At 53.0% G+C, this 55,754-nt stretch carries 60 protein-coding genes, 1 pseudogene and 1 riboswitch (1 of these 62 running past the window's edge); of the genes and pseudogenes, 50 read left to right on the top strand and 11 right to left on the bottom strand.

Features of this window, described 5'->3' with window-relative positions:
• Positions 1-638, bottom strand: partial view of a response regulator transcription factor gene (locus QOX26_RS02795; protein ID WP_283673369.1) — the 5' portion only. It extends 28 nt beyond the left edge of the window; the window shows 638 of its 666 coding nt (coding positions 1-638); the start codon lies at positions 636-638; its stop codon lies off the left edge, out of view.
• Positions 639-813: 175 nt separating this feature from the next.
• Between QOX26_RS02795 and QOX26_RS02790 the strand changes: the two genes are divergently transcribed.
• The 5 genes from QOX26_RS02790 to ybaK all read left to right on the top strand — a co-directional run bounded on the left by QOX26_RS02790 (position 814) and on the right by ybaK (position 7,000).
• Positions 814-2,613 (top strand): efflux RND transporter periplasmic adaptor subunit, encoded by a 1,800-nt coding sequence (locus QOX26_RS02790; protein WP_283673368.1) that lies wholly within the window; start codon positions 814-816, stop codon positions 2,611-2,613.
• On the top strand, positions 2,613-3,380 hold the full coding sequence (locus tag QOX26_RS02785; protein ID WP_283673367.1) for an ABC transporter ATP-binding protein: 768 nt from the start codon (positions 2,613-2,615) through the stop codon (positions 3,378-3,380). Before QOX26_RS02790 ends, QOX26_RS02785 begins: the two co-directional genes overlap by 1 nt.
• Entirely contained in the window at positions 3,381-4,559 is a 1,179-nt protein-coding gene (locus tag QOX26_RS02780; protein ID WP_283673366.1) for an ABC transporter permease, read from the top strand.
• 24 nt (positions 4,560-4,583) lie between these two features.
• Positions 4,584-6,428 carry an S-layer homology domain-containing protein gene (locus QOX26_RS02775; RefSeq protein WP_283673365.1) on the top strand — a complete coding sequence of 615 codons (1,845 nt, stop codon included), beginning with the start codon at positions 4,584-4,586 and terminating at the stop codon, positions 6,426-6,428.
• Positions 6,429-6,520: 92 nt separating this feature from the next.
• Positions 6,521-7,000 carry a Cys-tRNA(Pro) deacylase gene (gene ybaK, locus QOX26_RS02770; RefSeq protein WP_283673364.1) on the top strand — a complete coding sequence of 160 codons (480 nt, stop codon included), beginning with the start codon at positions 6,521-6,523 and terminating at the stop codon, positions 6,998-7,000.
• Here the strand turns inward: ybaK and QOX26_RS02765 are convergent.
• Positions 6,987-7,757, bottom strand: coding sequence for a hypothetical protein (locus QOX26_RS02765; RefSeq protein ID WP_283673363.1), 771 nt, complete (start codon positions 7,755-7,757; stop codon positions 6,987-6,989). The genes ybaK and QOX26_RS02765 overlap by 14 nt on opposite strands.
• Positions 7,758-7,848: 91 nt before the next feature.
• Between QOX26_RS02765 and QOX26_RS02760 the strand changes: the two genes are divergently transcribed.
• Genes QOX26_RS02760 through QOX26_RS02745 form a run of 4 tightly spaced genes read left to right on the top strand, consistent with a single transcriptional unit; the run spans position 7,849 to position 10,712 of the window.
• Positions 7,849-8,367, top strand: coding sequence for a YqeG family HAD IIIA-type phosphatase (locus QOX26_RS02760; protein ID WP_283673362.1), 519 nt, complete (start codon positions 7,849-7,851; stop codon positions 8,365-8,367).
• A complete protein-coding gene (locus QOX26_RS02755; protein ID WP_331488462.1) occupies positions 8,354-9,217 on the top strand; it encodes a TIM barrel protein in 864 nt (287 codons plus the stop codon). Before QOX26_RS02760 ends, QOX26_RS02755 begins: the two co-directional genes overlap by 14 nt.
• Positions 9,214-9,648, top strand: a complete 435-nt coding sequence (gene aroQ, locus QOX26_RS02750) for a type II 3-dehydroquinate dehydratase (RefSeq protein WP_283673361.1) — start codon at positions 9,214-9,216, stop codon at positions 9,646-9,648. Before QOX26_RS02755 ends, aroQ begins: the two co-directional genes overlap by 4 nt.
• A complete protein-coding gene (locus QOX26_RS02745) occupies positions 9,645-10,712 on the top strand; it encodes an aminopeptidase P family protein (protein WP_283673360.1) in 1,068 nt (355 codons plus the stop codon). The genes aroQ and QOX26_RS02745 overlap by 4 nt, the downstream gene beginning before the upstream one ends.
• Before the next feature lie 47 nt (positions 10,713-10,759).
• On the opposite strand, the gene QOX26_RS02740 is transcribed toward QOX26_RS02745, so the two are convergent.
• The 3 genes from QOX26_RS02740 to QOX26_RS02730 all read right to left on the bottom strand — a co-directional run bounded on the left by QOX26_RS02740 (position 10,760) and on the right by QOX26_RS02730 (position 14,121).
• The gene (locus tag QOX26_RS02740) at positions 10,760-10,996 is read right to left on the bottom strand and encodes an HPr family phosphocarrier protein (protein ID WP_283673359.1); all 237 of its coding nucleotides are present in this window, start codon (positions 10,994-10,996) and stop codon (positions 10,760-10,762) included.
• Between the two features lie 262 nt (positions 10,997-11,258).
• On the bottom strand, positions 11,259-12,584 hold the full coding sequence (aspS, locus tag QOX26_RS02735; protein WP_283673358.1) for an aspartate--tRNA(Asn) ligase: 1,326 nt from the start codon (positions 12,582-12,584) through the stop codon (positions 11,259-11,261).
• Between the two features lie 85 nt (positions 12,585-12,669).
• On the bottom strand, positions 12,670-14,121 hold the full coding sequence (locus QOX26_RS02730; RefSeq protein WP_283673357.1) for a lipopolysaccharide biosynthesis protein: 1,452 nt from the start codon (positions 14,119-14,121) through the stop codon (positions 12,670-12,672).
• Positions 14,122-14,251: 130 nt separating this feature from the next.
• Here QOX26_RS02730 and csaB point away from each other — a divergent pair, with 130 nt between their 5' ends.
• The 14 genes from csaB (at position 14,252) to QOX26_RS02660 (ending at position 27,747) form a co-directional block, all read left to right on the top strand.
• On the top strand, positions 14,252-16,480 hold the full coding sequence (gene csaB / locus QOX26_RS02725) for a polysaccharide pyruvyl transferase CsaB (protein ID WP_283673704.1): 2,229 nt from the start codon (positions 14,252-14,254) through the stop codon (positions 16,478-16,480).
• Between the two features lie 7 nt (positions 16,481-16,487).
• On the top strand, positions 16,488-17,666 hold the full coding sequence (locus tag QOX26_RS02720) for a glycosyltransferase (RefSeq protein WP_283673356.1): 1,179 nt from the start codon (positions 16,488-16,490) through the stop codon (positions 17,664-17,666).
• Between the two features lie 339 nt (positions 17,667-18,005).
• On the top strand, positions 18,006-18,497 hold the full coding sequence (purE, locus tag QOX26_RS02715; protein WP_283673355.1) for a 5-(carboxyamino)imidazole ribonucleotide mutase: 492 nt from the start codon (positions 18,006-18,008) through the stop codon (positions 18,495-18,497).
• 53 nt (positions 18,498-18,550) lie between these two features.
• On the top strand, positions 18,551-19,261 hold the full coding sequence (gene purC, locus QOX26_RS02710; protein ID WP_283673354.1) for a phosphoribosylaminoimidazolesuccinocarboxamide synthase: 711 nt from the start codon (positions 18,551-18,553) through the stop codon (positions 19,259-19,261).
• 4 nt (positions 19,262-19,265) lie between these two features.
• Complete coding sequence (gene purF, locus QOX26_RS02705; RefSeq protein ID WP_283673353.1) at positions 19,266-20,720, top strand: amidophosphoribosyltransferase; 1,455 nt, start codon at positions 19,266-19,268, stop codon at positions 20,718-20,720.
• The gene (purM, locus tag QOX26_RS02700; protein WP_283673352.1) at positions 20,717-21,754 is read left to right on the top strand and encodes a phosphoribosylformylglycinamidine cyclo-ligase; all 1,038 of its coding nucleotides are present in this window, start codon (positions 20,717-20,719) and stop codon (positions 21,752-21,754) included. The genes purF and purM overlap by 4 nt, the downstream gene beginning before the upstream one ends.
• A gap of 54 nt (positions 21,755-21,808) precedes the next feature.
• On the top strand, positions 21,809-22,432 hold the full coding sequence (purN, locus tag QOX26_RS02695) for a phosphoribosylglycinamide formyltransferase (protein WP_283673351.1): 624 nt from the start codon (positions 21,809-21,811) through the stop codon (positions 22,430-22,432).
• 20 nt (positions 22,433-22,452) lie between these two features.
• Positions 22,453-23,157 carry an IMP cyclohydrolase gene (locus QOX26_RS02690; protein WP_283673350.1) on the top strand — a complete coding sequence of 235 codons (705 nt, stop codon included), beginning with the start codon at positions 22,453-22,455 and terminating at the stop codon, positions 23,155-23,157.
• 12 nt (positions 23,158-23,169) lie between these two features.
• Positions 23,170-24,345, top strand: coding sequence for a phosphoribosylaminoimidazolecarboxamide formyltransferase (locus QOX26_RS02685; RefSeq protein WP_283673349.1), 1,176 nt, complete (start codon positions 23,170-23,172; stop codon positions 24,343-24,345).
• Positions 24,345-24,932 carry a hypothetical protein gene (locus tag QOX26_RS02680; RefSeq protein WP_283673348.1) on the top strand — a complete coding sequence of 196 codons (588 nt, stop codon included), beginning with the start codon at positions 24,345-24,347 and terminating at the stop codon, positions 24,930-24,932. Before QOX26_RS02685 ends, QOX26_RS02680 begins: the two co-directional genes overlap by 1 nt.
• 13 nt (positions 24,933-24,945) lie before the next feature.
• Positions 24,946-25,473, top strand: coding sequence for a hypothetical protein (locus QOX26_RS02675; protein WP_283673347.1), 528 nt, complete (start codon positions 24,946-24,948; stop codon positions 25,471-25,473).
• Entirely contained in the window at positions 25,470-25,976 is a 507-nt protein-coding gene (locus QOX26_RS02670) for a hypothetical protein (protein ID WP_283673346.1), read from the top strand. The genes QOX26_RS02675 and QOX26_RS02670 overlap by 4 nt, the downstream gene beginning before the upstream one ends.
• Positions 25,973-27,229: a phosphoribosylamine--glycine ligase gene (purD, locus tag QOX26_RS02665; protein WP_283673345.1), complete on the top strand. Its 1,257-nt coding sequence runs from the start codon at positions 25,973-25,975 to the stop codon at positions 27,227-27,229. Before QOX26_RS02670 ends, purD begins: the two co-directional genes overlap by 4 nt.
• On the top strand, positions 27,226-27,747 hold the full coding sequence (locus QOX26_RS02660; protein WP_283673344.1) for a hypothetical protein: 522 nt from the start codon (positions 27,226-27,228) through the stop codon (positions 27,745-27,747). The genes purD and QOX26_RS02660 overlap by 4 nt, the downstream gene beginning before the upstream one ends.
• 30 nt (positions 27,748-27,777) lie before the next feature.
• On the opposite strand, the gene glgB is transcribed toward QOX26_RS02660, so the two are convergent.
• Positions 27,778-29,526 carry a 1,4-alpha-glucan branching protein GlgB gene (gene glgB, locus QOX26_RS02655; RefSeq protein ID WP_283673343.1) on the bottom strand — a complete coding sequence of 583 codons (1,749 nt, stop codon included), beginning with the start codon at positions 29,524-29,526 and terminating at the stop codon, positions 27,778-27,780.
• Between the two features lie 183 nt (positions 29,527-29,709).
• On the opposite strand from glgB, the gene QOX26_RS02650 reads away from it, so the two are divergent.
• From QOX26_RS02650 to thiT, 3 genes are all read left to right on the top strand, one after another.
• Positions 29,710-30,267: an RNA polymerase sigma factor gene (locus tag QOX26_RS02650; RefSeq protein WP_283673342.1), complete on the top strand. Its 558-nt coding sequence runs from the start codon at positions 29,710-29,712 to the stop codon at positions 30,265-30,267.
• A complete protein-coding gene (locus tag QOX26_RS02645) occupies positions 30,260-31,012 on the top strand; it encodes a DUF4179 domain-containing protein (protein WP_283673341.1) in 753 nt (250 codons plus the stop codon). Before QOX26_RS02650 ends, QOX26_RS02645 begins: the two co-directional genes overlap by 8 nt.
• 31 nt (positions 31,013-31,043) lie before the next feature.
• A riboswitch (TPP riboswitch) is annotated at positions 31,044-31,137 on the top strand.
• 93 nt (positions 31,138-31,230) lie between these two features.
• Positions 31,231-31,803 (top strand): energy-coupled thiamine transporter ThiT, encoded by a 573-nt coding sequence (thiT, locus tag QOX26_RS02640; RefSeq protein WP_283673340.1) that lies wholly within the window; start codon positions 31,231-31,233, stop codon positions 31,801-31,803.
• Positions 31,804-31,832: 29 nt separating this feature from the next.
• Here thiT and QOX26_RS02635 read toward each other — a convergent pair whose 3' ends face one another.
• Positions 31,833-32,048, bottom strand: coding sequence for a hypothetical protein (locus QOX26_RS02635; RefSeq protein ID WP_283673339.1), 216 nt, complete (start codon positions 32,046-32,048; stop codon positions 31,833-31,835).
• An 82-nt stretch (positions 32,049-32,130) separates the two neighbouring features.
• On the opposite strand from QOX26_RS02635, the gene rlmD reads away from it, so the two are divergent.
• Together rlmD and QOX26_RS02625 are read left to right on the top strand one after the other, a co-directional pair.
• The gene (rlmD, locus tag QOX26_RS02630) at positions 32,131-33,516 is read left to right on the top strand and encodes a 23S rRNA (uracil(1939)-C(5))-methyltransferase RlmD (RefSeq protein ID WP_283673338.1); all 1,386 of its coding nucleotides are present in this window, start codon (positions 32,131-32,133) and stop codon (positions 33,514-33,516) included.
• A 400-nt stretch (positions 33,517-33,916) separates the two neighbouring features.
• Positions 33,917-34,243: a hypothetical protein gene (locus tag QOX26_RS02625; protein ID WP_283673337.1), complete on the top strand. Its 327-nt coding sequence runs from the start codon at positions 33,917-33,919 to the stop codon at positions 34,241-34,243.
• A 90-nt stretch (positions 34,244-34,333) separates the two neighbouring features.
• Here the strand turns inward: QOX26_RS02625 and QOX26_RS02620 are convergent, their stop codons facing one another.
• The 4 genes from QOX26_RS02620 to QOX26_RS14360 all read right to left on the bottom strand — a co-directional run bounded on the left by QOX26_RS02620 (position 34,334) and on the right by QOX26_RS14360 (position 37,266).
• Positions 34,334-34,756: a hypothetical protein gene (locus QOX26_RS02620; protein WP_283673336.1), complete on the bottom strand. Its 423-nt coding sequence runs from the start codon at positions 34,754-34,756 to the stop codon at positions 34,334-34,336.
• The gene (locus tag QOX26_RS02615; RefSeq protein WP_283673335.1) at positions 34,753-36,282 is read right to left on the bottom strand and encodes a Y-family DNA polymerase; all 1,530 of its coding nucleotides are present in this window, start codon (positions 36,280-36,282) and stop codon (positions 34,753-34,755) included. The genes QOX26_RS02620 and QOX26_RS02615 overlap by 4 nt, the downstream gene beginning before the upstream one ends.
• 42 nt (positions 36,283-36,324) lie before the next feature.
• The gene (locus tag QOX26_RS02610; protein WP_283673334.1) at positions 36,325-36,705 is read right to left on the bottom strand and encodes a helix-turn-helix domain-containing protein; all 381 of its coding nucleotides are present in this window, start codon (positions 36,703-36,705) and stop codon (positions 36,325-36,327) included.
• A gap of 360 nt (positions 36,706-37,065) precedes the next feature.
• Complete coding sequence (locus QOX26_RS14360; RefSeq protein ID WP_442870201.1) at positions 37,066-37,266, bottom strand: hypothetical protein; 201 nt, start codon at positions 37,264-37,266, stop codon at positions 37,066-37,068.
• Between QOX26_RS14360 and QOX26_RS02600 the strand changes: the two genes are divergently transcribed.
• From QOX26_RS02600 to QOX26_RS02495, 22 genes and pseudogenes are all read left to right on the top strand, one after another.
• On the top strand, positions 37,253-38,182 hold the full coding sequence (locus QOX26_RS02600; protein ID WP_283673332.1) for a DNA adenine methylase: 930 nt from the start codon (positions 37,253-37,255) through the stop codon (positions 38,180-38,182). The genes QOX26_RS14360 and QOX26_RS02600 overlap by 14 nt on opposite strands.
• A gap of 42 nt (positions 38,183-38,224) precedes the next feature.
• Positions 38,225-38,662, top strand: a complete 438-nt coding sequence (locus QOX26_RS02595; RefSeq protein WP_283673331.1) for a hypothetical protein — start codon at positions 38,225-38,227, stop codon at positions 38,660-38,662.
• The gene (locus tag QOX26_RS02590; protein WP_283673330.1) at positions 38,659-38,943 is read left to right on the top strand and encodes an AbrB/MazE/SpoVT family DNA-binding domain-containing protein; all 285 of its coding nucleotides are present in this window, start codon (positions 38,659-38,661) and stop codon (positions 38,941-38,943) included. Before QOX26_RS02595 ends, QOX26_RS02590 begins: the two co-directional genes overlap by 4 nt.
• Positions 38,944-38,946: 3 nt before the next feature.
• Positions 38,947-39,534, top strand: a complete 588-nt coding sequence (locus tag QOX26_RS02585) for a hypothetical protein (protein WP_283673329.1) — start codon at positions 38,947-38,949, stop codon at positions 39,532-39,534.
• Between the two features lie 52 nt (positions 39,535-39,586).
• Positions 39,587-43,630, top strand: coding sequence for an S-layer homology domain-containing protein (locus tag QOX26_RS02580; protein ID WP_283673328.1), 4,044 nt, complete (start codon positions 39,587-39,589; stop codon positions 43,628-43,630).
• Positions 43,631-43,659: 29 nt separating this feature from the next.
• A complete protein-coding gene (locus QOX26_RS02575) occupies positions 43,660-44,220 on the top strand; it encodes a YodL domain-containing protein (RefSeq protein ID WP_283673327.1) in 561 nt (186 codons plus the stop codon).
• Between the two features lie 61 nt (positions 44,221-44,281).
• Positions 44,282-44,617, top strand: a complete 336-nt coding sequence (locus tag QOX26_RS02570) for a SpoVG family protein (protein ID WP_283673326.1) — start codon at positions 44,282-44,284, stop codon at positions 44,615-44,617.
• On the top strand, positions 44,610-45,005 hold the full coding sequence (locus QOX26_RS02565) for a SpoVG family protein (protein WP_283673325.1): 396 nt from the start codon (positions 44,610-44,612) through the stop codon (positions 45,003-45,005). Before QOX26_RS02570 ends, QOX26_RS02565 begins: the two co-directional genes overlap by 8 nt.
• A 63-nt stretch (positions 45,006-45,068) precedes the next feature.
• Entirely contained in the window at positions 45,069-45,299 is a 231-nt protein-coding gene (locus QOX26_RS02560) for a DUF6133 family protein (RefSeq protein WP_024345959.1), read from the top strand.
• The gene (locus tag QOX26_RS02555) at positions 45,289-45,714 is read left to right on the top strand and encodes a prepilin peptidase (RefSeq protein ID WP_283673324.1); all 426 of its coding nucleotides are present in this window, start codon (positions 45,289-45,291) and stop codon (positions 45,712-45,714) included. Before QOX26_RS02560 ends, QOX26_RS02555 begins: the two co-directional genes overlap by 11 nt.
• Positions 45,715-45,869: 155 nt before the next feature.
• Positions 45,870-46,697: a Flp pilus assembly protein CpaB gene (gene cpaB, locus QOX26_RS02550; protein WP_283673323.1), complete on the top strand. Its 828-nt coding sequence runs from the start codon at positions 45,870-45,872 to the stop codon at positions 46,695-46,697.
• A 1-nt stretch (position 46,698) separates the two neighbouring features.
• On the top strand, positions 46,699-47,511 hold the full coding sequence (locus QOX26_RS02545; protein WP_283673322.1) for a MinD/ParA family ATP-binding protein: 813 nt from the start codon (positions 46,699-46,701) through the stop codon (positions 47,509-47,511).
• Between the two features lie 50 nt (positions 47,512-47,561).
• Complete coding sequence (locus tag QOX26_RS02540) at positions 47,562-48,935, top strand: ATPase, T2SS/T4P/T4SS family (RefSeq protein ID WP_283673321.1); 1,374 nt, start codon at positions 47,562-47,564, stop codon at positions 48,933-48,935.
• Positions 48,932-49,861, top strand: a complete 930-nt coding sequence (locus QOX26_RS02535; protein WP_283673320.1) for a type II secretion system F family protein — start codon at positions 48,932-48,934, stop codon at positions 49,859-49,861. The genes QOX26_RS02540 and QOX26_RS02535 overlap by 4 nt, the downstream gene beginning before the upstream one ends.
• Positions 49,862-49,869: 8 nt before the next feature.
• Positions 49,870-50,739, top strand: a complete 870-nt coding sequence (locus QOX26_RS02530) for a secretion protein F (RefSeq protein ID WP_283673703.1) — start codon at positions 49,870-49,872, stop codon at positions 50,737-50,739.
• A 15-nt stretch (positions 50,740-50,754) separates the two neighbouring features.
• Complete coding sequence (locus tag QOX26_RS02525; RefSeq protein WP_283673319.1) at positions 50,755-51,414, top strand: hypothetical protein; 660 nt, start codon at positions 50,755-50,757, stop codon at positions 51,412-51,414.
• Complete coding sequence (locus QOX26_RS02520; protein ID WP_283673702.1) at positions 51,411-51,806, top strand: DUF4320 family protein; 396 nt, start codon at positions 51,411-51,413, stop codon at positions 51,804-51,806. The genes QOX26_RS02525 and QOX26_RS02520 overlap by 4 nt, the downstream gene beginning before the upstream one ends.
• A complete protein-coding gene (locus QOX26_RS02515; protein ID WP_283673701.1) occupies positions 51,803-52,354 on the top strand; it encodes a hypothetical protein in 552 nt (183 codons plus the stop codon). The genes QOX26_RS02520 and QOX26_RS02515 overlap by 4 nt, the downstream gene beginning before the upstream one ends.
• A gap of 99 nt (positions 52,355-52,453) precedes the next feature.
• Positions 52,454-53,038 carry a DUF6550 family protein gene (locus tag QOX26_RS02510; RefSeq protein WP_283673318.1) on the top strand — a complete coding sequence of 195 codons (585 nt, stop codon included), beginning with the start codon at positions 52,454-52,456 and terminating at the stop codon, positions 53,036-53,038.
• A gap of 71 nt (positions 53,039-53,109) precedes the next feature.
• A complete protein-coding gene (locus tag QOX26_RS02505) occupies positions 53,110-54,810 on the top strand; it encodes a hypothetical protein (RefSeq protein WP_283673317.1) in 1,701 nt (566 codons plus the stop codon).
• Between the two features lie 10 nt (positions 54,811-54,820).
• Positions 54,821-55,282: a hypothetical protein gene (locus tag QOX26_RS02500; RefSeq protein WP_283673316.1), complete on the top strand. Its 462-nt coding sequence runs from the start codon at positions 54,821-54,823 to the stop codon at positions 55,280-55,282.
• A gap of 93 nt (positions 55,283-55,375) precedes the next feature.
• A pseudogene (locus QOX26_RS02495) lies at positions 55,376-55,639 on the top strand (DUF3852 domain-containing protein); the annotation flags it as partial.
• Positions 55,640-55,754: the final 115 nt, after the last annotated feature.

Raw genomic sequence — 55,754 nt, 5'->3', positions numbered from 1 at the left:
CCCATGCCGCGCTTGGCGCGGATGGAAACGACCGAGCCGATTGCGCGCAGCTTTTTACGAAGAAAGGAGATGTATACTTCAATATTGTTGTAATCAAGATCGCAGTCATAGCCCCAAACCTTGTGCAGCAGTCGGTCGCGCGGCAGGATTTGATGGGGATTGAGCAGGAATTGTTCCAGCAGCTGCATTTCTTTGACGGTAACATCGGTTCGCTCGTCTCCGCGGGACAGGCTGCACAGGTCACGGTCAAGCTGCAGGTCGCCAAAGGACAGATAGGTCGGTTGCAGCAGCGGCCTGCGCCGGCTGAGTGCACGCACCCGCGCGAGCAGCTCGGCCATAATGAACGGCTGTGTCAGATAATCGTCCGCGCCTGCGTCGAGCGCATGTATCTTATCACGCGCGGAGGCGTGCGGTGCGACAAACAGCAACGGCGTCATAATGCCGTCCGCACGCAGGTTTGATGCGACTTCGAGCGCTTCGCTGCCCTGTACGAAATGAATCAACACGTCGCAGGTGCGGCTGTCCGCGCATTCTCCGCTGTCAGACATGGTATACGTGCGATTGCAGGTGATACGCGCATGGCGCAGCGCTGCCGCCGCCTTGTCAGCTTCGGGGCCGCCTGATACCAGTACACGCATGCGCCAATCACTCCCTGTTCTTGAAGTTAATCTCACTTTACTGGTCGTCTGTGGAAATTTTGTGTACACGTAAGGGAGAGTTTGTGAACCTTGGGAATTTTTAAGGTTGCTTTAAGGAAATGGTCGTATCATAGGGCGCATATTGAATATGGCGACAAGCGGGAGGTAGACCAAAGTGAAGCTGCCACAGATCAAACTACACAAATGGAAAAAGAAAGCGGCATCGGAGAGTGCGGCGCAAACAGCACTGGCCGCATCCGGTGCACACAGCAAGAAGAAGAAAAAGCGACCAAGCAAGAAGGTGATCATTCCACTGGTGCTGATTGTGGTGGTTGGAGGAGCGCTCGGCGTACGGCAGATGCTTGTGGCAAAGTCGGGCGCGGACAGCCAGACCTATACCGAATCGGCTGCAGAGCGGCGCGATATTCAGCTAACGCTGTCCTCAACCGGCACGGTTGCACCGGCCAACCAGTATGACGTTACGGCTTCGGTCAAGGGCGAGGTACTCGCCTGCAGTATTGAAGAGGGCGACGCAGTCAAAAAGGGCGACACGCTCTATGAGATTGACAAGACGGAGATGCAAAACACGATTGACCGCGCCAAGCTGTCGCTGCAAAAGAGCCAGAACAGCTACAACGAGACGCTCGAGGGGCTGGATGATCTGAACATCAAGTCGGATGCGTCGGGCGTGGTGACCAAACTCCATGTCAAGGTGGGAGATCAAGTGCAGAACGGCACGACCATCGCGGACATCCGCGACTCGTCGACGATGGAGCTGACCGTGCCATTCAACTCGGCGGACGCGGACAGCTTTGGCATCGGCGCATCCGCAACGGTAACGATGGATGGCTCGTTTGAAACGCTGAGCGGAAGAGTGACGGCAATCGACGCAGTCGAAACCGTGCTGGACGGTTATCAAATCGTTAAGAATGTCACGATTCAGGTCTCAAACCCGGGCGGCCTGTCCACTTCGTCCGCGGCTACAGCTACAATAAACGGTGTGGCCTGTAACCAAGGCGCAAGCTTTACATATCTTTCCGAATCGACGATTGCCGCATCGGCTTCGGGCAAGATTTCTGCGCTGAACATCCGCGAAGGCTCAGCAGTATCCAAAAACCAAACGGTGGCGACCATCTCGTCTACCTCGACGCAGAATCAGGTCAATTCGAGTCAGTTGTCGCTGCAGGATGCGCAGCTGTCCTATCAAAACACGGTAGATCAGCTGGATGATTACACCATTACCGCGCCGATTGACGGCACGGTTATTACCAAGAACGTCAAGGTGGGTGACACGCTTGATGCAACCAACGGACAGACCACCCTCGCGGTGATTTATGATTTGAGCTATCTGACCTTCGATATTTCCCTAGACGAGCTGGATATTTCGCAGGTAGCGGTTGGCCAGACGGTCAATATCAGCTGCGACTCCATCGACGCGGGCGATTTTGAGGGTCGTGTGACCAAGGTTTCGGTAGCGGGCACGACTTCCAATGGTGTGACGACCTATCCGGTCACGGTGCAGATTGACGATCCGCCCGAAGGCCTGCTGCCCGGCATGAACGTGGATGCGACTATTGTGGTCGATGAAGCGGCGGACGCAGTAGCGATACCGATTGCCGCCGTACAGCGCGGCAACACCGTCTATGTCAAGAAGGACGGCGTCAAGAATACGGACAGCACCATGGTCGGCGGCAATCTTCTGCCGGACGGTTGGCAGGCAGTCGAGGTTGAGACCGGACTGTCCGATGACAGCTATATTGAAATTGTTTCGGGTCTTGATGCAGAGGACATTGTTTACGTGCCGCAGGTGCAGCGTGAATCGTCGAGCGAGCAAAGCGCGCAAATGGGCATGATGGGCATGGGCGGCGATATGAGCGGCGGCGGAATGCCGTCCGGCGGCAGTCAGGGCGGTCCTCCGTCCGGCGGCGGCGCACCCGGTGGCGGTGGCTCTGGCGGCGGAGGAGGAATGCCGTAATGAAAAAAATCGAGAACAGGATGCCTTTGATTGAGCTTGACGAAATCTACAAGATCTATCATATGGGCGACAGCGAGGTGCGCGCGGCAGACGGTGTGACGCTGCGCATTTGTGAGGGCGAGTTTGTAGCCATCGTCGGCCAGTCCGGCTCGGGCAAATCGACGCTGATGAATATCATCGGCTGTCTCGATGTGCCGACCACGGGCAGCTACCGTCTCAAGGGCGAGGATGTGTCTGAACTGACCGATGATGAGCAGGCGGAGATTCGCAACAAGATGCTGGGCTTCATTTTTCAGCAGTACAACCTGATTCCCAAGCTGACGGTGCTCGAGAATGTGGAACTGTCCCTGCTCTATGCCGGTCTTCCGGCGGAGGAGCGCGTCGAACGCGCACGGCTGCAAATCAGCCGCGTCGGCCTTGCGGGCAAGGAGAAAAACCTGCCCAGTCAGCTTTCGGGCGGCCAGCAGCAGCGTGTTTCGATTGCACGTGCCCTTGCGGGCAATCCATCCGTCATTCTCGCGGACGAACCGACCGGTGCGCTCGATTCCCGCACCAGCCGCGAGGTGCTCGACTTTTTAAAGCAGCTCAACGAAGAAGGGAATACCATTGTGCTCATCACGCACGATAACGGCATTGCCGCTGAGGCGACGCGGGTCGTGCGGGTTTCGGATGGTAAGATTGTATTTGACGGCCCGGCGGAGGAGGCCTTTCCGGCGGCAGTGCCCGCGCCGGGGCCGCAGCATCGCAAGGCGGAGGAAGCAAGCTGAATGGGATTTACACAGGCCTTTAAACTCGCCCTGAAAAGCCTTGCGAGCAGCAAGATGCGTGCATTCCTTACGATGCTTGGCATCATCATCGGCGTTGGCTCAGTTATCATCCTCGTGTCGCTCATGCAGGGCATGACGGGCGAGGTAACCTCGATGTTTGAGGATATGGGTACCAACACGCTGAGCGTATCGATTACCGGGCGCGGTTCCTCGCGTACGGTCGATGTGGATGATTTGTATGAGCTGTATGAGGAAAATACCGATGTGTTTCTCGGCATGTCGCCGACTGTTTCGGTCAATGGCACGGTCAAGACGAGCACGGATTCGGACTCCTTTGATTCCACAACCATCACCGGTGTGTCGGAACAGTATGCCGAAATCAAAGGGTATGCGCTGAACGATGGCCGCTTTATCAGTTATACTGATTTGCAGGCGCGCGGCAAGGTTGCAGTGGTGGGCACTTATATTGCAAACACAGTATTCAGCGGCAAGGCGATTGGGGAGACCATTAAAATAAACGGCAATGCCTTTTCGGTCGTCGGCGTAATGGAAGAGCAGGACGATTCAACCGAAGGCTCGGCGGATGACTGCCTGTATATTCCGTACACAACGGCATCCAAGATGACGTTCGGCGCAATTTCCAGCTTTACCTTTGCGACGAAGGATGTTTCCCTCAACACACAGGCGACCAATCTGATTGACAATGCGCTTTATTCGGTTTTTCAGAATGAAAACTATTACAATATCAGCGATATGCAGGAGATTGTCAGCTCGATGGAAGAAATGACCGGCATGATGACCATGGTTCTGGTCGGCATTGCAGGCATTTCGCTTTTGGTCGGCGGCATTGGCATCATGAATATCATGCTCGTGTCGGTCACCGAACGCACACGCGAAATTGGTATCCGAAAATCGCTCGGTGCGAAGCGGCGCGATATCATGCGTCAGTTCGTTATTGAGGCGGGCACAACCTCGGCGCTCGGCGGCGTAATCGGCATCGTGTTCGGTGCGGTGGTCGCAGTCGTGCTGGGCAATGTGATTGGCATTAACGCAGAACCAAGCGTATCCGCGGTGCTGATTAGTTTCGGTGTGTCCGTGTTCATCGGCATATTTTTCGGCTTTATGCCGGCGAATAAAGCCGCCAAACTCAACCCGATTGACGCTTTGCGTTATGACTAACAGAATAGGGAGGACGTAACCCCAATGAAGAAATTTCTTGCGCTGCTGCTTTGCGCGGCGACGCTGATTGGTACACTGCCTGCTGCTCTCGCTGCCGAAGCTTCGGACGATGTGATTCAGCAGGTCGTTGGCTCAATCGGCATCATGGTGGGCGACGGCAGCGGAAACCTCGATCTCGACCGCACGGTCACCCGCGCCGAGTACGCCAAAATGCTGGTTATGGCTTCAAGCTATAAGGACAAAGTCAGCGCCGTTTCCAACTCATCCCCGTTCCGCGACGTGCCGTACAGCAACTGGGCGGCGGGCTACATCAAGACCGCTGTGCAGCAAAGCTGGCTGACCGGCTATCTGGACGGCACATACCGCCCGAACAACACCGTTACGCTCGAGGAAGCCGCAACTGGCTGCCTCAAGCTGCTCGGCTATACGACGAGCGATTTTTCCGGCTCGTATCCATACGGCCAGCTGGCGCTGTATGGGTCGCTGCAGCTGAACACCAAGGTCACGGCAACGCAGGGCAGCCAGATGACACGCCGGAACATGATGTACCTGTTTTACAACCTGCTCTCGGCCGACACTAAGGAAGGCAAGACCTATGGCGAGACGCTCGGCTACAGCTTGGGCACAGACGGCAGCATCGACTATCTGAGCGTGCTGAACGACACCATGCAGGGCCCGTACGTGGTGGAAAACGGCCTGTCCGCTATTGTGTCGTCGGCAAACAAAACCGTATACCGCAACGGCTATGCGTCCACAGTCGATGCGATTCAAAAGTACGACGTGGTATATTACACCGGCTCGAGCATCTGGGCCTATGCCAATGCAGTGACTGGCACGTATCAGTCGGCATCCCCCTCGGCGGCGGCGCCCACCTCGGTCGTGGTTGCGGGCAATACGTATTCGCTCGCAACGGGCGAAGCAAAGCTTGCGCTGTCAACGCTCGGCGGCTTGAATGTGGGCGATGTGATTACCCTGCTGCTCGGCCGTGACGGTACGGTCGTTGCCGCGCTGCCTGCGCAGGACTACGCGGCTGAAATCGTCGGTGTGGTCACCTCGGTCGGCACGGCGACCTACCAGAACGCAGTGGGGAACTCCTATACGGCGCGCACAATTACCGTTGCGGCGACGGACGGCAATTCCTATCAGGTTCCCTGCGATAAGACCTCGATTGACGAGGAGGATTTTGTCAGCATCGGTTTCGGCTCGTCCGGAACCGATGTTTCTGCACTGACCTCCGCTTCGCTTTCGGGCAAGGTCTCCGGCTATTCGATTGGCACGAAAACGATGGCCAAGGATGTGCGCATTCTCGATGTGCTGGACACCGTGACCAAGCGCGTCTATGCGTCCCGCCTGAACGGAGCAGCGCTTGATACCTCGGATGTACGCTATTATAAGACCAACGCCGCAGGGGAGATTACCGATTTGATTCTGCGGGATTTCACGGGCGATTTGTACGAATACGGCATCATTACAGGCGCCAGTGAGCAAAGCAGCGGAATGACGCTGTCAGGCAGCTATACCTACCTGCTCGTAGGCGAAAAGAAGACGATTTCGACGAGCGGCAAAACCCTTGGCGCATCCGCAGGCCCGGCACGGCTGACGATTGAAAACGGTCAGCTTTCCGCAGTGCGTGCGCTGAGCCAGATTAAGAGTCCGGACAGCGTAAATCTGCTCGGCGTGACCAAGGACAGCGACAGCTGGCTGTTTGCCGATGACTGTGCGGTGTATCTCTATGCAAACTCCAATTACAGCCTGCTTTCCCTGACCGAACTGCGCAATAACTTTTCCGCCTACAACGTCACCTGCTATTATGATAACGCAACGGAGGACGGCGGACGCGTCCGTATTGTCGTTGCGCGCAGCGTATGACCCAAAGAAGCGACCCGAATGGGTCGCTTCTTGCTTTTTGCACAAATTTGTCCTATACTAATAGGCAGATTGAAACAAAAGGAGCGGACAGGATGGCAGCGGTCAAAACCAATGTAATGCGCGTGCTGGAACAGCATAAAATTACGTATGCCGCGCATGAATATGAACATGGTAAAGAGGCGGTCGATGGCGCATCGGTTGCAAAAATGCTTGGGCAGGATCCGGCGCATGTGTTCAAGACGCTGGTCGCGCGCGGCAAATCGGGCGGATTCCATGTGTTTGTCATTCCGGTTGAAAAAGAACTGGATTTGAAGAAAGCAGCCAAGGCGGCAGGGGAAAAGGCGGTCGAACTGGTGCATGTCAAGGAGCTGCTCAGCCTGACCGGATATGTGCGCGGCGGCTGTTCTCCTGTGGGCATGAAAAAAGCGTTTCCGACCGTGTTCGACGAGAGCGTCAACACAATCCCGACCGTTATGGTTTCCGCAGGCAAAATCGGGTATCAGATCGAATGTAGTCCTGCAGACCTCGTCGCACTGGTTCGTGCGTCGACCGCACCGATTACGATGGATTGATGAGCCCTGCGGCATCCGGATAAAGCGCAAACACAGTCTGAACCCCGCAGCCGGACAGCTGAGCAAGTTTTGCGTGCAGCGTGGAGTCGTCATCGAAGAGGACGAAGTGAGCTCGATTTTCTTCATCGGAATAAGTAAAATATTTGGCGCATAATTCACGAGAGAAAAAGACTTGCGAGCCGGTTTGATTAAGCAGTGCCGCCCGTTCACTCGGAGATAGCGGATTGCCGTCGGGCGACGCGGAGGGCAGAACAAAATCATTCGATACCGGCTTGAGGAATGCGGCAACACGGCTTGCGCCGTGCAGGCTTTGCAGAGAAGTGATGTGCTCGACCAGACTGCCGCCGGACAGCGCGGTTTCAACCGTCAGCACGGCATGTACCACGCTGCGCTGGCAGGCAATTGGCACATAGAAGGGAATTCCCACCTCGTGCAGGGCGGCGTCCATTGCGCCCAGTACGGCGCGGACTTGGGGCGTGTCCCGTTCAAAATCGGCAAAAATGCCGAGGGCGGATACGCGCCGTGCTTCGTAAACAAGGTCGGCAACCAGTCGTTCCGGGTCAAAAGCAGTCAGGTGCGAGGGCAGGTCGCGGATGCCAAGCAGGCAGCGCGCGGGTGAGGTTTGCAGCTGAAGACGGCGCAGCGCGCCGGTTTCTGTAACGGTCAGACAGAGGTGCAGCACGGGCAGGCCGCTGGAGACTGCGCGCACGGTGTCGCGCCCTGTGCACACCAGGATGAGATTTTTTGTGAATACCATATTGATTCCCTCCGTTTTGCTGGACATTGCGCCCGATTTCCAGTACACTTATATGTGGAAAATCCGCAAATGAGAACACAGGAGAAACAACATGTCCCATTTGATCCCCGATTATGTTTTTAGTTCTATCTATGATATTACCCCGGCACTGCTTGCAAAACACGGTGTACGTGGTGTTCTGATTGATTTGGACGGCACAATGGCCTCTCATCGGGCGGCTTTGCCGCCGGATACGGTCGCGCCCTTTATTTGCGGCCTGCGAGACGCAGGCGTGCAGGTTCTGGTTTTTTCAAATAACAATGCGCATCGCGTCGGCACCTTTTGCGAGGCGCTCGGCGTGCCCTTTGTCAGCAGTGCGCGCAAGCCGTTTCGCAAGGCGTTTGATCGTGCGGCGGAGCAGCTCGGCCTGAAAATGGACGAGATTGCCGTCGTCGGTGATCAGATTTTTACCGATGTATTCGGCGGCAACCGCGCGGGCGCACTGACCTGCTATGTGCAGACACTTGATCGGCGCTTTTTCTGGATTAACGCGCGCTATCAGCTGGAGCGCTATTTCATTGGCCGTGGTCAAAAGCAGATGGAAGCGAGGTCGCACCATGATAAAACCTAAATTCGGACCGGCCGGCAACTCCGAATCCTTTGGCAAGGCCGGTTTCAAGGAAACCAAGGATGCACCTGCATGGATTGCGCAGATGGGGCTTACCGCCTTTGAGTATCAGTGCGGACGCGGCGTGCACATCGGTGAGGAGACCGCGGCAAAAATCGGTGCAGCGGCGGCGGAACACGGCATTGCGATGAGCATTCACGCGCCGTATTTTATTAACCTGTCCTCGGAAGAGCACGAGCGGGTCGAGAAGAACGTCGGCTATGTGCTCGCGACTGCACGTGCGGCTGTGCCGATGGGTGCAACACGAATGGTCGTGCACTGCGGCGGACAGGGCAAGCTGACGCGCGAGCGGGCGATGCGTAACTCGCACAAAAATGTGAAACGCATTCTGGAGGCTTTGGACGAAGCGGGTCTTACCACCTGCACGGTTTGTCTGGAAACCATGGGCAAGCGGAGCGTGGTCGGTACAGCAGAGGAGGTATGCGAGCTTGTGGCGGCTGATGATCGACTGCTGCCCTGCATCGACTTCGGTCATCTGAACGCCCGGACGGGCGGCGCGATGAATGGCAGGGAGGCCTTTGCCGCATTGTTCGACCTGATGGAAAACACCATCGGTGTTGAGCGGACAAGTCGGTTTCACTCCCATTTTTCTCATATCGAGTACAACGATAAGGGCGAAGTGCGCCATCTGACCTTTGAAAGCGACCCCGGTTTTGGCCCGGATTTTGCGCCGCTCGCCAAGGAAGTCGCACGCCGCGGTTACGCACCGACCTTTATCTGTGAATCGGCCGGCACGCAGGCCGAGGATGCGCTGACCATGATGAAGTTATATAAAGGAGCGATAGAGAAATGAAAAAAGTCCTTTTGATTCACGGCCCGAACCTAAACCTGACCGGTCTGCGCGAGCCGGGCATCTATGGCACCGATACGCTTGCCTCCATCAACGCCGAGGTGGTAGATAAATGTGCCAAGCTGAATATGGACTGCTCGGTTTTTCAGTCAAACTCGGAAGGAGCATTGATTGATCGCATCCACGCCGCGCGCGAGGACTGCGATGCTATCATTTTCAACGCCGGTGCGTACACGCATTACAGCTATGCGCTGCGCGATGCGATTGCGGCTGTACGCCTGCCCTGCATCGAGGTGCATATGTCCAATGTGCATGCACGGGAGGAATTTCGTCACCATTCGGTGCTCGCGCCTGTCTGCGCGGGCGTGATTGCTGGCTTTGGCAAGCATAGCTATCTGCTGGCGGTTGATGCGGTAAAGGCGATTTTAGAATGAACCGACTGAATGAACTGCGGCAGATGCTGCAAGATGCGTCGTATGACGCGGTGTTGCTCACGGGAGAAATCAACCGCCGCTACGCCACCGGTTTTCACTCAACGGCGGGGGTGTGCTATCTCTCGCAAAAGCAGGCGGTGTTTTACACGGATTTCCGCTACACGGAAGCGGCGCGCGCTGCAATAGACGGTTTTGAAGTGCGTGAAATTGCACGTAACGTGGCATACAGTGCAGCGGTGAATGAGCTGATTGATGCGGATGATGTAAAGCGCATTGCGCTCGAGGATAAGACGTTGACGCACTGCGACTATGCGCATTGGAAGAATGCGCTGCACGCAGAGTGTGTGCGGCTGGGCGATGATGTGGCTAAGCTACGCATGTGCAAGGAAGATGACGAAATCATGTCAATCGTCGCGGCGCAGCGCATTGCCGAACAGGCATTTGACGAGGTGCTGAACGATATTCGGGAGGGTGTGACCGAGCGCGAAATCGCAGCGCGGCTGACCTATCTGATGCTGCACTACGGTGCGGAAAACATGTCTTTCGATCCCATCGTCGTATCGGGGGCAAACAGCTCCAAGCCGCACGGTGTGCCAACGGATAAGACCGTTGCGGCGGGCGACTTCGTGACCATGGATTTTGGCTGCATCGTGGACGGCTACTGCTCGGATATGACGCGTACGGTCGCGCTCGGACACGTGACGGACGAGATGCAGACCGTATATGACACCGTGCTCAGCGCCCAGCTCGCAGGCATTGCCTGCGCTAAGGCGGGCATTCCCGGCCGCGATGTGGATGCGGCGGCACGCCGCGTGATTGAGCAGGCCGGATTTGGAGATGCCTTCGGTCACGGTTTTGGTCACAGTGTCGGTCTTGAAATTCATGAAAATCCCAATGCCTCACCTTCTGCGGCGGATTTGCTGCCTGCCGGCGCCGTTGTGACTGCCGAACCCGGTGTTTATCTGCCCGGTAAGTTCGGGGTGCGCATTGAGGATATGCTGTATATCATTGAGGACGGCTGCGTCAATCTGACCGAAGCGTCCAAACAGCTGATGATTTTATAACAAAAAGAAAACGCCTGCCGAATGGCAGGCGTTTTTGTGTGCGGAAATTAGTCGTCAATCTCCAGGTAGTCAGCGAGATCCTTGAACAGTGCGGTCGGATCAACGTCGTCCTCGAGTACGATCTGCAGGGGCTCGTTCAGGGACAGCAGGAACATGCCGAGCAGGCTCTTTGCGTCCACCATACCGCTCTTGCCGTGAATCCAAATATCAAAACCATACTTGGTTACAATCTTGTTGATCTTCTGGATATCATCGGTATTCTTAACGCGAATGCTTCTGGTCATACTACTATTACCTCCTCATAAAAATACAGACTTAACTTAGTTATCATTATACCATAGAACCTAAGAAAAAAAAGAGTTTTTTACGAAAATTTGTATTTTCATCATTTTTGCCGCCGAGCTGGTAAAATCATACTGGATATTGTGACATATGCATAAATAATGCATGGAGAATTTGTATAATATGCGAATAAGGGGATTGGGAGAACAGACTGTAAAAAAGAACCGAACCCCGCTGAAAGCAAGCAGGATTCGGTTTGTTTTCTTACGGCTCGAGACGGTTCATGTCACGCGGGAACATGGAAGCGTCGCGCACATTGCTCAGCTTGAGCAGCTGCATGGTCAGGCGCTCCAGACCAAGGCCCAGGCCGCCGTGCGGGGGCATACCATACTTATGCAGCATGGTGAAGGATTCAAACAGCTCGGCGTTCATCTTGCGCTCTTCGAGCTTATCAATCTGCTCTTGATAGTCGTGGATACGCTGGCCGCCGGTGGTGATTTCCAAACCGCGGAACAGCAGGTCAAACGACAGGGCAAGCTTCTTGTCCTCTTCATCGTCCTTGGCATAGAAGGGACGCTTGGAAGAGGGGAAGTGGGTGACGAATACAAATTCCGAGCCATGTACTTCCTTTGCCCAATTGCAGAGCATAACCTCTTCATCGGGGTTCAGGTCATAGCGGTTTTTGGACTTATGACCGTACTTTTCCTCCATAATCTGCTTGGCCTCATGGAAACGGATGGAGGGAATTTCCTTGATTTCCGGGATATCAGCCTTGAGCAGTGCAAGCTCTTCGGCGCAGTGCTCTCTGAGATAGTTCATCACATACTTGAGCATGCCGGTTTCCATCTCCATGACATCGTACATCGAGTCGATGTAGGCCATTTCGAAGTCAAGACCGATATATTCGTTCAGGTGACGGCTGGTGTTGTGACGCTCGGCACGGTAAACGTTGCCGACCTCAAACACGCGGCCAAATACGCCGGCGGTGTACTGCTTGTAGAACTGCGGCGACTGAGCAAGGTAAGCCTGCTGGCCGAAATAATCCAGCTTAAAGATGTTTGCGCCGCCTTCTGCGCCGGCGGAAACAATCTTAGGCGTGTGAATGTGGGTGAAGCCCTGCGACAGCATATATTCGGAGAAACCGTCAGCAATCGCGCCCTGTACGCGGAAGACAGCCTGCTTAATCGGATGGCGCAGCGTAATCGGACGCAGCGGCAGGTCAACATCGAGCGACAGGCCCATGTACTTTTTGCCGAGCGGCACGGGCAGCTGCTCGTAAGGGCGGGCGAGAATCTTGATATCGCGCAGCACAACCTCAAAGCCGTGCTCGGCGCGGGGTTCTTCATGCACAAGGCCGGTGACCTCGATAACCATTGCATCGCGCACGTCCGAACGTGCGATATCACCGATTTGATCGCCCTGGAAGGTGCACTGAATCAGGCCGCGTTCCACACGGACGATGATGAACGAAAAGTCAGACATATCGCGCACGCGGTGTACGGTGCCGCGGAAGGATACCTCGGAGCCGATGCTCTCGCCGGCTATTTTGATGATATCCACGTACTGCTTGGGATCGTGAACAAATTCCATAACTTTAACGCCTCTCTATTTCAGCATTTTCATACAGGGTTATATTGTACCATATAATTCGTGTTTACGCAAGGTAAAACGCGGATTATCGGCGGATTTTACGCATAACTGCGTGAAATTCCTCTCTGCCTTCGCCGGAAAGGATGATGGCGCACGCATAGACAGCCGCACCGGAGAAAACCGCAAGCGCAAGACGCAGCACATTCGCAATCGGCAGCAGCGTACAGCCGTAGGCCGCAGCGCCGCATAATACCGCGCTGCCGACGATGCGAACCAGCCGGAGCATCGGCACGCGGAACAGGAAACGGCGGCGTACCCGCAGGCAGGTGATGATGAAATAAGACGCAAATGCTACGACCGAGCCAATCGCCCCGCCGACGAAGCCGACGGTCTGCAGCAGGATGATGCTCGACACCACCTTGATGACGGCGGCAATGGCGCTGTTCTGCAGCACGTGTCCGGTGGACTGCTCAAGCTCGTAGGCCTTGTTCGCGTACTCGGTCAGGCCCATAAACAGCATGGCGAGCGCAGTATAAGCGATAACAGGGGCGCCGATATCATAGCCCTTCGTCACGTCAAACAGCAGTTGGCTCATGGGCAGCGACACGGCGGCAAGACCGGCCACGGCCGGCACCGCAATCAGCAGGTACAGCCGTACGCCCTGATCGAGCAGGGGCTTTGCGGCAGCTTGTCCGCCTTCGCGCCACCCGCGCAGCACAGCCGGATATACACCGCGCATGATACCCACTGAAATCATGGTAAAAAGGCCGCTTGAGATGGAGTTGTTACTGGAATAGATGCCGTAAACGTCCATGTTAAAGAAGCCGACGACGAGGTATTTGTCGATTTGATTAAGCAGGGCGACCGAAATAGATACGCCCATCAGCGGCAAGCCGTATTTCAGAAATTTCCGAAACAGCTCCTTGGAGAAAAATTGCAGCCGCACCACAACGGGCAGGCTGAGTGCCACGACCGCGCCGATGCCTGCAATGCCATCCGCAACCGTATTGGCTGCAATCGCGGGGAAGGGGGATGCGGGATTGTTCATGCCATATACAAGGGCATAGGCCACGGCCAGCTTGAGCACCGCGGAGGTCAGACTCAATACGATGGAAGCCTTCATCCGTCCCAACTGAATGAGTGCGGAATTGAGAATCTGGAAGATGGTGTAGCTGAAAAACATGACCATAAAGCCGAGGTACAGCGGATCACGTGTGACAGCTGCTGCCACGCAGCAGAATACTGCAACCGCACCGCAAATGATCATGTAGATGGTCGCAACGGTGGAAAACAGACCGCGACCCTGATCCTTATGATATTCCTCGCCGACATAGCGCGTGGCGGCGTTTGCCATCCAGCCTGCCAATACGAGGTAGGCAATCTGCACGTTAAAGTTTACAAAGTTAAACGTACCGACCGTTGATTTCAGGAACAGGTGCGTATAGAGAGACGAGCACGCAATGATAAGCAGACCCTCGATGATTTTCGCAGGCAGGAAGAGCATTGCGTCGCGCGTCATGGTGTTTTTACCGGACAAAAGGGAAGACACCTCGCTTTCGGATAGATAAAGTCAGTATAGCACGGATTTGCGTCAATTGCAAAGCGGGACATATTGTGCTATAATCAAATAAATATGGTTTCGTTAGGAGGAACCCCTGTTGCGAGTGATGCATGTGATGGGCGGCGGCGATGTTGGCGGCGCCAAAACCCATATTATGAATATGGTGACCGGCCTGAATGAGCAGAACGATGTGATGCTGCTCTCGTTCCGCGCGGGCCCGTTCGCGGATGAAGCACGGGAGCGCGGGATTGACGTGCGTGTGATTGAGCGCACCAATCCCTTTCGCGCGGTGCACGCCATGCGCGACTTGGTGGATGAATTCAAGCCGGATATCATCCACTGTCACGGCGGCCGTGCCAACCTGATGGGTGCGATGATGCGCCGCAGCCGGCAGGTGCCAATTATCACAACGGTGCACTCGGATTATCGGCTGGACTACCTCGGTAATCCATTTAAACAACACACCTTCGGCACGGCCAATGCGATTGCGCTGCGTTTTTTGGATTTCTACCAGCCGGTGGCCGACCGCATGGCGCGTACGCTGATTGAGCGCGGCTTCGACCCAGAGCAGATTGTGAAAATCTATAACGGTATGGAATTCCACAAGCCGCAGGGTGCGTTTGACCGCGCGGCCTACCTGCGCGAAACCTATGGGGTGGAAATCGAGCCGGGCGATGTGCTTTGCGGCATTGCAGCGCGTTTGACCGCGGTCAAGGACATTGCAACGACCGTGCGCGGTTTTGCCGAAGCGCTCAAGGAAGCGCCGCAGCTGCGCCTGTTCATTGCGGGTGATGGCGAAGATTTGGAGATGCTGCAAAAACTGGCTGCCCAGCTCGGTGCTGCAGATCGCGTGACCTTTTGCGGCTGGGTGTCGCCGGTTGAGCCCTTCTTCCGCGCGATGGATATTAATTTGCTGTCGTCTGTGTCGGAGACCTTTCCGTATTCGATTCTGGAAGGCGTCTGCGCGGGCTGTGCGACCGTCTGTTCGGACGTGGGCGGCATGCCGGAACTAATTGATACGGGAGAAAACGGCTATATCTTTCAAATCGGTGATTACATGCAGTTGGCGCGGTACTTGTCCAAGCTCGGAAACGATGCGGGGCTGCGTCAGAAGTTCGCCGACGCGCTTTACGAAAAAGCCTCCCGCGATTTTTCCAAGGAAAAAATGTGCGAGCGGCAGATGGAGAACTACCGCCATGTACTTGCGCGGTTCCATACGCCGCGGGACGCGCGGCGCGGCATCGTCATTTGCGGCGCATATGGACGCGGCAACGCGGGCGACGACGCAATTCTCGAAGCCATCGTGCAGGAAATGCGGGAACTCGACCCGTCGAGACCGATTTGCGTCATGTCCCGCCGTCCGAAGGAGACGCGTTTGGTCTATCGGACAGGCGCGATTTATACCTTTAATGTATTTGCGGTGCTCAAGCGCTTCCGCAAGGCGGCGCTCTATATCAACGGCGGCGGCTCGCTGATGCAGGATGTGACGTCGACGCGCTCGATACAATATTATCTGTATACACTGCGTGCGGCCAAGCGGCACGGCTGTAAGGTGATGATGTACGGCTGCGGCATCGGACCGATTAACCGAACGATGAACCGCGACATGGCCGCACGTGTGATTGACCGTTACGTTGACCGTATTACCCTGCGCGACGATAATTCCCGTACCGAACTGCGGCGAATGGGCGTGCTCCGGCCGGACATCCGCGTTTCCGCCGACCCGACCATCATTCTGGATGCTGCACCGCGTGAGATGGTAAACGTTGCGTTAGAGCAGAGCGGCATTGACCCGAACGGACACTATATCGGCTTCGGTCTGCGCAACTGGAAAGGATTGGACGCCGCACTTCCCGAAATCGCAGCAGCTGCGACCTATGCCTATGAGAAGCACGGGCTGACACCAGTCTTTGTGCCGATTGAATTTCCGAGTGACCTGATGCCTGCGGAGCGTGTGGGTGCGCTGCTCAAATGTCCGTGGCACACCATCCGCACGAGACAGCCGATTGAGGTGACCATCGGCATACTCGCCAGAATGACGACTGTCGTCGGCATCCGTCTGCACTCGCTGATGTTCTCGGCGGGACAGGGCGTGCCGGTCGTCGGTATGAGCTACGACATTAAGGTCGACGGCTTTCTGAAATATATCGGCAGCCGCACCTGCCTGCAGCTGCAAACTGTGCGCGCCGAAGAATTGTACAAGCTGATTGATGAATGCGTGTCGGGTGCACTCGATGAGCAGGTGCGCAAAACCGCCGAAATGCTGCGTGAGCGGGAACAGGAAAATGTTCGCGGCGCGGCAATTCTGTTGGGCATGACAACCGAAAAGGACTGAAACTTTGATGAAAAACCATATCGTCTGTCTTTCGACGACCAACTACCATCCGCTGCCGACGCGCAAGCAGAATGTGATGAGCCGCCTGCAGAATGCGGAGATTCTCTATTTTGACCCGCCGGTCTCGGTGATTGCGCCGCTCAAGGACAAGAAGGCTTCGGCCTATATCAACAAACACAAGCAGCCGGGTGAACAGGTGCAGGAAAATATCACGGTCTATGCGCTGCCGCCGGTGCTGCCGTTCTTCAATAAGTACCGCTGGGTGAACAGAATCAACCAGAAGCGACAGGCCAAATTCGTGCGGCAGAAGATGCGCGAGCACGGCTTTGGAGAAGAGACGGTGCTCTGGTGCTACTCACCCTCGTCGTGTGACATTGTGGCGCACGTGCCGCACAAAAAACTGGTCTACGACTGCGTTGACCGGCACTCGGCCTATAAGGGACACATTACGCCCGCTGTCGTCGATCAAATGGAGCGCGATTTGGCTGCGCCCGCCGATCAGGTGTTTGCGACCGCGGTCGGCTTGGCCGAAACGCTTGAAAAGATGAATCCCTCCACCGAAATGATTCCCAACGGTGCGGCGTATGAAATTTTCTCCAAGGTGCAGACCGAGCGGGACACGCTGTCCTGTCCGGAAGATTTAAAGGGGCTGCCGCATCCGATTTATGGCTTTGTCGGCATGCTGCAGGAATGTATTGACTATGCACTGATTGAGGAGCTGGCAAAGCAGCGGCCGGAGGCGACAATCGTGCTCATCGGGCGCACGCTGCCCGGTGTTGATCTGACCCACCTGAAGCAGTACAAGAACATTGTGTTTCACGGACTCGTCCCACAGCCTGAGCTGCCCGCTTATCTGGCGCAGTTCGATGTGTGCCTCAACGTGTTTCGAGCAGGCGCGCTGTCAAAGGACGTGTCTCCGCTGAAGTTTTACGAATACCTTGCAACCGGCAAGCCGGTGGTTTCCACGCGTGAGCCGTTACAGGTGGAGGATTTTAAGGACGTGGTGTACATTGCGCATGACACGGCGGAGTTTTTGACCCTGTGCGACACAGCCGCGGCGGAGCAGGATGCCGACAAGGTGGCAAAGCGTTTGGCCTACGGCAAAAGCTGTTCGTGGACCGAGCGTGTGCACCAGATGGAGAAAATCCTGTACAGCAGGGGCGTGCTGGACGAATCACAGGGTTAACCTGCAAAAAAAACCACAGTCTTTGCGCCCAAGTTTGGGCATTTGCACGATTTGTGAAAAAACAATGTTAAAGGCTTGCAATTGTCGCGGTGATTCGATAAAATAGGCTTGTATCACCAAGTGAGCGTTTGAAAAGAGGTGCAGATATGACGTACAGCGTATTCTTAGAGAAAGCGTCCCTGTCTATCTGCATGCAGTTTTTCAATCATAAATCTAAGTCCACGAGCACCGTTACGGGCACTCGTGCAGCCAATTGAGACCATCCAGGATGCGGTATACCCGTATCCTGTTTTGTTTTTTTGCGGCGATGACGCCACGTGAAATGAGGAGGAACCAACGATGAAAAAAGTGCTGGTCGTCATGGGGTCTGACAGTGACCTCAAGGTAATGGAAAAGTGCGTTGACCGTCTGAAATCCTTTGATATTCCGACAGAGGTGCGCATCTGTTCAGCGCACCGTACGCCTGCCGTCGCAGAATCTCTGGCGAAGAACGCCGCGGACGACGGCTTCGGTGTCATCATCGCCGCCGCAGGCAAGGCCGCCCATCTTGGCGGTGTGCTTGCAGCGTATACTACGCTTCCGGTGATCGGTGTGCCGATGGCCACCTCGGTCATGGGCGGCATGGACAGCCTGCTTTCCATCGTACAGATGCCCAAGGGCATTCCGGTCGCGTCTGTTGCGATCGACGGCGCGGACAACGCCGCAATCCTCGCCGCGCAGATGCTGGCCATCTCGGATGAGACGCTTGCCGCAAAGCTTGCGCATTTCAAGGCCGATATGGCGGATGAGGTTGTCGCCAAGGATGAAAAGATAAAAGCACAGTTCGAATAATAATTGTCTGATTTGCATCACGAAAAATAAGATATAAACGGAGGAAATTAGTCATGGAAAAGAAAGAACAGCTTTACGAAGGCAAGGCCAAGAAGGTATTCGCAACGGATGACGCAAACCTCGTCATTGTCTCCTACAAGGACGATGCAACCGCGTTCAACGGCGAAAAGAAGGGCACCATCACAGGCAAGGGCGTTATCAATAACGTGATGAGCAATCACATGTTCCAGCTGCTGGAGCAGCAGGGCGTGGAGACGCATTTTGTAGAGCAGCTGTCCGATCGCGAGACCGTTGTCAAGAAGGTTGATATCGTACCGCTTGAGGTCATCATCCGCAACATTTCGGCCGGCTCCTTCGCCAAGCGCTACGGCGTGGAGGAGGGCATTATGTTCACTGCACCGACGATTGAATTCTCCTATAAGGACGATGACCTCGGCGACCCGCTGATCAACGACTACCATGCGCTGGCACTGGGTCTGGCAACGCAGGCTGAAATCGATCAGATCAAGGCGATGGCCTTCAAAGTGAACGAAGTGATGAAGGACTATTTCGACAGCCTGAACGTCATTCTCGTTGATTTTAAGCTGGAGTTCGGCAAGACCTCGGACGGCAAAATTGTGCTTGCGGACGAAATCAGCCCGGACACCTGCCGTCTGTGGGACAAGACCACCAAGGAAAAGCTGGATAAGGATCGCTTCCGCCGTGATATGGGCGGCGTTGAAGAAGCGTATAACGAAATCATGAAGCGTGTAATGGGTAAATAAATACATGAAATACCGAATCAAAAAGCAAAACTGCCTGCCTTATGACAAGGTGCATGAGGAGTGCGGCGTATTTGGCATCGCCACGCCGGAGGATAAGGAATTATCCGTCGCGCACGAGGCTTATGTCGCGCTGTTTGCGCTGCAGCACCGCGGCCAGGAGGCTGCCGGCATCGCGGTGAACAACCGCGGTGTCATCCACTGCCACAAGGACGTCGGATTGGTCAGCAGTGTATTCAATCAGACGAATCTTGACGCCATGCCCGGACAGATGGCCATCGGTCATGTGCGCTACTCGACGACCGGCAAGCAGTCGCGTGAAAACGCGCAGCCGATTTCGATTACGCACGTTAAGGGTAATCTTGCGATTGCGCACAACGGCAATCTGGTCAACGCGGGCGAATTGCGCCGGGAAATCGAGATGGGCGGCGGCATTTTCCGCTCGTCGAACGACTCCGAAGTGCTGGTTTACACCATCGTGCGCGAGCGTCTCAAGTGTGGTTCGATTGAAGAAGCGGTTGTCAACACTATGAAGGTGATTGAGGGCGCGTACTCGCTTGTCATCATGTCTCCCCGCAAGCTGATTGCCGCGCGTGACCCGCACGGCTTCCGTCCGCTCTGTATCGGACGGCTTGACGGTTCGTACATCTTTACCTCGGAGACCTGCGCGCTTGACGCGCTCGGCGCGGAGTTCATCCGTGACGTGGCACCGGGTGAGGTCTGCGTGGTGGAAAACGGCGAACTCAAGAGCATGCACTGCGGCATCGAGTGCAAGACCTCGGCCTGTGTGTTTGAGTATATCTATTTTGCCCGTCCGGACTCGGTGATTGACGGCGCTTCGGTCGAGCTGGCACGTCAGGAGGCAGGCAAATACCTGTCGATTGAGCATCCGGTCGGCGCGGACGTGGTAATCGGCGTGCCCGATTCCGGCATTCCCGCCGCGATTGGCTATGCCAAGTATTCCGGCATTCCGTATGGTGTCGGTCTGATCAAAAACCGCTACATCGCGCGCACCTTTATTCAGCCGGGACAGGAAAAGCGCGAGCGTTCGGTGCGTCTCAAGCTGAACGCACTGCGCACGGCGGTCGAGGGGAAGCGTGTCATCATGGTTGACGACTCGATTGTCCGCGGTACGACGGTTGCCCGTCTGGTAAAGCTGCTACGCGACGCGGGCGCGGCTGAGGTGCATATGCGTATTTCAGCGCCGCCGTTCCGTCATCCCTGTTTCTTTGGCACCGACATTCCTGAGCGCAGTCAGCTGATTGCGCACGGCCGTACGGTCGAGGAAATGCGCCAGATTATCGGCGTGGACTCGCTTGGATTCCTGTCGCTTGAGGCTACTCGCAAAATTGCGGTAGGCTGCAAGCTTGGCTTCTGTGACGCCTGCTTCTCGGGTGAATACCCGGTCGAGGTGCCGGAGGAAGCAGAAAAGAATATGTTTGAAAGTGAGATTGAATTATGAATGACAGCCGTTCCGAAAGCTACAAGGCGGCCGGTGTAGACGTAACTGCGGGTTACGAAGCCGTCAAGCTCATGAAACCCATGGTCGAAAGCACGTTTACCGACGGCGTAATCGGTACGCTCGGCGGATTTGGCGGCCTTTTCAAGCCCAATTTCAAGGGAATGGCCGAGCCGATTCTCGTTTCGGGCACCGACGGCGTGGGCACTAAGCTCAAGCTGGCCTTCCTGATGGACAAACACGACACCATCGGCATCGACTGCGTTGCCATGTGTGTCAACGATATTGCTTGCTGCGGCGCGCAGCCGCTGTTTTTCCTCGACTATGTTGCGGTCGGCAAGAATAAGCCGGAGCGCGTGGCACAGATGGTCGCAGGTGTGGCCGAAGGTTGCCGTCAGGCGGGCTGTGCACTCATCGGTGGCGAGACGGCGGAAATGCCTGGTTTCTACCCCGAAGATGAGTACGATATGGCCGGCTTCTCGGTCGGCATGGTCGATCGTCAGAATATGATTGACGGCGCAAACCTCAAGGTGGGCGACGTGCTGATTGGCGTGGCCTCTTCCGGCGTGCATTCCAACGGCTATTCGCTCGTGCGCAAGACGCTCGGCATCAATGAAAAGTCGGTGCGCCGCTATATTGACGAGTTCGGCAAGACGCTGGGCGAGGAGCTGCTTACCCCGACCAAAATCTATGTCAAGGCCATTCAGTCGCTGGTGGGCACGGTTGACGTCAAGGCAATCAGCCATATCACTGGAGGCGGTTTTTACGAGAACATTCCGCGTATGCTGCACGACGGTATCCGCGCCAACATCGAGAAGGCGGCAATGCCCCTTCCGGCAGTGTTTGATTTGATTGCCAAGACCGGTAAGATTCCGGAGCGCGACATGTACAACACGTTCAACATGGGTGCGGGTCTGGTGCTGGCCGTTGCAGCTGAGGATGCAGACCGTGCGGTTGCTGCGATTTCGGCAGCGGGCGAGAAGGCCTACATCATCGGCGAGTGTGTCGCCGGTGAAAAGGGCGTTGACCTGAAGTAAACTGGCATTCGGCGGGGCGATGAGAATCGCCCCGCTCCGATAAGGGAAGAATATATGGTAAACATCGCAGTATTTGTTTCGGGCGGCGGCACCAATCTGCAGGCGCTGATTGACGCACAGACTGCCGGAACCATTGAAAACGGAAAAATCACGCTGGTCGTTTCGTCTAACCCGAACGCCTATGCGCTGGAGCGTGCGGCAAAGGTCGGTATTGAAACCGCCGTGCTGCGCCGCCGTGATTTTGACTCGGCCGACGCATATGGCGACGCGCTTGACGCGCTGCTGACCGAAAAGGGCGTCGGTCTTGTTGTCCTCGCCGGTTTTATGACCGTGCTGAGCGACGACTTCTGCAAAAAGTATGAAAACCGCATCATCAATGTGCATCCGTCACTCATTCCGTCGTTCTGCGGCGAGGGCTTCTACGGCCTGCGCGTCCATGAGGCCGCACTCGCTAAAGGGGTGAAGGTGAGCGGTGCAACTGTGCATTTTGTGTCGGAAGTGGTCGACGGCGGTGCAATCATCGCACAAAAGGCAGTCGCGGTGGAAAATGGAGACACACCGGAGACACTGCAGAAGCGCATCATGGAGCAGGCAGAGTGGATGCTGCTGCCGCAGGCCGTGTCAGATTTCTGCGCAGGCCGCCTGCAGGTGGAGAATGACATTGTGACAATACGGTAACCCCTGAAAGGAGAATATCAATGGGTATTTTGCATATTTCTGAGGAGCTGTGCTCCAATGCTTATCCGGGCCGCGGTATTTTGCTTGGCCGCAGCCTTGATAATAAGTCGGCAGTCATTGCCTACTTTATCATGGGCCGTTCGGAGAACAGCCGCAACCGCATTTTTACGGAGACGGAGGACGGCATCCGCACCGAAGCGTTCGATGCATCCAAGATGACCGATCCGTCGCTGATTATCTATCATCCGGTGCGCAAGGTGGGCGACACGACAATCGTGACCAACGGCGACCAAACCGATACCGTGCGCGACGCACTGCTTGAAGGCAAGGATTACATCTCCGCGCTGCGCACCCGCTGCTTCGAGCCGGACGGCCCGAATTTCACGCCCCGCATTTCCGGCGTGGTGGAGAAGGACGGTGCCTATGCGCTGTCCATTCTGAAGAGCTTTGAGGGCGATCCGTCCTGCAACAAGCGCTTTTTCTTCGAATATGATGCACCGGTCGCGGGCGTGGGTCATTTTATCCACACCTACATGTGCGACGGCGATCCGCTGCCGTCCTTCCGCGGCGAGCCGAAGGCTGTGCACATCTCTTATCCGATTGAGCAGTTCTCCGAGCTGCTGTGGAACAGCCTGAACGATCAGAACAAGGTATCCTTGTTTGTTCGTTATACCGACATTGAGACCGGCGAATTTAAGCAGGTCGTCAAGAACAAGCACGTGTAAGGAGAAGGGCAAATGAAAGAACTGGAACTCAAATACGGCTGCAACCCCAATCAGAAGCCTGCCCGTATCTTTATGACGGAGGGCGAACTGCCGATCGAGGTGTTGAACGGCCGCCCCGGCTATATCAACTTCTGTGATGCGTTCAATGCCTGGCAGCTGGTCAAGTCCCTCAAGAAGGCGACCGGACTGCCGGCAGCGGCTTCTTTTAAGCACGTTTCTCCGGCGGGCGCGGCACTCGGCAAGCCGCTGAGCGATGTGGAAAAGCAGATTTACTTCGTGGAAGGCGAGCAGGAACTGTCCCCGATTGCGTGCGCCTATATCCGCGCACGCGGCGCAGACCGTCTGTGCTCCTACGGCGACTGGGCGGCATTGTCCGACGAGTGTGATGCGGATACCGCGCGCTACCTTTCTGGCGAGGTGTCTGACGGCATCATCGCACCGGGCTATACCGATGAAGCGCTCGAAATTCTCAAAACAAAGCGTAAGGGCGGCTATAACGTGGTCAAAATCGACCCGAACTACGTCCCCAAGGCGCTGGAACAGCGCGACATCTTCGGCATCACCTTTGAGCAGGGTTATAACGATTTTGAAATCAGCGAAGAACTGCTCGGCAACATCGTGACCGAAAATCAGGAGCTGCCTGAGAGCGCCAAGCACGACATGATTCTGTCGCTCATCACGCTCAAGTACACCCAGTCCAACTCGGTTTGCTATGTCAAGGACGGTCAGACCATCGGCGTCGGTGCGGGTCAGCAAAGCCGCATCCACTGCACCCGTCTGGCGGGGCAGAAGGCGGACAACTGGTTCCTGCGTCAGCACCCCAAGGTGCTCGGCCTGCAGTTTGTGGACGGTATTCGCCGTCCTGACCGCGATAACGCGATTGACATCTACGTTTCCGATGAGTATGAGGACGTGCTTGCGGACGGCGTGTGGCAGAACACCTTCAAGGTGCGCCCTGAGGTGCTGACCCGCGAGGAACGTATGGCGTGGATTCAGAAAAACACCGGCGTGACCGTCGGCTCGGACGCGTTTTTCCCCTTTGGCGATAATGTGGAGCGTGCACGCAAGTCGGGCGTTCAGTATATTGTTCAGCCGGGCGGCTCGATTCGTGACGATCATGTCATCAGCACAGCCAATAAGTATGGCATTGTTATGGCGTTTACCGGTATGCGCCTGTTCCATCATTAATGTATTCACATCAATCCGCAAGACGCTCGGCAACTTTGCTGCTGGGCGCGCTTGTGTTTCAGGCAGCCGGTGCGATGTGCGCTGCATCGGCTGCGGCGGACCTGAGCATGCTCATGGTGACACTGGTTGCGGTATTTTATGTGCTCACCGCAATCGGTGCCTATATGGTGCGTTGTTGGCTGGCAGTTGCGGCCGCGGTGGCGGGCGGCTTGATATCCTGCCTGCTGCCGGCAGGCGTGGTGCCGACGTGGACGGTCAATATCGGCATCAATCTGGTGTATCTGGTTATGTATCTGCCACTGCAGCGTGCGTTTGACCGTATGCTCAGCGAAGCTGATGTATCGTGTGGCACATTGGTGCTCGGCCGCGGCTGGGCGATGAGCATGCTCATTTCCCGCGCGGCGTCGATGATTGGTTTTCTGCCACTGTTCGTGGGACAGGATGCCATATCGCTTGCGCAGGGGCAGTTCACCTCATTGTTTATCGCGCAGCTGGGACTTGAAATTGCCGCGATGATCGGCGGAATCGTATCCTATGTGTTCATGGTGCGCTATCTCTGGCGTGCTCGTGGACTGCTCGACGGCTGAGGAGGACGTGCAGATGAAGCGAACAGCAACCGGATGGTTCGCCTATCAGGGCATAGCGTTGGGAATATTGCTCATGCTGGTGTCTACGGCTTCGCAGGCGCGGGCGGCAGCATGCGCCTTCATTACATTGGGCGCGTTTGCGCTGCGGCGAGCCACAAAGTTTTACACGGCAGTGGCGGCATCAGCTGCGGCAGGCACATTACTCAGTCTTGCGGCGGGGTTGCCAATTCTGGCGCAAGGTTCGGCACAAATTGCGTACAGTATAGCCGTGCTTGCACTCGGCCTGCTGACAGAAGGCGGGTTGCTGCTCGCTGTCGCAGCACAGAGAAGGGCAGCGGGTGAGAGCACGTTAATAACCTATGTGCTGCTCGCGGCGCGGGTGGCTGCACTGGTTTTGCAGACTGCAATGTCGCTGACGAATTTCAGTGATACGGTACAGAGCGCCGGCAATACCGTGCAGGTGCTCAGCCTAATCGGCATGATACTTGTGCTCTTTCGCACACAGCGAGAATATATCAGCGCGGAAGGAGTCAGCGAATGAAGTATAGAAAGCAGGCATTGCTCAACCTATCGGCGGGTATTGCAATGCTGATTGCCGGACTGTGGACGGGATCGTTCGCATGGCTCGCGCAGCTTTTGGGCTTTATCGGCATCGCTAACGGCGCACAGCTGCTGGCGGAGCGGGAAAAAGCCTTCAAAAGTGTGTTTTATAGTGCGCTAGGCGCAGTTTTTGTTGCCGTAGCACTCAAACTCGCAGGGATGGCTGCAGCGATTGCCGCAGTCCTTTCGCAGTGGAATCTGCCCATCCTAATTCTGCTGTATGCACTGGTGCTGACCACGCTGTGCGGCGCGATGTTTATGTGGGCGTATGCGGCGTTCGGCGGCTGGTTGGGCGTGCTGTTTGGAAGCGCCTGCTTCCGGCTGAGCCAAGGGTTTCCGATTGGCAGTGCGGTTTCGTGGATGGTGTCGGCCGCAGGGGCAGCGGCACTTATTCTGCTATCGGTGTATTATCGCAGGACAATCAATTTGGAGGAATCAGAATGACAGTTTTAGTGATTGGCGGCGGCGGGCGAGAGCATGCTATCTGCCATACTTTAAAAAAGAGTTCCAAGGTGGATAAAGTTTGGTGTGCGCCGGGCAACGGCGGCATCGCGCAGGACGCGGAATGCGTCAACCTCAAGGCGACCGACATTGACGGCGTTGTGGCTTTTGCAAAGGAACACAAGCCGGATCTCGTGATGGTCGCGCCTGACGATCCGCTTGCGCTCGGCATGGTCGATGCACTTGAGGCGGCGGGTATCCGCGCCTTTGGCCCGCGCAAGAACGCGGCTGTCATCGAAGGCTCAAAGTCCTTTGCAAAGGATTTGATGGAGAAATACCATATTCCGACCGCGGGCTATGCTGTGTTTGAAAATTCGGCAGACGCGATTGAATATATCAAAGAAAACGGTGCGCCAATCGTCGTTAAGGCGGACGGACTTGCGCTCGGCAAGGGCGTTACCGTTGCAATGACGGAGGAAGAGGCCATTGAGGCCGTCAAGGACGCGATTGACGGCGGTGCGTTTGGCGGTGCCGGCGCACGCGTGGTGATTGAGGAGTTCCTGACCGGCCCAGAAGTTTCGGTGCTGGCCTTTGTGGATGGCAAGACGCTCAAGACCATGCCGTCCGCGCAGGATCACAAGCGCGTTTATAATGACGATAAGGGTCCGAACACCGGCGGCATGGGCGCATTCTCGCCGTCGCGTTTTTACACGGACGAAATCGCAGCGGAGTGCATGGAAACCATTTTCAAGCCCACTGTGGCAGCGATGGAGCAGGAGGGACGCACGTTCAAGGGTGTGCTGTACTTTGGCCTGATGCTGACGCCCAAGGGTCCGAAGGTCATTGAATACAACGCACGCTTCGGAGACCCGGAGACGCAGGCGGTGCTGTCGCGTCTGGAAACCGACCTGTATGATGTGTTTAACGCAGTCATTGACGAAAAGCTCGATGAAATCGAGATTAAGTGGGCGGATAATGCCGCGTGCTGTGTCTGCATGGCGTCGGGCGGCTACCCGAAGGAGTACGAAAAGGGTAAGAAAATCACCGGTTTGGATGATGTGACCGAATCTTACGTATTCCACGCGGGCACCAAGCTCGCGGACGGCAAAATGCTGACCAACGGTGGACGCGTGCTCGGCGTGACCGCAACCGCACCCACACTGGAAGAAGCAATCGAAAAAGCATATGCGGATGTGCGCAAAATTCAGTTTGAAGGCGCTCATTTCCGTACCGATATTGGAGTGAAAAAAGCATGAAGGTAGAACAGCAACAACAGATTTTGACCTGCATGACGCAGGTGCTCAACCAGAACGGCTTCCGCGCCGAGTTGATGCAAAACGAAAATGCCCCGCTGCTGCTGCGCTGTGAAGCGATGCGGCAGGGTAAGGTGGCAAAAGATGTGGTATTCGAAATTTGTTTTATTCCGATGCCGCTGCCGCACGAGGATGAGGGTCTGCTTCAGTTCTTCGTAACCCTGTTCCAGGGCGTGCCGGAGCAAAATGCGATGCAGCTGCGCCGGGCGTGCGGCTACTGCAACGATTTCTGTGCACTTGGTTCGTTTGGTTTCTTCCCGCAGGCGGGGCAGCTGTTCCTCAAGCACAACACGCTGTTGGATGGCACGTTGGAACTGGAAAAGAACGTTGGCCTTATTGCGGACAATATTTCGGTGCTGCTCGCATCGGTCAGCCGCTTTATTGACGGTTTGGCGTCGGTCGGATTTTCCGGCATGCCGCTGGAAGCAGTCGTCGATCAAGAGCTGTTTCCGAAGATGTAATAAAAAAGAGAGCCGTTTGGCTCTCTTTTTTTATTTGACTTGAAGCAGCACGCCGCTGTATGGTGGGAGTGTGGCAGGCGATGGGAAGGCACCGTCCGCCTCCGGTGTTTGACCGCCGAAACGCACCCAGTCCGTGTGCAGCAGCAGGGAGGCGCTGTCCGGAATCGACGGAATCTGTTGGGATTTGGCAGAAAAATTGAACGCGGCAAGGATGCAGGAATCGCCGTGCCGCCGCTCAAACACGTAGAGACATGCTTCGGCACTTTCACAATTAAGCCAGCGGAAATTTTCTGGGAAAAAGTCGCCGTGAAGCGCGTCAAGGTCGCGATAAAGGCAGCTGAGTGTACGGAAGAATGCGGGGAAGGCGGTTGCCTGCCGCGGCCAGTCCAGTTCGGACTGCTCGCTCCATTCGCGCATCATTCCAATCTCATTGCCCATAAAATTGAGCTTTTTGCCCGGATGAGTGAACATATAGAGATAAAGTGCGCGTGCCTGCGCGTGCTTTTGCGCCGCGTCCGCTCCATACATCTTTTGCAGCACAGCGGCTTTGCCGTGCACCACTTCATCGTGGGAAAGGGGAAGCAGATAGTGCTCGTTCTGGAAGTATTCCATGGAAAAAAGCAGCTTTTGGTAGTCCCGCGTGCGCAGTTCGGGAGGTGTTTGTAGATACTCCAGTGTGTCATGCATCCATCCCAAGTCCCATTTGTAGTCAAAGCCGAGACCACCGTCTGCAACCGACTGGGTCACGCCCGGATAGGCGGTCGAATCCTCCGCAATCAGCATGGCGGAGGGATGCCGCGTTTTGAGTCCGGCGTTCATCTCTTTGAGGAAGGTCAGTGCATCCCCATTGACTCCGCGATTGGGGTCGCCCTGCCAATAAATCAGGCGAGAAACCGCGTCCATGCGCAGACCGTCGAAGTGGAATTCCTCTAGCCAGTAGTGTGCGGCGGACTGTAAGAAGCACCGTACCTCGCGACGTGAGTGAATGAAATTGTAGCTGCCCCATTCGCTTTCACCGACGGCTGCGTTAGGATATTCGTAAAGCGGTGCGCCGTCGAATCGGGCAAGACCATAGTTGTCGACCGCAAAGTGAACGGGCACAAAATCCATGATGACGCCGATACCTGCTTGGTGCAGGCAATCAATCAACTGCTTGAGCTGCGCAGGCTTGCCATAACGCGAGGTAGGTGCAAAAAAACCGGTGTTCTGATATCCCCACGAGCCGTCAAACGGGTGCTCTGACAGCGGCAGAAACTCTACATGAGTAAAGCCGTTGTCGCGCAGATAGGGGATAAGCAGTTCGGCCAGCTCGTCATAGCGATACCATCCGTTCGGATCGACCGGATTGCGCTTCCACGATCCAAGGTGCATTTCATAGATGCTCAGCGGTGCGTCAAGGCCTGCGGTTCGGTGTGCCATCCATGCATCGTCGGTAAAGGTATATTCGTTCGGGTCGGTAACAATGGAGCAGCAGCCGGGCCGCAGCTCCATCGCGAATCCATAGGGGTCGCAGTGCTCGGTGACGCTGCCGTCGCACGCATAAATACGGTATTTGTAAAAGTCGCCGGTTCTGGCGGCAGGCACGGTTAGCGTGAAAAAACCGCCTGTGCCGTCGCGCAGCAGTTCGGTTTCATCCCAACCGTTGAACGCGCCGGTCAGTGTGACCTTGGCCGCAGTTCCGGCAAACAGGCGAAAGGTAACCCCGTTTTCGCCGAGGTGCGCGCCGAAGTATCGGTATGCATCGAAAATTCGTCCGTCAAAGAAATCCTGTTTGTTCATGTGCGTTTGTCCTTCCTAAAAATGGGCGGGCATGATATATTCAGTATAACGGAGGAGTTCTGGAAATACAAGGAACAAACCTGTCCACGATTGTCCATTAACAAATTTCACAAAAAAATGAACCGATCGATCCAATCAGGGCTCTTATTATCAGGTGCACCAAGGAAGCAAAGGAGGAACACGATGACAGACGAGGAACTGGTCCGGCGGTGGCAGCAAGGCGACCGGCAGGCCTTTGATGCGCTATATGAACGCTTCAAGGATGATGCGTTTCGTACAGCCTGTCTGATCACAGGCAACCGTGCAGACGGCGAGGACTTGGCGCAGGAGGCGTTTGTGCAATGCGCACTGCATATCGGAAGCCTGAAGGATGGATCAAAATTCCGGCCGTGGCTGATGCGGCTGCTCAGCCGCTCAGCATGGAAATACTGCAAAAAACGCCGCCGGGAACAGCCTGTGTGCGAGCTTTTCGAAACAGGCGAGGGTGAATCAGCACTGACTGCGGTGCTGCGTACTGAGGAGCAGCGGCGATTGTATGAAGCACTTTATGTGCTGGATGAAAAGCGCCGTACGGTGATCGTGCTGTATTATTTTGATGAGCTGTCCGTTCGGGAAATCGCACAGGCTGTTGGCGCGACCGAAGGCACGGTCAAGTCTCGCCTGTTTTCCGCCCGTCGTCATCTGCGGCAGGCGCTGACCGAAAAGGGATTAAAGCCGAAGGAGGCTTCTTTACATGGATGAAATGAATCTGGATCGCGCATTACGCGAAACGCTGCAAGACTGCACAAACGACCTGAAAGCACCCGACCGTCTCAAGACACGTGTGGATTTTGCAATGCAAAATAACACGACCGCGCCGCGTCGCAAAATGTGTTCGTGGAAGCGTACGGCGATTACGGTTTGCGCTGTGCTTGCTGTTGCGGTCACCGGTGTATTTGCTGCAACGAGCATGGCGGGCATTTACAGTCATTCTTGGAGCAATCAGAAGATGAGCTATGCAGAAACTGCTTCGAAAGCAGGTGTACAGCTTCCGGAGATGTTCTCAAATGGATTTGTATTCCAGAGTGGCTATGAGGTGTTTTCGGAAGCACGTGGTGACGCTGGTGAAACCGAAAGCAAGTGGACGGATATTAACGCAGTTTATGAAAAAAATGGGGTAACGTTGTCGTTGGAAACCGGTGTGCCGCAGGATGCACTGATTGGCGGCACGGTAAAGCAGTCTCGAGAGGTGGATGGGGTTAAAGTATCCTACACTGATGACAATTATTTGAGTGTACCGCCCGATTATGAGTTAACTGAGGCTCAGAAGGAAGCTGAGAGCAGTGGTGACATTGTGGTATCTGTTGGCTCGGATCAGGTAGAAATGAATTTCTTTCAGTTTGTATCATGGGAGCAAGATGGCAAGCGTCATTCGTTGTATGGCTATGATACAGGTCTGACCGCGGATGAGTTGATGGATATGGCGGCTGAAATGATCGGTGCTTGACATAAAAAAATTCCTCTGCTATACTAAAAGCACAACAAGACAGGGGTGCCGCTCAAAGCGGCTGAGAAATACCCTATGAACCTGATCCGGATTATGCCGGCGGAGGGAGTCAGATACGGAATGCACGCCGTTTGGCGTGCGGAAATCGCGTTTGAACGCCTTCGGCCAGCTGCCGGAGGCGTTTTTTGTCTTGAAACATCAAAATCGGGGGAATTCAAATGAGTGAGACCAAAAATATGAGCCGCGTGCACATTCTGGTAGAATGTGCGCTGATGATTGCCATCGGCACTGTGCTGATGATGGTCAAGATTTACGAGCTGCCCAACGGCGGATCGGTCACACTGGTGTCGATGCTGCCGTTCGTGCTGGTGTCGTTCCGTCACGGGCCTAAATGGGGTATGATAACCGGCCTTGCCTGCGCGCTGCTGCAGATGATGACCGGTTGGTACGCGCCTCCGGCCGGTACGGTTTTGGCGTATTTCGGCATGATTATGCTCGATTATATCGTCGCCTTTACCATGCTTGGCACTGCCTGTGTGTTTGCAAAGCCTTTCAAAAACCGTATGGCGGGCGTCGTTGTCGGCACGGCTGTGGTGTGCTTGATTCGCTTCCTGTGCTCGTTCCTGTCCGGCTTCCTGATTTGGGGCTCGATTGTGACGGATGGCATGGGTGCGGTGATTTATTCACTAGGCTATAACGCCAGCTACATGGTACCTGAAACCATTCTGACCACGCTGACCGCGGCGGTTCTGTTCAAAGTTGCACCTGCACTGTTTGGCAGTGCAGAATAAAGAAAAGCGCCCGTAACGGGCGCTTTTTTTTAATATCGTTCCCAATACCCCTCGCCGCCTTCTTCTAAGGAGGACAGTGTGCTGCGAATACGCTCCTCTGCGGGCTCACCGATTGACGCATGCTCAATCAGATGCTCGCGCTCTTCGGGCGTTAATTCAAAAAAGCGATCCATCGCACGGGTACTGTGTCCCATTTCGCTGAGAAAGTCAAAGGGGATATTGCCGGAAACCTCTTTCTTATCCATACGGTTCGCTCCTTTCGTTTGCAGTATGTGCAGTGGGCATGATATAATACAGATACCAAATAAAAAAGGAGCTCGGAACAGAATGGAGCTTATTAAAAATAAAATTTATCGTGTGCAAATCATAGATTATACAGCGGACGGCACCGGTGTAGCCAAACTGGACGGACGCGCGATTTTTGTGCCGCGTACGGCGGTGGGGGATCAGTGTGACATTCGCATTACCAAAGTGACAAAGAACGTTGCATTTGGGCGGATTGAGCAGATTATTGTGCCTTCCAAGTATCGCATTGAACCGGCGTGTGAGCATGCGGGACAGTGCGGCGGCTGTTGCTTTCAGCATATCAGCTATGAGGAAGAACTGCGTGCAAAGGAAAAAAAGGTGCGGGATGCGCTCACACGCATCGGCGGTCTGGATGGCGCGGTGCTGCGCGGCATCGTTGGTGCGCCATCGACGGTGCACTACCGCAATAAGGCGCAGTATCCGGTCGGTCTTGACCGTGAGGGGAGCGTTGTGACGGGCTTTTACCGTCAGCGCAGCCATGATATCGTGCCGAATGAAGCGTGCCTGATTCAGTCGCAAACCGCGGATTGCATTGCGCGGTTGGTGCGCGAGTGGATGCAGCAAAATGGCGTGCAGCCGTATGATGAGACAAAAAACACCGGACTGGTGCGTCATATTTATGTGCGCACGGGCGAGTCGAGCGGTGAGTGTCAGCTGACACTGGTTGTGACGAATAAAAAACTGCCTGCGCTTGATGCGTTGGTGCAAACGCTGCGCGAGCAAATCAGCGGTTTGACCGGTGTACTGCTCAATGTGAATAAGCGAACAGACAATGTGATTTTGGGCGATCGCACCATGGCGGTTTGGGGTGAAGTGCTGCTTGAAGATCGGCTTTGCGGCAATTCTTTTCTGCTGTCACCGCAGGCATTTTATCAGGTGAATCATGCACAAACAGAGCGGCTCTACGCCTGCGCACTGGAGTATGCCAAGCTGACAGGGCAGGAGACTGTCATTGACCTTTACTGCGGCGCCGGTACGATTACGCTTGCACTGGCAAAGCAGGCAAGAAGAGTAATTGGTGTGGAGATTGTGCCGCAGGCAATTGAGAATGCGACAGAAAATGCATCCCGTAACGGCATCTCCAATGCGGAGTTTATCTGCGCAGACGCGGGGCAGGCCGCGGCTATGCTGGCGGAGCGAGGAGAAAAGCCGGAGGTGCTGACGGTCGATCCGCCGCGCAAGGGACTCGATCAAAATGCGATTGACGCGATTGTTTGCATGGCGCCGCCGCGTGTGGTTTATATCTCATGCGATCCTGCGACGCTTGCGCGGGATTTAAAGGAATTTACGGCGCAGGGGTATCAGGTTGAACAGGCAACCGCCTTCGACCTTTTCCCGCGGACGCATCATGTTGAAGCAGTGATAATGATGACGTATTGTGGTTCGGACAAGAAAAATAGGAGTTAGACCACAATATATTGTGGTTTTTGGCTCGAAAATGACCGGTTTCAGAGCTCAAAAAATGCGATTTTTGACCCCGTTTTTTTGCCCCTTCCACAGATGACATAGATGATTTTAAGAAAATTCGATAGTTTTGGGTTAAGAGAAGGTAGCTAAAAAAACCGGGATAATATTCTTCGTAAGGGTGTCATACGACCATAATAAGATGATGAAATTACAAGACGGTTCAGAGCTTACACAACTATGAAATGAAATTTTATATTGATTTGCAGAAGTGAATATATTATCAGTTGAAAATTAAGAGGCTAAGGTTCAGGTCAACTTTAATGACCTGCAGACTTAGCCTCTTTTTTGTTCCCATTTTTTATGACACAGAAACTATAAAATGTAGGAGGTCAAATTCATCATGAGCAAAATTTTTTCTATCATTGGTCTGGAAACCAATACAGGAATTCGCGATGCTGGAATTATGAGCGGTATTCCGGAGGTAGATGACATACAACGGTCCAATCTATACACGGAGCTTCTTGAGGACTGTGGTGCATCCGAGTACATCGCCGTGATCGTAAAATCTTTTCGTTATGGGCACGGTCCTCCCAAACCTGCTGGTGCGGAGGATTTAAGTTGGATTGCTCTGCATCGTGAAATGATTGAAACTGGTGAAGTGGTAGAGCTGCAAACCTCTCGCCTCGCCATTCTCTATCCCGATCAAGGGATGCAACTCAATATGTAGCACCCATCAGTATGAATTGAAACAGAAGGGTGCTTTTTTTATTTCAGAGAAAGAGTGCAAGTCGTTGATTAGACTATCAGGTAGAGGATATTAAAGATATGCCTGAAAAAGCTCACCTTCGATTTCGATGATCGCTTCAATCGGTATCTTTGTCCCATCCATCATGAGAAGAACTCTCTCGTATTCATCTATTTTCTTTATTGTACCGATTGCATTGATATATGCGCCGCCGCCTTTTTTCGCATCGGCTTGGAAGTAAGTGATCTCGACCTTCGGATGGTTAAAAAGTTCATTCGACAGAATACGTAGCTTCATTTCCAAAGCAGCCTTGGAGTCCTCATCCAGCTCTACCTGTTCATCCGTCAGCCGAGCAGTTTCTTTGACTGCTGCTTCATAACCAGTCAGAGCGGCAAAGGGAGAAAACTGTGCTGCGCGGTCGAGGGCAAGCATATGGGGACGGGTCGCAGAAACATGATGAGGTAAATTGATAATATCGTCATAAGAATTCTTCATGCCTTATGCCCTCCAATCTGGTTATTTCGGTCTATGGTCGTTGCACCTTCCTCCAGGTTGGTGCCTTTCAGGATTGCATTCTTTCCAAACTTTTTTTTGATCGCCAGCATCGCACTCTGCATTTTCTTTTCCCGTTGGAGCTCGGTTTCTTCTTCGGCTTGCCTTTCACGGACTGCTTCATAGTCCGTAAATAAATCAAGCTGCTCAAAGGCATCGGGTTTTGGCATTGACGCTTCATCAATCACATGGTTGGCAGTGATGTTGATTCTTCTGATCAGAAGTTTTTTGTCAACGATGCGGTCAAACAGTTCCATAACAGCCTTCATGATCAGTTTTGTCGAGGAGGTGTGTTTACCAAGATTGCCTGTGCCATGGGCGTGCTTTGGTATGACGCGACCATAATGATCTGTGGTTACCTCGCCATGATAGGACTTCCTCAAATCCGGGTCCTGAAGGTTTTGAATGTCATAACCTATTGTTAAAACCAGCTGGTCGGTCACAAGCCCTTTATCAACCAGATCCAGTACCAGCAGCTCGGTCATTTCACGAACAATCAGTTTTGCTTTGTCAAAGGAATAAGGACAATGCAGTACCTGACCAGATCCAATGCTGTTTGTGCTGGGCTTATATGCCTTGACGTCGGCAATGGTGCATGGCTCCCACCCCCAGGCATGATCGATCAGCAATTCCGCATTGATGCCGAACAGTTTATATAACAAGGCTTCATTGTAGTAATCAGTAGATTTACCAATGGAACATCGTGCAACATCGCCCATTGTATAGAGTCCATGTTCCTCAAGTTTTTTTGCATAGCCTCTCCCCACACGCCAGAAGTCAGTAAGAGGACGATGCGTCCATAGGGAGCGGCGGTAAGCCATCTCATCCAGTTCCGCAATCCGAACACCGTTTTTATCTGCCTGGATATGCTTTGCCCCAATGTCCATTGCAATTTTACAGAGGTAGAGGTTTGTCCCAATACCAGCGGTTGCTGTGATGCCAGTGGTGTCCAGGACATCAAGAATGATCTTCATGGCAAGCTCATGCGCTGTGAGCTGATAGGTATTTAAATATGCTGTAACGTCCATGAACACCTCATCGATGGAGTAAACATGGATGTCCTCGGGTGCAATGTACTTAAGATAAACATTGTAAATGCTTGTGCTATATTCCATATACAGAGCCATACGTGGAGGCGCAACGATATAATCAAGGGAGAGAGTAGGTGATGCTTTCAGTTCGGCATCATGATAAGATGCGCCAGTAAAACTGCGGCCAGATACTTTCTGTTGTCTTCGAGCATTGGCTTCCTTTACTTTTTGTACGACCTCAAACAGCCTGGCTCTTCCCGGAATGCCATATGCTTTCAGAGAAGGAGAAACCGCAAGGCAAATTGTCTTTTCTGTCCGGCTGGCATCAGCGACCACAAGGTTTGTGGTCATTGGATTAAGATTGCGTTCAATACACTCTACGGAGGCATAGAACGACTTCAGGTCGATAGCAATATAGGTTCTATTTTCTGACTTCATCGTTCATTACCTCCTTTTAGTGTTTATCTGCGCCGATTAAAATTAACCTGTTTTCATTGCTCTCGATTCCCTGTAAACATCCTGCAATGCCTTCATAACTGTATGTTTATCCTGCTCAGACAAAGTATCGCCAGCAAATAAACTGGCTAATCCGTCAATGATCTCCTGCGCTTGCTTCATGCCCCGGCTTCCATACTGCTCAGTGGCAACGACAGTAAGCTCCTGATCTTCGGACAGCAGGTAGTTAACATCCACTCCGAAAAAGCCGGCAATCTTTTTATAGGCATCTCTGGAGCGGGGAAACGAGATCCCGGTTTCATATCGTGTGATCATGCGGCGGTTAATTTGCAGACCGTCTGCTGTTTCCTGTTGTGTTAAGCCAAGCCTGCTTCTTTCCTGCTTGAATTTATCCCCGAAGGTCATCCTGATGATCACTCCTTATACAATAAGAACACTGAACTGCTACAGCTTTCATTGAGCAGTTCAACTGCTCGTATTGTACGCAATATTTCGCTTTTTGTAAAGCGGTAACATTTGCATAGGATGTATGAACCTATGTTATCGTTAATGATTTCGCTGCGAGAACCCAAAGGTGCAGTGGAACACATCTCAATATGTAGCGCCTTTTTAGTTTCACCTGAAACTGAGAGGGGCTTTTTCTTTTTTCCGAATCAACTATCATTAACAGAATAAGAAAACATGAGGCATCGTCTTTGGAAAAAGGCGGCGCCTTTTTTGTTTTCAACGAAAGGAGCATAAATCATGAATCAAAAAGCAAATCCATTAGAAAAGCCGGGTGCGGGAGCAACCGGTCCACCAAAACGTTATGGCGTTCCACTGCCAGCCGAGCGTTCCCGGTGCGAGGGCTGTCCTTATCCCCGTGTCGGTTTCATTTGCTGGAGTCCGGATGGAACATGTATGAAAACGGATGTTGATGCCATCAACCGCCGCAGTAAAGGCAGGTGAAAAAATGAACAGCATCATCAGCTGGGTGGGTGGAAAAAAAGCATTGCGGGAGCTAATCTATCAGCGGATGCCCAAAGAGTTCGGGCGGTATATTGAGGTTTTCGGCGGCGGTGGATGGGTGCTGTTTGGTCGGCCGGTTGATACCGCCATGGAGGTGTACAACGATTTTAACTACGACCTCACGAACATGTTCCGGTGTGCTAAGGAGCAAACCCTTGCACTGATTCAGGAACTGAATTTCCTGCCGCTGAATGGGCGAGATGAGTTTGGTGTGCTTCGCAGATATTTGGAGAAGCAGGAATTCACTAGTGAGTATCTCGCAAAGGAGTTAGAACTTGCCGAGCGATATATCTCCCCACTTGAGTACGAAGACATCCGGCAGATTCTTACAGAAAAGGCAGTCATGAATGATGTCAAGCGTGCCGCCGCCTTCTATAAACTCATTCGATACAGTTACGGAAGCGGATGCACCAGCTTCGGCTGTCAGCCCTTTGATATCCGGAAAGCCTTTCACCTGCTCTGGCAGGCAAATGTTCGTTTAAAGGATACGGTCATAGAGAACAAGGACTTTGAAGACCTCATCCGACAGTACGACAGAGAAAATGCTTTCATTTATTGCGATCCTCCCTACTATCAGACAGAAGGACATTACGCTGTTGAATTCAGAAAGGAGGATCATTACCGTTTGCGGGATACGCTGACAGCCTGCAAGGGTAAGTTTCTGGTCAGCTACAATGACTGCGAATTCATTCGGGAGCTGTATAAAGACTTTCAGATTGAATCGGTCAGCCGTCTTAATAATCTGGCACAGCGCTATGACAATGGCAGTGAGTACGCCGAGGTGCTGATTTCCAACTATGATACCGGCGAAAGGTTGCTGGATATGCCATCACAGCTCAATCTTTTTGACGCCGGTTTTTTCTTTGACCAATAACCCAACTCCCGCAAGGGATATTTATGAAGGAGGAAACATCCTATGAAAATTATGAAAACAAAAGCGGTCGTCGATACCCATGGACTTCTGACGCTTCCTGCTATTCCCGCAGGACTGATGCCCGGTGAACAGGTCGATGTCATTCTTGCATCCCAGGCGGAGGAATCAGCACCTTTGCTTTTACTTACCCAATCCGGCATCGAGGTTGCCGTACCATTGTGTGCTTTGTCGGATGCACCGGAGGATGAGGATGAATCAGATGACGAGAACAGTTTGAATCTACCAGCAGAGCTGCTGGAGGATGCAGGGATTTCCACCGACAGTGATCTGGAAATCATCTGTGGGGACGGTGCCATTGTCATTTTTGCCTCAGATATTTTGAATCAGCTGCCAGAGGATCTGACCGGGCTTTTTCAAGAGCTTGGTATTCACCCCGATACCGTTCGGGAGGTTATGAGAAAGGAGGGTTACTTTGTATGAACGCTAAAAACACATACCGCATTATCGACAGTAAGGGCAGAGTACTGATTCCCAAGGACATGCGCTCTGCATCCGGATTGGACTACGGCGATATCGTGAAGCTGAATGTCCGTCAGGGTGCAGTCAGCATTCAGAAGGTGGCGCTTATCGAGGTAGGCGACCAGTCGCCTGAAGCGGTGGAAGCCTATGTTCGTGCTGCCATTAAGCGTATGCCGGATGAAACTCAGCTTAGCCTCATCACCGATTTAACGGAGCTGCTCAAGCAAAGGAAGGAGAATTAATTCGTGGAAGATAAAAAGCTTTTCACTTCGCAAGACTGCCGGCAGACAGGATATGATCTCTCACTGGAGGGAAAGGTGGTTGTACTGAGCGCAGCCGCACTGCCTGAATCCCATCGCAGTGCACATCATCAGCTGTATTTCTGTACCGGTGGCTTTGGCAGCAAGCAAAATCCCAGTGGACGTGCAGTCTTTGCCGTATCTCTGGCAGATGGCGAACAGATACGCTGGAACCGCAGTGACATTCTCGGCATTGCGAAGCCTGAAATTCTTACGGATCATGCCAGACTCCAGCTGTCACAGATTCGTCCGGCAGGAGCGCTGGACTTGAAAAATCATGAGCCTCAGTACAGCGGTTATTGCTTTCTGCCGGATGACCGCTATACCTCCGGTGTGTGGCTTTGCAGCCCCAAGGAGGTGCAGGACTACATCGACCTGCAGAAGGAATATCAGCATCGAATCATGGTCTGCGACCGGGATGATTTCTGCGTTTTTGATATGGTGGATGGTAAACTCATCTATCCAACGCAGGAGATACTGGATGCACATCGCAAAGAACAGGAACAAAATAGCGGCATGGAGCTGAAGCTGTAACGCGTTGCAGACTTTGGCTCCTTTTATAAAAAATTGAAAGGAAGGTATTCTCATGGCAGAAAAGAAAAAGAGAAGGGTTGGCGTAATCGTCATCCTCATTCTCCTCCTGCTGCTGATCGGCGGCGGGATTTTTGTTTTTATGGAACAGCGTCCCGATTTGTTTATCCCGGAGGATGAGATCCTAACCCGTGGTGAATTCGCTACTATTATGGTGCGGGATATCCCGCTGGACACAAAGGACGTGGAGAAAGACCCGGCCAGTTTCCCTGATATTGACGGACATTGGTCGGAAAAGTACATTGAGGCGCTGATTGATGCAGGCATCATTGATCCTGCGGACTATCCGGATGGCTTCCATCCCGATGATTCGATCACCCGTGCCGAAATCATCAAGATGCTGGTGCGTATCAGCGGAAAGAATGAGGAAGCGAAAAACACCCAGGGACACAGCGGCTATGACGATGACAAGGACATCAAGGATGGCGACAAGGGCTATATCATCATCGGAAAAGAGGATGGTATTACCGGAGAAAATTCTGACGGAAAATTGAAGCCGAATGATCCGGTTACCAAGGGTGAGGCCAAGGATCTGATTGATAAAACGAAACCTCTTCCAACACCTACCCCCACACCGGAAATACCCAAGCCAACACCCGCACCTAATGCGCCTGATCCTGTGAAGCCAACACCGACACCCGGCGGAAATTCGGATGACGATGATGATTCAGGAAGCTCCGGCGGCGGCTCCGGTGGTAGTTCAGGGGGAGGTTCCTATTCCTACCCGGATGCGCAGGTGCGTTTTGAACTTCCCGAAACTACACATACCGATACTGAAATCAAGATTATGCCGGTATGGAAATATATGCAGAGCTTTACATGGACGTTGAGTAAAACTGCCGTGGACGGCTCAGAACAGCCGGCAGAACTGACAGATGCCGGCACGCTCAGTCTGGAGGGCGGTATACTCCAGTTTAAGGAGCCGGGTAAATATACCCTGACCGCAACAGCGAAAAACGTCAGAGGAAAGGAAACCGTGCTATCCAAAACGGTGACGGTCTACCCGGTGGTTGACCTGACCTTCGCCCTGCCGGAAACCACTCACACAGACAAATCGGTTACGCTGTCGTATTCACCGGAAGCGCTCTATGGGCATGACATTGTGTGGACAGCAGAAAAAGACGGTGAAACAACAGCTCTTACCGATATGCTGGATGGTGCGCTTGGAAATGAGGGCGGCACCTTTGTGTTCAAGAGTTCCGGACAACAGACACTTACAGCATCCCTGACCGATGAAACTGGCCGCAGCTTTACCCATACGGAAAGTACAACAGTCTATCCCGTTGCAGAGATTACCTTTGGACTTCCTGAAGCAGCCCATACCGATACGGAGCTGGACATCTCTACCACACTGCTAAATGCAGATGATATGCCTGTGGTGTGGAGCCTTATGAAGAATGGAGAAACGGCTGAAATCGCAGAGGAACTGGAAGGCTCCCTGACCGATGAAGGCGGCAAAGTTCGTTTTAAGGACAAAGGCGTGTACCGTCTTACCGGAACGCTGACGGATGAAACTGGCAGAACCTTTGAAGCATCACAGGCTGTTACCATCTACCCGGTGGGCGCTGTTGGCTTCTATCTGCCGGAGATTTCCCATACAGACAAAAGTGTTCAGGTGCAGGCATCATTCCAACATCTTGGGACTGCTGAAATTCAGTGGTCATTGACCCGAAACGGTGAAGCGCTCACGCTCTCGGACTATGTGGAAGGAACTCTGACCGGTACCGAAAGCATCGTGCGCTTTAAGGAAAAGGGCGAATATGTGCTGAAGGCCGCCTTTACAGACCCTGCTGGCAGAAGCTACAGCTATACTGCACCTATTAAGGTCTATCCGGTACCGGGTATCACCTACAAGTTGCCGGAAACTGCCCATACGGATACCCCCGTATCCATTATTCCAGAAATCTTGGAATTGGGGGATCTAAAGGTGGAGTGGCTGTTGGAGAACAGCTTCGGATTCCAGGATCTTACAACTTATCTAGACGGCACGCTTACAAACGGCGGCGGCACTATCCGGTTCAAGCATGCAGGAATCTATGAGCTTATTGCCCGGATTACCGACGAAACCGGTCGTGTGTTCCTGTATGAGGATGGCGGGAAAATTGAAGTCCTGCCGGTGCTGACGCTTTCTTTCGAGCTGCCGGACGCCACCCATACCGACCGCACCATTGATCTGCGTACCCGCGGCAATAACAATACACTGCCGGTAGAATGGGTGCTCACAAAAGATGGGGAACCGGTGGAACTTACCAATGCATTGGAAGGCAGTCTGAATGCTTACGGCGGGAAAATCCGCTTTCAGGATGTCGGAACCTACACCCTGACTGCTTCCATGACGGATGCGCTTGACCGTGTATTCTCGTACAAAGCAGCTACAACAGTCTACCCGGTACCATCTGTTACGCTGAATGTGCCGCAGGTATGGTATGCAGGAGAAGCTGGAGCGGTTAGCGTTACCGGTACAGATCTGGATAACCTCGCTGCTTACTGGACAATCAGCAAGGACGCAGGCGAAGCCAAGCCTTATGCTGCTTATGCTTCCGGTACGTTGACAGAAGAAGGCGGCTCCCTCATTTTTCCTGCAAAGGGAACCTATGAGCTGACCCTGACCATGACGGACCCTGCCGGCCGTACCTACGAAAGAAAATGGAGCTTCACTGTCTATCCTATCCCAACTATGAACATCAGCGTTCCGGCATTGACCTACAGCGGGGATTCCATGGCAGTTACCGCTTCGGGTTCCGAGCTGGCGGAAATGGACATGGCATGGCTCCTTTCTGTCGATGGCGGAGCCGCCAGACCTTATACTGAGTATGCAACAGGTGCTCTGACCAAGAATGGTGGAAATCTGCATATCTCTACCAACAAAACGATCTCCGTTAAGTTGATTGCAGAAGCAACAGATACAAACGGCCGCAAGTTTACGTTTGTTTCAAATGCAGGAACAATTAAGCCTGTTGCCAGCTTCCCGTTTACCATTCCGTCCTCTGTTCATATCGGCGCTGGTTTTAATGTATCCCTGCCGGCAGCCACCGGACTGGATGGCAGAAATCTTGTGTGGGCGCTGACTAAGGGCGGCAGTCCGGCAGCTTACACCGGAAGTCTCACCAATAGTGGCGGCAATATCACCATCAGTGCCACAGGCAGCTATGTTCTGACTGCCAGTACCACAGACAGCACGGGGCGCGCCTTTAGTTACTCTCAAAATGTCACCATTACCAACAATGCACCGAACAAACCTACCGGAAGTGCTTCCGTTACCCGCACGGCTCAAAATGCCAAGCTGCGGGTGAATCTTACTGCATCGGCTACCGACCCGGATGGGGATACTGTCACACTGGAATACTCCGGCAACACCGCCGACGGCTATTATGCCGTGGGAACTCACACCGTGAAGGTCCGTGCCAAGGATGTATGGGGGTTATATTCTGACTGGACGAATATCACCTTCACTGTAAGCAATTCTGCACCCAGTACTCCGGTGATTACCCGCACACCGAATGGAAACAGCATAGCCCCGGGCGTGTCCATCACCATTACTGCTTCCAGCAGTGATCCGGATGGAGATGCCATCACCTATATTTGGGAAGGGCGTCCCGCACAAACAAGTACAGCTTATCCGCTTGGCAAGAACGTGGTTCGCGTGAAAGCTGTGGACTCCACCGGCGCCGAATCGCCCTGGGCCGCAATTGTTTTCTTTGTAGCCGACCCGAATCGCGGTGGTGGTATGACTTTGACAGGTCCGGAATCAGTTATTCTGGAGCAGGGTATCTCCGGTGCGACCATTACCAATTACACCTTCACAGTGCCGCCAGTTTCCGGGCATTCCGGCAGCGACTACGGACGTGTCCGCGGATATAATACCTTGACCAGACAGTGGGATCAGCTCGACTACGGAACTACCACTAACGGCATCACCTTCAGCCGTTCCCTTTCGCCCGGCATCTACAGTCAGTTGGAGTTTTACTATTACACAAATCACGACTGCATGTATAACAAGTCCAACATCACCTACAGTGTGGAGTTTTACTTCCAATAATCAGCCTCACCTGGAAAGGAGGGCTTTTCATGAGTAACATTCAGATTAAAAATAACCTCATTCTGTACTACGGAAACACGGCAGGCTATCTCTCCGGGGAAAATGCTGTGGTTGATCCTATGTTCCAAACCGACGAACTGAAATCCTATCTCACAGAAAAAAAGGGACTGGAAGTGGAATGGAGCCCTGGCACCTTCGAGCGTCTGGCGGCGGGAACCCTTGATCCGGAGGGCAACGCTGCACTGCTAAGGCGCTGCCGTGTGTGGCAGATTGCACCTGAAACGGATGTGATGATGAAATTCATCAGCTATGACGACTTTACAAGACGCTTCGGAGAACCGGACCCCGCCAGCTATCAAGTGGTGTACGACGGCGAGGTGGACACCAATGATCTGGAAGCACTCTATACCAAATTTAATGTCGACCACCCACCCGGCTATGAAGGGCACAGTCTGTCTATGTCAGATGTGCTGGAGCTGTATGATAAAAGCGGCAGCACCTTTCATTACTGTGATACCTTTGGTTTCAAGGAAATCTCATTTCAAGCGCCGGAGCAGGAACAAATTGAAGGGCCGCAAATGAATCTGTAGCCATAAACCACACAGCCATAGGGCTGTTTTTTTATTGCCTGAAAATGAAGGAGGAAAACACATGAACCAGCAATTAACATCCATCAGAATCGATGCCCGTATCAATACGATTCACTTGAATGGCAGAGTAAGAGCCTTTGCATCCATTACGCTGGCAGACTGCTTTGTTGTCCGGGGCGTGAAGGTCATCGAAACACCCACCGGTCTGTTTGCCGCTATGCCCAGCCGCAGAAGTACCTCCGGCGAGTACCGGGACACCTGCTTTCCTATCGTAAAAGAGCTTCGGGAGCAGATCAACGAAGTGGTACTGGAAGCATACCGACAGGCACTCTTGCAGGCCGGGGAGCAGACACTGCAAGTAGAAGAATCTGAAGAAGGAGGATTCCCCCATGAGTAAAACACAAACTGCACCGAAAGCCGTACCAACCGCCGCTGAACAGCCGCTCCCTATGAAGATCGATGTAAAAATCGGCTCCATTCGTCCGGATGGAAATGTCAGAGCGTATGCATCGGTCAACCTAAACGACTGCTTTGCTATCCGCAACGTTAAAATCGTGGACAGCACCAAGGGGCTGTTTATTGCCATGCCCAGCTATAAGGCGGGCAATGGCGAGTACAAGGATATCTGCTTCCCGGTCACCAAGGAGTTCCGCGAGCAGCTGAATCAAGCGGTTGTTGATGCCTACCAGCAGGCACTGACACAGAGTCAGACCCAGGGCAGACAGCTGATGGAACAGGCTTCCCAGCCGGAACAGCAGCCCGGTATGCAGATGGCAGGGCTGTAGTCTTGCCATGTCACCCATACACCAATATTAAAAACCAAATCAAATAAAATGGAGGTCATCTCAATGAAAAAATTCGTATCCAAGGTAAGCAATAAGCTCACCACAAAGGCGCTGGAAGCACAGGCTTTGCTCCGCAGAAAGGACGGGGAAAATTTCGTCGACACGGCAATTAAGATCCTTATGGCTGTTGTCATTGGGGCTCTGGTGCTGGCCGGACTGTATGCCCTGTTCGGGGAGACCGTCTTACCTACATTAAAACAGCGTATCGTTGATATGTTCAATTATGGTGGCTGATCCGTGGCTCCTGCTGCAGGGCGGCTTTTTTATTGTCCTGCTGACTGCGGTATCCGCTTGGGATATCCGCAAACGGATCGTCCCCGACCTGCTGTGCCTATGCATCGTCCTGACCGCTCTGCTTGATTTTACGCCGGAAAAACTGCTTGGACTGATTCCCAGCCTCGTCCTGCTCAGTGCCGCCCTGTTCTGGGGCGGCATGGGCGGCGGGGATATCAAGCTCATGGCGGCTTCCGGTCTGGTGCTGGGCTTTTACAACGGAATGACAGCGTTAGTGGCAGGACTTATCCTGCTTCTTCTGTTTCATACGCTGTGTTTTATCATCCAAAAACTGCGGGGGAGGACTGTGCCAAGGGCATACCCCCTCGCGCCTTTTCTATCCATTGGCTGTCTTGCAGCCTATTTTTTATTTTGAAGGAGGACTATCCCATGAAAAAAACATTAGTTACTGTCGCTTGTGTTGCCGTTCCGGTTGCTGCAGTTGCAGCACTGCTTATCCGCAGATTCCGAAACCGCCGCTTTTTTTAATTCTAATCCGAATGTTAATAGAAAGAAGGAGGAATTGACTCTATGAGTTTTCTAAAAAACCGCACGATGCTGGGGGTACTCTGCATCGTGCTTTCGTTACTCATCTGCTTTGCGCTTACTCCGCTGTTTAACCAAAGCGTATCGCAGAAAACAAGTATTGTCCGGGTGGTAAAGGAGATCAAAGCCGGCGACCAGATCACAAAGGATACTGTGCAGACAGTGGAGGTGGGCGGATATAACCTGCCGGAGAACTTACTGCGCCAGCCTGATTCGGTGATTGGCAAATATGCCGAAGCGGACCTGTTTCCCGGAGATTATATCCTTACTGATAAGCTCTCAGACGTTCCAGCTGCTGAAAATGCATATCTGTACAGCTTAAATGGAGATAAACAGGCCATTTCGGTCAGCATCAAAAACTTTGCCCAGGGGCTTTCCGGCAAGCTCATCTCAGGCGATATTGTCTCGGTCATTGCACCGGACTATAAAAAGCAGGGAGCCACAGTCATCCCCCCGGAACTGACCTATGTAGAGGTGATCGGCGTCACGGCCAGCACTGGGTATGACACAGACACTGGAGAGATTTCTGAAGAGGAAGAGGAAAAGGAGCTTCCCTCTACTGTGACATTGCTGGTATCGCCCGAACAAGCAAAAATTCTTGCAGCGCTGGAAGCGGATGGAAAGCTTCACCTTTCACTTGTTTTCAGGGGTTCCAAGGAAAATGCCGTTCAGTTTACTAAGCTGCAGGATGAGGTTATCGCCAAGCTGTATCCCGTACCCGCAGTATCGGACGATACTCAGACAGCACAGCCTTCCGGCACAGAACCATCTGCTGAAACGGAGATGCCTGCCACAGAAGCAGGAGGTGAATAACATGCTGAACTTTATGAAGGGAAGCCTGTTCTCCCGAGAGAAAAAGGAAGCCCTGCCGGAGGAACCGGAACAGGATGTGCAGGTGCTGGCAGTATGGGGCAGCCCCGGCAGCGGAAAGACCACCGTCAGTGTGCGTCTTGCCAAATACCTTGCCGAACAAAAAAAGAATGTGGCGCTTTTGTTGTGTGATATGACCGCCCCCATGCTTCCCTGCATCTGCCCGCCCGGTGACTTGGAATGCGAACGCTCTCTTGGCAGTATCCTTGCCGCCACCCATGTAAGCAATCTGCTCATTGAACAGAACTGCGTGACCCATAAGAAAATCGGCAACCTGACCATGATCGGTATGCTCAAGGGAGAAAATGTGTTTACCTATCCGCCCTACAGCCAGGAGCTGGCGGCAGAACTGATCGACCACCTGCGAGACATCGCGCCTTACATCATCATCGACTGTGGCAGCTATATTGCTCACGACATTCTGTCAGCGGTTTCCCTGCTGGAGGCCGACTCCGTTCTTCGCCTGGTAAACTGCGACTTAAAATCCATCAGCTACCTATCCAGCCAATTGCCCCTGCTGAAGGATCAGAAATGGGATGCGGATAAGCAGTATAAGGTGGCATCCAATGTACGCTCCAATCAGGCAGGAGAGCATATTGAACAGGTGCTGGGCAATGTGGTGTTTCAGCTCCCGCATTCCGATGAGCTGGAAAATCTGGCTCTGTGCGGAAATCTATTTGGGGAGCTGAGCCTCAAGGATAGCCGGGGGTTTCGCAAGGAGATTGAAAAAATAGCAAAGGAGGTGTTTGGCGTATGAGCCGAAAGAAGCCTGGAAATGTAGACCGGAAGACGGTGTCTGCTCCGGTTATGAAAATAGATAAGACACGAACTGCGGCAGGCTCTCAGAGTCTGTTTTTTTCATCCTCAAATACCCGTGAATTTGGTTCCGTCCTCCGGGAGGTTCAGGCCCATATTTCCTCCCATTATGCGGGACTCATTACGGATGGCAGCAACGGTGAGCGAAAAGAGCAAATCAAACGGTATATTGCCAAGTACCTCCAGGATAACCGGGTAGCAGTAGCGGGAATGACCGAGGCACAGCTCACTGACGCACTTTATACCGAAATGGCCGAGTTTTCTTTTCTGACCAAGTACATCTTTGGGGAGGGCATTGAGGAAATTGACGTAAACGCCTGGGACGATGTGGAGGTCCAATATAGCAACGGCATCACCAAGAAGCTTACGGAACACTTTGAAAGTCCCGAACACGCAATCAATGTGGTGCGCCGCATGCTGCATGTCTCCGGCATGGTGTTAGATAATGCCAGCCCTACTGCACTTGGGCATTTAAGCAAGAATATCCGTATTGCGGTTCTAAAGTCTCCAGTGGTGGATGAAGATGTTGGCGTAGCCGCCTCTATCCGTATTGTAAACCCGCAGTCCATGCAAAAGGATGACTTTACCGGAGGCGGCACAGCCACCGAGCCGATGCTGGACTTTTTATCGGAATGCCTGCGATACGGCGTGTCCACCTGCGTGGCAGGAGCCACCAGCTCCGGCAAGACCACGCTGGCAGGATGGCTTCTGACCACTATCCCGGATGGAAAGCGCATCTTTACCATTGAAAACGGCTCCCGCGAGCTTGCATTGGTAAGGCGCAGGGATGGGCAAGTCGTAAACAGCGTCATCCACACCCTGACCCGCGACAGTGAAAATGAACGGCAGCGGATTACGCAGACCAGTCTTCTGGATATGTCTCTGCGCTTTAACCCGGATTATGTAGTGGTGGGAGAAATGCGAAGCGCCGAGGCAAACGCAGCCCAGGAAGCAGCCCGAACCGGTATCACGGTATTGACCACAATTCACTCTAACAGCTGTGAGGCCACATGGCGCAGAATGGTATCCCTGTGCAAGCGCGCGGTGGATATGTCTGATGAAACCCTCATGGCCTATGTGACAGAAGCCTATCCCCTTGTGGTGTTCTGCAAGCAGCTTGAGAATAAGGCTCGCCGCATCATGGAAATCATGGAGTGCGAGATCCTGCCGGACGGCACAAGAAACTTCCGTCCGCTGTTCCAGTACCACATCACCGAAAACCGTATGGATAACGGAAAATTCATTATTGCTGGACACCATGAGATCGTACAGGGCATCTCAGGGAGCCTGCAGAGAAGGCTGCTGGAGAACGGCATGCCGCAAAGTACCTTGAAGCGCATTCTTGCGATGGGAGGTGCCGCATGACAGGAATCCTTTTAACTGCCTGCATCGGTTTGATTGCAGGTGCTTTTCTCATCCTCGGCCTTTCTCCTCTGGAATTTACAGATGGTCTGTTCGGGTTTCTGACCCGAAAGGATCAAAGCATCCGCGCGCAGATCAACGAAAGCACGAACCGGAAAAAGGCCCGTTTTCTGCGCAGGGAGATCATTGAAGTGCAGGAGATCTTAAAGCTTACTGGTCGTGCAAGCCGCTTTTCGATGGTGTGCGCGGTGTCGCTGTTACTTTTCGCGGCAGGGGCGGCCTTTGCTATTCTGCTAAACAATGTGTTTCTGGTGCCGGTGCTGGCGGCGGGGCTGATGTTCCTGCCCTTTTGGTACATCCGACTGACAGCAACTCATTACAAAAAAGCAGTGGCGGCTGAGCTGGAAACCGCGCTTTCCATTATCACCACATCTTACTTAAGAAATGAGGACATCCTCACCGCCGTGGAGGAAAGCGTACAGTACTTAAATCCGCCGGTAAAAAACGTGTTTACAGAATTTCTGGCACAAACCCAGCTCATTGACCCGGATGTGGAAGCTGCACTCCATGCCATGAAGCCAAAGATTCAGAACGATGTGTTCCACGAATGGGTGGATGCCATCAGCTCCTGCCGCTATGACAGAAGCCTAAAAACCACCCTGACGCCCATTGTATCAAAGCTCAGCGATATGCGGATTGTCAATGCGGAGCTGGAGTATCTGGTATCTGAGCCACGCAAGGAATTCATCATCATGGCGATGCTGGTGGTGGGCAATATCCCCATTATGTATATGCTGAACAGGGACTGGTATCATACGCTGATGCACTCCATGGTGGGACAGATTATTCTGGCAATTTGCGCTGCCGCTATCTTTATTTCTGCGGCATTTGTGATACGGCTGACCAAGCCTATTGAGTACAGGAGGTGACCGGGATGATGACACAGTTATTTTTTACCGGAATCCTTATTGCCGCGGGGTTATTTCTGATATTGGCAGATGTACTAAAGCTTCCCGCCATGGGAGCCGGAAAGGCCATGCTGGGTGCCGGCAAGGAAAATAAGAAAGCTGCTAAAACAGTGGAAGCGTGGTTAATGACAGGTGCGGTAAAGCTCTCGAAATACATCCGGATGGATGAGTACAAGCGAAGCCGGATGGCAAATATCCTGAAGGCTTCCGGCATTTCCATGACACCGGAGGTGTATACGGCCTATGCCATTACCAAATCCGGAGCCATAGCATTTGGTGCGCTGCCGTGCCTATTCCTGCTTCCGCTGCTGGCTCCGGTACTGTTGATTCTGGCAGTGCTGACCTATTTTCAGGAAACGAAACGTGCTGACGAGCAGCTTCGGGAAAAACGAGAACAGGTAGAAGGTGAGCTCCCCCGATTTGTGGCAACCATTGAGCAGACCCTAAAGGCCAGCCGGGATGTGCTGGGGATGATTGAAACCTACAAGAAGAATGCCGGACCTGCCTTTGCCCATGAACTGGATGTGCTAACAGCCGACATGCGCTCCTCCAGCTATGAAGCGGCGATGACCCGGTTTGAGTCAAGACTTAATTCGCCCATGCTTTCTGATGTGGTCAGAGGTCTCATTGGCGTACTGCGCGGCGATGACAGCGCTGTGTATTTTCAGATGCTGGCGCATGATTTTAAAGCGCTGGAGCTTCAGAGACTCAAGGGGCAGGCACAGAAGATCCCGCCGAAGATTCGGATATTCTCCTTTATTATGCTAATGTGCTTTCTTTTTACCTATCTCGCCATCATCGCCTTGGAGATTATAAATTCTCTTGGAACAATGTTTTAGATTGGAGGTGTAACTTTGGAAGACAAATATCAATCCCTGCTGTTTGACCGCCTGCAGGAGAATTACAATGCATTTACCGCAGAATGGGCAGCACTTGCACCGGAGGAACTGATTGAAAAAGCAGAGGAAATCTATGCGGTTCAGATGACAAAAAAACACCTCATGAGCTGTGTGGATGAGCAGCAGGCCGCATGGCTGCTGCGTTATGAAAATCCGCTGGAAATCATGCGTGACAGATGGATTGAAGAGAACGGCATGGGGATGGTGCATGATGAAGATTTCTCCCATGCGCTATGGGTGGTAATGGACAGCCAGGATACAGAAAAACTCTATGCGTTGTCAAAAGTCGCAGAACCGTCCACAAACCGGGATCGCCCTGTAACTGTTCGGGAGTTCATTGAAAAGCACCAAGGCGTTGCCTATGATATGATGACGCCAGGCGGATATGTGTATCTGACACCGGAAAAGGCACAACTTCTGCAGGATGGGCAGAGCACGAAGGGGCATCCGGGAAGCCCAGAGTATGCAGTGGAAATTCCTGCAGAAGAGCTGCTGGAACAGGAGGTTGTAAATGCCCGTTTCAGTGATGGTGCATGGCATCTGCTCAGTGATTACATTCATGAAATGGATATAGAGCAGGAGCAGACTCCCATGGAGGGGGTGACCCTGTGCTGAAGAAAATTCTGAAAAACAGGCGCGGTGAAGGTTATATTGACGTAGCCGTGCTGGTGTTGTGCGTGATGCTGGTCATCGCGGTGGCAGTCAGCGTCCTGCCTGTATTCGTTACAAAGAATAAGCTGGACACCTATGCCGCCGAGCTGTGCCGGGAAGCGGAAATCGCCGGATGTGTGGGAAGTGAAACAAACTTACGAGCGCAGGTATTGACCGAAAAGACCGGGCTTAATCCCAATATCTCATGGTCGAAAAGCGGAAAAATCCAGCTAAATCAGGATGTTACTGTGACAGTGACCGTGCAGACAGACCTTGGATTATTCGGCGGATTCGGGAGCTTTCCGGTTACGCTCAAAGCACAGGCCAGCGGGAAAAGCGAGGTGTATTGGAAGTGACAAATGGAAAAAAATATGCTATTCTAAAAGATAACAAAGGAACCTCGTTTCCCTTAATTATTGCAGTAGCCTTGGTGCTGCTGATGGTGCTGTGCGGAGCCGCCGAGTATATCCGACTTGCGATTATTGCCCAGGGCGTCCGGGACGCGGTTCAATCCGCTGTCATTTTCACCGTGAATGACAGCTATGACGATGTATATCACGGTGTCCGGGAAGGTTATGCCGGAGCGTATACACCATCTGCAGACGAATTTGAGGAAAGCCTTGACTACGGCGACATCTATGGGTATCTGGACGAGCTGTTGGGGCTGCGCTACGAAGGCGGATATCATGTGAAATATGCCGGAGATGGCTTGGAATTCAAACTCTCACGACTATCTGTAAACTTAGAAAATATGCCGCTGGCACCGGGCAGCCCAAACAACAGCCGTGGATTTCTGGCTGATGCAGTGATTCGATTGGAGGTTCCGGTACGGTTTGGGGGCAAACTGCTCCCACCGATGGTGATTAACCTCAAAACGCAGGCGAAATATATGCCTTTATTTTAGCTGTTTTCGGATTATCCATAGACTTCCGAAAACTTATGTAGTATGGTGTGTCATTGAAAAACATACCATCAACCATTCACGAAAAGGAGGTCATCCTACATGAAACTGACAGAAAAAACAAAACGCAGACTTACAGTTGCAGGACTCGGTGTTGTGGGCATCGCCCTTGTAATAGCAATTGCCTCACAGTTTAAAACAGAGGTTCCCAACGAACCGGAGATACTGCCAACGCAGGCGGTGTCCAGTGAGGTCACCCCTAGCGCAGATATTCCTGACCCTTCCACGCTGCCTTCGGAAACGCCGAAGATCAGCGTACCATCAATTGATCCGACAGAAACACCAGCTGTGACGGAGGGTGCGGATACCGGAAAATCCACTGGTACCGAGCAGAGCATCCAGGCAGAGCCTACGAAGCCACCTGCTCCTACAGAAGCACCTAAACCAAAGCCGGAAGCTTCCAAAGAAGAACAATCTGCCGCTAATCCAAGCAAGCCTCCTGAGAATAAGACGGAGGGCACGGTAAAGACAACGCCGCAGGAACCGGCAGGCGGAGAAAAGAAAGATGGGAAAATATATGTGCCGGGCTTTGGATGGATTGAAGATGAAGGTGGCGGTGTTAAACAGGAGACTGTGGGTAATGAGGGCGATGAGCTGACAGGAAATAAAGTGGGGCAGATGGATTAGCCCACAAAAAAGAATATAGCATAAAAAGCACCGATTATTCGGTGCTTTTTACTGTTTCAGGGAGGTATCATATGAAACGACATCTCAGTATTTTGCTTATACTGGTGCTGCTAGTTTCTGCGTTTTTGCCGAACACCGCCCATGCCGAAGGAGATGGAAACATTGATCATGGAGGTGGCGGCATGGGCAGCGGTACCAGCGAAAACTATTGGAATTCTGGCAATGAGGGTGTTAGAATTACCGTTGTTCGTGAAAGCGATAGAGCTACTGTAACAACCCCTATAGATTTCTCAAACAAAACCCCATCGGTCTCTGTGCATTTTGGAAAAGTCTCGAAAATTGCATATACCAACGGGCATGGGGTTTCGCCAACCACATCAACGTACACTTGCTTAAAACCAGCTCTTTCCATGCCTCGAATAATAAGTTCAGGCAGTGGGCAGGCAAGCATTGTACAAATTAAAAGTTATTTTACAGATGAACTTGTTATCCGATATATCGCTCAAGTTACCGGTATGAACTATGATGTATTAATTAACGGCGAATACAAGCTTCTACTGGAACCTATTGCCTATATTACATTTCAGGGTGTAAAAATGGCAATGACAGCCACCGAAGCAGCGCTTTACGATCAGAAGCTAGGTGGTGGACTGCGAAGCAAGATGGTTTCGCTTAGCCACAAAAACCTGCCCTTAGCAATGTTTTTAGAGGTATCGGATCTCGGTTATCCCGCATGGTCAGGCTCAAGAACATCAGCGGCTTCTAATGTTGATATCATTTCATCCCTGGGAATTGGTGTTGTCAGGTTTAAGGAAAAACCTAACAAACCACCCGAAGTGACTGCATGGGATTATGAGTACCGCGTTAATACCGATGTCATCACCGCAGTCACTGTTCGCGGTGGACAGTCCGATCCTGACCATCCGGTAACAGTCCGATTCAACATAGGTGGCAGAACTTATACCGTCAGTGGCGTGTACTACCCAGATGGAGATAGCCAACTGGTATGGGTACGCTGGAGGACACCCTCCACACCACAGACAATGACCATTGATGTGTCGGTATCGGGTAGTGGCTCCGCCAGCAAGGGTACCATTACAGCTAAAATCGTTGACCTATCCGGGAATGATCCGCCTAATCCTGTGGCAGATGACCGGAACGACGGCTATACCAAACCGTCCGTGACGAGCAAGGAACAGAAGACCTCGGCCTCTTGGGGTGTCTGGCGCCCGTGGTGGCATGAATATTGGGTTTGGCACAGCGGTGATGAAGATGAGGATGGATGGTGGGAAGACGAAGGATGGTGGGAGTTCGATTGGGACGCTTATCATGCCAGTCTTTCTGCAACCATGCGCATCACGCCAGATGCAAAGATACCGACTGCCTCGGGAAAAACCATGGGAAGTGGTTACGGCATCAATCAAAGCACCACTGCTAATGTCAGTACCAATCAATCTTCTGCGGTGACCGATGCGCAGAATGCCGTTACCTATTTTCCAGAATTTCAATATCAGACGTACTGGCGGCTTTTAGAGCGTACCCAATCCGGCTATAGCTCCAAGTTTGAATTTGCTGCCAACAAGTATTCTACCTACAAACGCAGAACCCACTTCACTCCCGTGTGGATGCCAAACGGAAGCTACACTCCCTACACATGGCTGATAGATTGCTGGACGCCTTCGGGAATGCTTTCTATGAATCTGACCGACTCAGTAAACATCCAGGGAAGCGTTTGGGATGACTGGCACATTGCGCCTGTCAAACCGGATTGAGAGGTACAATATGGCATATGAACGCATTGAAAAACCGGAGGGCAGCCTATATCATTACACCAAAAAGGAACGGCTGGACAGCATTTTGCAGGACGGCAGAATACGCCGGTTTGGTGACCGGGAATGCTGGTTCTGCACTTCTCTTGAGGATACTCTGTCATTGATGGAAAGAACGGTCATGCAGGAAGGTAATCCGTATTATGATGTAAACGGTATACTCCAACGGTATCCAGCCTTTGTGCCGGAGGAATATGTGATTCTTAGACTCACACCCCGATACCAGAATGGTGAATGGGTCCGCTGGAATCAGGAGATACCCCACGGCAGTCCTCCCGAGCTGCTGGCGGCGGCAAAGGAATTCAGCAGGTTAAAGGTCGGTTTCCGTAGTGACTTTAAATTTCAGGCAAATCCGGAGGTGATAGAGGTTTCTCCTATGTTGGAGCAAAATCAGCAGCCCCGGCTTTCTATGTAGCAAACAACAGCAGAAAAACAACATGGCTGTGGAGTGAAGAACTTCACAGCCTTTTTTTCTGCCCCAAAACCAATAATGAAAGGTGGTAACCCTATGAAAATGAAACGAATCCTGTCTATGCTCTGTGTCATGCTGCTGATTATCGGACTGTTCGGTACGACAGCGTATGCGGCAGGTTCCGGCGATGTGGCGGGAGCGATTGAAGGAACATGGAACGATGCCTCCGGGCAAATCAAGACCGTGGTGAACAAGGTCGTTTTTCCTGCAATTGACCTGATTCTGGCGGTCTTTTTCTTTGCTAAACTTGCGATGGCGTACTTTGATTACCGTAAGCACGGGCAATTTGAGTGGGGTGCGACACGTTCCTAACTGAAAAGGTTAGGCACTAAATAATGAACGTGTAAATGTTCAGTTTAGGAGAACTGATATTCCGACAGGTGGAATGAGGGGGTAACGCCCTGAAATGCCTGCC

Source organism: Butyricicoccus sp. Marseille-Q5471, assembly GCF_951230135.1.
Lineage (GTDB): Bacteria > Bacillota > Clostridia > Oscillospirales > Butyricicoccaceae > Agathobaculum.
Note: the sequence above shows the minus strand (reverse complement) of the source record. Positions and strands in the feature narration are given on the sequence as shown.

What these genes read in the sequence shown, in the direction of transcription:
- QOX26_RS02530 (WP_283673703.1), top strand. Translation starts at nt 49,870, where the DNA reads ATGACACAGTTATTTTTTACCGGAATCCTTATTGCCGCGGGGTTATTT.
- QOX26_RS02680 (WP_283673348.1), top strand. Translation starts at nt 24,345, where the DNA reads ATGTATTCACATCAATCCGCAAGACGCTCGGCAACTTTGCTGCTGGGC.
- QOX26_RS02775 (WP_283673365.1), top strand. Translation starts at nt 4,584, where the DNA reads ATGAAGAAATTTCTTGCGCTGCTGCTTTGCGCGGCGACGCTGATTGGT.
- purN (WP_283673351.1), top strand. Translation starts at nt 21,809, where the DNA reads ATGGTAAACATCGCAGTATTTGTTTCGGGCGGCGGCACCAATCTGCAG.
- QOX26_RS02685 (WP_283673349.1), top strand. Translation starts at nt 23,170, where the DNA reads ATGAAAGAACTGGAACTCAAATACGGCTGCAACCCCAATCAGAAGCCT.
- QOX26_RS02500 (WP_283673316.1), top strand. Translation starts at nt 54,821, where the DNA reads ATGGCATATGAACGCATTGAAAAACCGGAGGGCAGCCTATATCATTAC.
- purC (WP_283673354.1), top strand. Translation starts at nt 18,551, where the DNA reads ATGGAAAAGAAAGAACAGCTTTACGAAGGCAAGGCCAAGAAGGTATTC.
- purM (WP_283673352.1), top strand. Translation starts at nt 20,717, where the DNA reads ATGAATGACAGCCGTTCCGAAAGCTACAAGGCGGCCGGTGTAGACGTA.
- csaB (WP_283673704.1), top strand. Translation starts at nt 14,252, where the DNA reads ATGCATGTGATGGGCGGCGGCGATGTTGGCGGCGCCAAAACCCATATT.
- QOX26_RS02600 (WP_283673332.1), top strand. Translation starts at nt 37,253, where the DNA reads ATGAACAGCATCATCAGCTGGGTGGGTGGAAAAAAAGCATTGCGGGAG.
- QOX26_RS02580 (WP_283673328.1), top strand. Translation starts at nt 39,587, where the DNA reads ATGGCAGAAAAGAAAAAGAGAAGGGTTGGCGTAATCGTCATCCTCATT.
- QOX26_RS02755 (WP_331488462.1), top strand. Translation starts at nt 8,354, where the DNA reads ATGATAAAACCTAAATTCGGACCGGCCGGCAACTCCGAATCCTTTGGC.
- QOX26_RS02785 (WP_283673367.1), top strand. Translation starts at nt 2,613, where the DNA reads ATGAAAAAAATCGAGAACAGGATGCCTTTGATTGAGCTTGACGAAATC.
- QOX26_RS02625 (WP_283673337.1), top strand. Translation starts at nt 33,917, where the DNA reads ATGAGCAAAATTTTTTCTATCATTGGTCTGGAAACCAATACAGGAATT.
- aroQ (WP_283673361.1), top strand. Translation starts at nt 9,214, where the DNA reads ATGAAAAAAGTCCTTTTGATTCACGGCCCGAACCTAAACCTGACCGGT.
- QOX26_RS02570 (WP_283673326.1), top strand. Translation starts at nt 44,282, where the DNA reads ATGAACCAGCAATTAACATCCATCAGAATCGATGCCCGTATCAATACG.
- rlmD (WP_283673338.1), top strand. Translation starts at nt 32,131, where the DNA reads ATGGAGCTTATTAAAAATAAAATTTATCGTGTGCAAATCATAGATTAT.
- cpaB (WP_283673323.1), top strand. Translation starts at nt 45,870, where the DNA reads ATGAGTTTTCTAAAAAACCGCACGATGCTGGGGGTACTCTGCATCGTG.
- QOX26_RS02635 (WP_283673339.1), bottom strand. Translation starts at nt 32,048, where the DNA reads ATGGATAAGAAAGAGGTTTCCGGCAATATCCCCTTTGACTTTCTCAGC.
- QOX26_RS02555 (WP_283673324.1), top strand. Translation starts at nt 45,289, where the DNA reads ATGGTGGCTGATCCGTGGCTCCTGCTGCAGGGCGGCTTTTTTATTGTC.
- QOX26_RS02745 (WP_283673360.1), top strand. Translation starts at nt 9,645, where the DNA reads ATGAACCGACTGAATGAACTGCGGCAGATGCTGCAAGATGCGTCGTAT.
- QOX26_RS02565 (WP_283673325.1), top strand. Translation starts at nt 44,610, where the DNA reads ATGAGTAAAACACAAACTGCACCGAAAGCCGTACCAACCGCCGCTGAA.
- QOX26_RS02615 (WP_283673335.1), bottom strand. Translation starts at nt 36,282, where the DNA reads ATGAAGTCAGAAAATAGAACCTATATTGCTATCGACCTGAAGTCGTTC.
- glgB (WP_283673343.1), bottom strand. Translation starts at nt 29,526, where the DNA reads ATGAACAAACAGGATTTCTTTGACGGACGAATTTTCGATGCATACCGA.
- QOX26_RS02620 (WP_283673336.1), bottom strand. Translation starts at nt 34,756, where the DNA reads ATGAAGAATTCTTATGACGATATTATCAATTTACCTCATCATGTTTCT.
- QOX26_RS02740 (WP_283673359.1), bottom strand. Translation starts at nt 10,996, where the DNA reads ATGACCAGAAGCATTCGCGTTAAGAATACCGATGATATCCAGAAGATC.
- QOX26_RS02510 (WP_283673318.1), top strand. Translation starts at nt 52,454, where the DNA reads ATGAAACTGACAGAAAAAACAAAACGCAGACTTACAGTTGCAGGACTC.
- QOX26_RS02720 (WP_283673356.1), top strand. Translation starts at nt 16,488, where the DNA reads ATGAAAAACCATATCGTCTGTCTTTCGACGACCAACTACCATCCGCTG.
- QOX26_RS02545 (WP_283673322.1), top strand. Translation starts at nt 46,699, where the DNA reads ATGCTGAACTTTATGAAGGGAAGCCTGTTCTCCCGAGAGAAAAAGGAA.
- QOX26_RS02560 (WP_024345959.1), top strand. Translation starts at nt 45,069, where the DNA reads ATGAAAAAATTCGTATCCAAGGTAAGCAATAAGCTCACCACAAAGGCG.
- QOX26_RS02765 (WP_283673363.1), bottom strand. Translation starts at nt 7,757, where the DNA reads ATGGTATTCACAAAAAATCTCATCCTGGTGTGCACAGGGCGCGACACC.
- QOX26_RS02595 (WP_283673331.1), top strand. Translation starts at nt 38,225, where the DNA reads ATGAAAATTATGAAAACAAAAGCGGTCGTCGATACCCATGGACTTCTG.
- QOX26_RS02675 (WP_283673347.1), top strand. Translation starts at nt 24,946, where the DNA reads ATGAAGCGAACAGCAACCGGATGGTTCGCCTATCAGGGCATAGCGTTG.
- QOX26_RS02760 (WP_283673362.1), top strand. Translation starts at nt 7,849, where the DNA reads ATGTCCCATTTGATCCCCGATTATGTTTTTAGTTCTATCTATGATATT.
- purE (WP_283673355.1), top strand. Translation starts at nt 18,006, where the DNA reads ATGAAAAAAGTGCTGGTCGTCATGGGGTCTGACAGTGACCTCAAGGTA.
- QOX26_RS02780 (WP_283673366.1), top strand. Translation starts at nt 3,381, where the DNA reads ATGGGATTTACACAGGCCTTTAAACTCGCCCTGAAAAGCCTTGCGAGC.
- aspS (WP_283673358.1), bottom strand. Translation starts at nt 12,584, where the DNA reads ATGGAATTTGTTCACGATCCCAAGCAGTACGTGGATATCATCAAAATA.
- QOX26_RS02610 (WP_283673334.1), bottom strand. Translation starts at nt 36,705, where the DNA reads ATGACCTTCGGGGATAAATTCAAGCAGGAAAGAAGCAGGCTTGGCTTA.
- QOX26_RS02590 (WP_283673330.1), top strand. Translation starts at nt 38,659, where the DNA reads ATGAACGCTAAAAACACATACCGCATTATCGACAGTAAGGGCAGAGTA.
- QOX26_RS02575 (WP_283673327.1), top strand. Translation starts at nt 43,660, where the DNA reads ATGAGTAACATTCAGATTAAAAATAACCTCATTCTGTACTACGGAAAC.
- QOX26_RS02660 (WP_283673344.1), top strand. Translation starts at nt 27,226, where the DNA reads ATGAAGGTAGAACAGCAACAACAGATTTTGACCTGCATGACGCAGGTG.
- purD (WP_283673345.1), top strand. Translation starts at nt 25,973, where the DNA reads ATGACAGTTTTAGTGATTGGCGGCGGCGGGCGAGAGCATGCTATCTGC.
- ybaK (WP_283673364.1), top strand. Translation starts at nt 6,521, where the DNA reads ATGGCAGCGGTCAAAACCAATGTAATGCGCGTGCTGGAACAGCATAAA.
- QOX26_RS02670 (WP_283673346.1), top strand. Translation starts at nt 25,470, where the DNA reads ATGAAGTATAGAAAGCAGGCATTGCTCAACCTATCGGCGGGTATTGCA.
- thiT (WP_283673340.1), top strand. Translation starts at nt 31,231, where the DNA reads ATGAGTGAGACCAAAAATATGAGCCGCGTGCACATTCTGGTAGAATGT.
- QOX26_RS02645 (WP_283673341.1), top strand. Translation starts at nt 30,260, where the DNA reads ATGGATGAAATGAATCTGGATCGCGCATTACGCGAAACGCTGCAAGAC.
- QOX26_RS02535 (WP_283673320.1), top strand. Translation starts at nt 48,932, where the DNA reads ATGACAGGAATCCTTTTAACTGCCTGCATCGGTTTGATTGCAGGTGCT.
- QOX26_RS02505 (WP_283673317.1), top strand. Translation starts at nt 53,110, where the DNA reads ATGAAACGACATCTCAGTATTTTGCTTATACTGGTGCTGCTAGTTTCT.
- purF (WP_283673353.1), top strand. Translation starts at nt 19,266, where the DNA reads ATGAAATACCGAATCAAAAAGCAAAACTGCCTGCCTTATGACAAGGTG.
- QOX26_RS02540 (WP_283673321.1), top strand. Translation starts at nt 47,562, where the DNA reads ATGAAAATAGATAAGACACGAACTGCGGCAGGCTCTCAGAGTCTGTTT.
- QOX26_RS02650 (WP_283673342.1), top strand. Translation starts at nt 29,710, where the DNA reads ATGACAGACGAGGAACTGGTCCGGCGGTGGCAGCAAGGCGACCGGCAG.
- QOX26_RS14360 (WP_442870201.1), bottom strand. Translation starts at nt 37,266, where the DNA reads ATGATGCTGTTCATTTTTTCACCTGCCTTTACTGCGGCGGTTGATGGC.
- QOX26_RS02690 (WP_283673350.1), top strand. Translation starts at nt 22,453, where the DNA reads ATGGGTATTTTGCATATTTCTGAGGAGCTGTGCTCCAATGCTTATCCG.